This window comes from Paenibacillus sp. R-74696 (assembly GCF_055814915.1).
Genome location: NZ_JBPULM010000017.1, coordinates 173,015 through 230,685 on the forward strand (window position 1 = coordinate 173,015; position 57,671 = coordinate 230,685).

General features: G+C 45.4%; 43 protein-coding genes (2 of these 43 running past the window's edge). 36 read left to right on the plus strand and 7 right to left on the minus strand.

Annotated elements, in window-relative coordinates; translation table 11 throughout:
• Together ACSR9A_RS03325 and ACSR9A_RS03330 are read left to right on the plus strand one after the other, a co-directional pair.
• Positions 1–959, plus strand: partial view of an MFS transporter gene (locus ACSR9A_RS03325; protein ID WP_473755585.1) — the 3' portion only. It extends 217 nt beyond the left edge of the window; only the last 959 of its 1,176 coding nucleotides appear in the window; its start codon lies off the left edge, out of view; the stop codon is at positions 957–959.
• Between the two features lie 266 nt (positions 960–1,225).
• A complete protein-coding gene (locus ACSR9A_RS03330) occupies positions 1,226–1,696 on the plus strand; it encodes a GNAT family N-acetyltransferase (RefSeq protein WP_473755586.1) in 471 nt (156 codons plus the stop codon).
• A gap of 198 nt (positions 1,697–1,894) precedes the next feature.
• Here the strand turns inward: ACSR9A_RS03330 and ACSR9A_RS03335 are convergent, their stop codons facing one another.
• On the minus strand, positions 1,895–3,169 hold the full coding sequence (locus ACSR9A_RS03335; protein ID WP_473755587.1) for a stalk domain-containing protein: 1,275 nt from the start codon (positions 3,167–3,169) through the stop codon (positions 1,895–1,897).
• 201 nt (positions 3,170–3,370) lie between these two features.
• On the opposite strand from ACSR9A_RS03335, the gene ACSR9A_RS03340 reads away from it, so the two are divergent.
• On the plus strand, positions 3,371–4,636 hold the full coding sequence (locus ACSR9A_RS03340; protein ID WP_473755588.1) for a glycoside hydrolase family 5 protein: 1,266 nt from the start codon (positions 3,371–3,373) through the stop codon (positions 4,634–4,636).
• A 92-nt stretch (positions 4,637–4,728) separates the two neighbouring features.
• Here the strand turns inward: ACSR9A_RS03340 and ACSR9A_RS03345 are convergent, their stop codons facing one another.
• Complete coding sequence (locus ACSR9A_RS03345; RefSeq protein WP_473755589.1) at positions 4,729–5,616, minus strand: LysR family transcriptional regulator; 888 nt, start codon at positions 5,614–5,616, stop codon at positions 4,729–4,731.
• Positions 5,617–5,726: 110 nt separating this feature from the next.
• Here ACSR9A_RS03345 and ACSR9A_RS03350 point away from each other — a divergent pair, with 110 nt between their 5' ends.
• Positions 5,727–7,112 carry an MFS transporter gene (locus ACSR9A_RS03350; RefSeq protein WP_473755590.1) on the plus strand — a complete coding sequence of 462 codons (1,386 nt, stop codon included), beginning with the start codon at positions 5,727–5,729 and terminating at the stop codon, positions 7,110–7,112.
• A 143-nt stretch (positions 7,113–7,255) separates the two neighbouring features.
• Here ACSR9A_RS03350 and ACSR9A_RS03355 read toward each other — a convergent pair whose 3' ends face one another.
• Positions 7,256–8,161 (minus strand): deoxyribonuclease IV, encoded by a 906-nt coding sequence (locus ACSR9A_RS03355; RefSeq protein ID WP_473755591.1) that lies wholly within the window; start codon positions 8,159–8,161, stop codon positions 7,256–7,258.
• Between the two features lie 284 nt (positions 8,162–8,445).
• Between ACSR9A_RS03355 and ACSR9A_RS03360 the strand changes: the two genes are divergently transcribed.
• From ACSR9A_RS03360 to ACSR9A_RS03410, 11 genes are all read left to right on the plus strand, one after another.
• Entirely contained in the window at positions 8,446–8,775 is a 330-nt protein-coding gene (locus tag ACSR9A_RS03360) for an ArsR/SmtB family transcription factor (RefSeq protein ID WP_338556431.1), read from the plus strand.
• Positions 8,772–9,170 carry an SRPBCC family protein gene (locus tag ACSR9A_RS03365; RefSeq protein WP_473755592.1) on the plus strand — a complete coding sequence of 133 codons (399 nt, stop codon included), beginning with the start codon at positions 8,772–8,774 and terminating at the stop codon, positions 9,168–9,170. The genes ACSR9A_RS03360 and ACSR9A_RS03365 overlap by 4 nt, the downstream gene beginning before the upstream one ends.
• A gap of 251 nt (positions 9,171–9,421) precedes the next feature.
• Positions 9,422–11,677 (plus strand): ATP-binding cassette domain-containing protein, encoded by a 2,256-nt coding sequence (locus ACSR9A_RS03370; protein WP_473755594.1) that lies wholly within the window; start codon positions 9,422–9,424, stop codon positions 11,675–11,677.
• 130 nt (positions 11,678–11,807) lie between these two features.
• Positions 11,808–12,260 (plus strand): MarR family winged helix-turn-helix transcriptional regulator, encoded by a 453-nt coding sequence (locus ACSR9A_RS03375; protein ID WP_473755595.1) that lies wholly within the window; start codon positions 11,808–11,810, stop codon positions 12,258–12,260.
• Positions 12,261–12,504: 244 nt separating this feature from the next.
• Positions 12,505–13,065 carry an ABC transporter permease gene (locus ACSR9A_RS03380; RefSeq protein WP_473755596.1) on the plus strand — a complete coding sequence of 187 codons (561 nt, stop codon included), beginning with the start codon at positions 12,505–12,507 and terminating at the stop codon, positions 13,063–13,065.
• A 9-nt stretch (positions 13,066–13,074) separates the two neighbouring features.
• Positions 13,075–13,992: a glycine betaine ABC transporter substrate-binding protein gene (locus ACSR9A_RS03385; RefSeq protein ID WP_473755598.1), complete on the plus strand. Its 918-nt coding sequence runs from the start codon at positions 13,075–13,077 to the stop codon at positions 13,990–13,992.
• Positions 13,993–14,012: 20 nt separating this feature from the next.
• Positions 14,013–14,783 (plus strand): ABC transporter ATP-binding protein, encoded by a 771-nt coding sequence (locus tag ACSR9A_RS03390; protein ID WP_473755599.1) that lies wholly within the window; start codon positions 14,013–14,015, stop codon positions 14,781–14,783.
• Positions 14,780–15,400, plus strand: a complete 621-nt coding sequence (locus tag ACSR9A_RS03395) for an ABC transporter permease (protein ID WP_473755600.1) — start codon at positions 14,780–14,782, stop codon at positions 15,398–15,400. Before ACSR9A_RS03390 ends, ACSR9A_RS03395 begins: the two co-directional genes overlap by 4 nt.
• 25 nt (positions 15,401–15,425) lie before the next feature.
• Positions 15,426–16,394: a zinc-binding alcohol dehydrogenase family protein gene (locus ACSR9A_RS03400; RefSeq protein WP_473755601.1), complete on the plus strand. Its 969-nt coding sequence runs from the start codon at positions 15,426–15,428 to the stop codon at positions 16,392–16,394.
• Positions 16,395–16,442: 48 nt separating this feature from the next.
• Positions 16,443–17,288, plus strand: coding sequence for a Sir2 family NAD-dependent protein deacetylase (locus ACSR9A_RS03405; RefSeq protein ID WP_473755602.1), 846 nt, complete (start codon positions 16,443–16,445; stop codon positions 17,286–17,288).
• A 28-nt stretch (positions 17,289–17,316) separates the two neighbouring features.
• Positions 17,317–18,213 carry a protein-ADP-ribose hydrolase gene (locus ACSR9A_RS03410; RefSeq protein ID WP_473755603.1) on the plus strand — a complete coding sequence of 299 codons (897 nt, stop codon included), beginning with the start codon at positions 17,317–17,319 and terminating at the stop codon, positions 18,211–18,213.
• Positions 18,214–18,495: 282 nt separating this feature from the next.
• On the opposite strand, the gene ACSR9A_RS03415 is transcribed toward ACSR9A_RS03410, so the two are convergent.
• Entirely contained in the window at positions 18,496–19,677 is a 1,182-nt protein-coding gene (locus tag ACSR9A_RS03415) for an MFS transporter (RefSeq protein ID WP_473755604.1), read from the minus strand.
• A 31-nt stretch (positions 19,678–19,708) separates the two neighbouring features.
• Positions 19,709–20,452, minus strand: a complete 744-nt coding sequence (locus ACSR9A_RS03420) for an SDR family oxidoreductase (RefSeq protein WP_473755605.1) — start codon at positions 20,450–20,452, stop codon at positions 19,709–19,711.
• Between the two features lie 373 nt (positions 20,453–20,825).
• Here ACSR9A_RS03420 and ACSR9A_RS03425 point away from each other — a divergent pair, with 373 nt between their 5' ends.
• The 3 genes from ACSR9A_RS03425 to ACSR9A_RS03435 all read left to right on the plus strand — a co-directional run bounded on the left by ACSR9A_RS03425 (position 20,826) and on the right by ACSR9A_RS03435 (position 22,752).
• The gene (locus tag ACSR9A_RS03425; protein WP_473755606.1) at positions 20,826–21,371 is read left to right on the plus strand and encodes a TetR/AcrR family transcriptional regulator; all 546 of its coding nucleotides are present in this window, start codon (positions 20,826–20,828) and stop codon (positions 21,369–21,371) included.
• A 110-nt stretch (positions 21,372–21,481) separates the two neighbouring features.
• Positions 21,482–22,069 (plus strand): TetR/AcrR family transcriptional regulator, encoded by a 588-nt coding sequence (locus tag ACSR9A_RS03430; protein ID WP_473755607.1) that lies wholly within the window; start codon positions 21,482–21,484, stop codon positions 22,067–22,069.
• Positions 22,070–22,311: 242 nt separating this feature from the next.
• A complete protein-coding gene (locus tag ACSR9A_RS03435; RefSeq protein ID WP_473755608.1) occupies positions 22,312–22,752 on the plus strand; it encodes a nuclear transport factor 2 family protein in 441 nt (146 codons plus the stop codon).
• A gap of 187 nt (positions 22,753–22,939) precedes the next feature.
• On the opposite strand, the gene ACSR9A_RS03440 is transcribed toward ACSR9A_RS03435, so the two are convergent.
• Positions 22,940–23,791, minus strand: coding sequence for a helix-turn-helix domain-containing protein (locus tag ACSR9A_RS03440; RefSeq protein ID WP_473755609.1), 852 nt, complete (start codon positions 23,789–23,791; stop codon positions 22,940–22,942).
• Between the two features lie 160 nt (positions 23,792–23,951).
• On the opposite strand from ACSR9A_RS03440, the gene ACSR9A_RS03445 reads away from it, so the two are divergent.
• From ACSR9A_RS03445 to ACSR9A_RS03510, 14 genes are all read left to right on the plus strand, one after another.
• The gene (locus tag ACSR9A_RS03445) at positions 23,952–25,931 is read left to right on the plus strand and encodes a hypothetical protein (protein ID WP_473755610.1); all 1,980 of its coding nucleotides are present in this window, start codon (positions 23,952–23,954) and stop codon (positions 25,929–25,931) included.
• Positions 25,932–26,121: 190 nt separating this feature from the next.
• Positions 26,122–27,447 carry an ABC transporter substrate-binding protein gene (locus ACSR9A_RS03450; protein WP_473755612.1) on the plus strand — a complete coding sequence of 442 codons (1,326 nt, stop codon included), beginning with the start codon at positions 26,122–26,124 and terminating at the stop codon, positions 27,445–27,447.
• A 180-nt stretch (positions 27,448–27,627) separates the two neighbouring features.
• On the plus strand, positions 27,628–28,590 hold the full coding sequence (locus ACSR9A_RS03455) for a carbohydrate ABC transporter permease (RefSeq protein ID WP_473755614.1): 963 nt from the start codon (positions 27,628–27,630) through the stop codon (positions 28,588–28,590).
• Positions 28,587–29,435 (plus strand): carbohydrate ABC transporter permease, encoded by an 849-nt coding sequence (locus ACSR9A_RS03460; protein ID WP_341282739.1) that lies wholly within the window; start codon positions 28,587–28,589, stop codon positions 29,433–29,435. The genes ACSR9A_RS03455 and ACSR9A_RS03460 overlap by 4 nt, the downstream gene beginning before the upstream one ends.
• A 100-nt stretch (positions 29,436–29,535) precedes the next feature.
• Positions 29,536–31,272 carry a sensor histidine kinase gene (locus ACSR9A_RS03465; protein WP_473755615.1) on the plus strand — a complete coding sequence of 579 codons (1,737 nt, stop codon included), beginning with the start codon at positions 29,536–29,538 and terminating at the stop codon, positions 31,270–31,272.
• Positions 31,273–31,359: 87 nt separating this feature from the next.
• Entirely contained in the window at positions 31,360–32,979 is a 1,620-nt protein-coding gene (locus ACSR9A_RS03470; protein WP_473755616.1) for a response regulator transcription factor, read from the plus strand.
• A 370-nt stretch (positions 32,980–33,349) separates the two neighbouring features.
• Positions 33,350–41,353, plus strand: coding sequence for an endo-1,4-beta-xylanase (locus ACSR9A_RS03475; protein ID WP_473755617.1), 8,004 nt, complete (start codon positions 33,350–33,352; stop codon positions 41,351–41,353).
• A 319-nt stretch (positions 41,354–41,672) separates the two neighbouring features.
• On the plus strand, positions 41,673–43,184 hold the full coding sequence (locus tag ACSR9A_RS03480) for a glycoside hydrolase family 43 protein (RefSeq protein WP_473755618.1): 1,512 nt from the start codon (positions 41,673–41,675) through the stop codon (positions 43,182–43,184).
• A gap of 227 nt (positions 43,185–43,411) precedes the next feature.
• Positions 43,412–44,977, plus strand: a complete 1,566-nt coding sequence (locus ACSR9A_RS03485; protein WP_473755619.1) for a response regulator transcription factor — start codon at positions 43,412–43,414, stop codon at positions 44,975–44,977.
• A gap of 24 nt (positions 44,978–45,001) precedes the next feature.
• Positions 45,002–46,744 carry a sensor histidine kinase gene (locus ACSR9A_RS03490; RefSeq protein ID WP_473755621.1) on the plus strand — a complete coding sequence of 581 codons (1,743 nt, stop codon included), beginning with the start codon at positions 45,002–45,004 and terminating at the stop codon, positions 46,742–46,744.
• 102 nt (positions 46,745–46,846) lie between these two features.
• Entirely contained in the window at positions 46,847–48,550 is a 1,704-nt protein-coding gene (locus tag ACSR9A_RS03495) for a type 2 periplasmic-binding domain-containing protein (RefSeq protein ID WP_473755622.1), read from the plus strand.
• A gap of 117 nt (positions 48,551–48,667) precedes the next feature.
• A complete protein-coding gene (locus tag ACSR9A_RS03500) occupies positions 48,668–49,618 on the plus strand; it encodes an ABC transporter permease (RefSeq protein ID WP_473755870.1) in 951 nt (316 codons plus the stop codon).
• 61 nt (positions 49,619–49,679) lie between these two features.
• Entirely contained in the window at positions 49,680–50,579 is a 900-nt protein-coding gene (locus ACSR9A_RS03505) for a carbohydrate ABC transporter permease (RefSeq protein WP_341282970.1), read from the plus strand.
• Positions 50,580–50,611: 32 nt separating this feature from the next.
• Complete coding sequence (locus ACSR9A_RS03510; RefSeq protein WP_473755623.1) at positions 50,612–52,129, plus strand: carboxylesterase/lipase family protein; 1,518 nt, start codon at positions 50,612–50,614, stop codon at positions 52,127–52,129.
• Positions 52,130–52,284: 155 nt separating this feature from the next.
• Here the strand turns inward: ACSR9A_RS03510 and ACSR9A_RS03515 are convergent, their stop codons facing one another.
• A complete protein-coding gene (locus ACSR9A_RS03515; protein ID WP_473755625.1) occupies positions 52,285–53,991 on the minus strand; it encodes an RICIN domain-containing protein in 1,707 nt (568 codons plus the stop codon).
• Between the two features lie 304 nt (positions 53,992–54,295).
• Between ACSR9A_RS03515 and ACSR9A_RS03520 the strand changes: the two genes are divergently transcribed.
• The 4 genes from ACSR9A_RS03520 to ACSR9A_RS03535 all read left to right on the plus strand — a co-directional run.
• Positions 54,296–55,093 (plus strand): alpha/beta hydrolase, encoded by a 798-nt coding sequence (locus tag ACSR9A_RS03520; protein ID WP_473755626.1) that lies wholly within the window; start codon positions 54,296–54,298, stop codon positions 55,091–55,093.
• Between the two features lie 541 nt (positions 55,094–55,634).
• Complete coding sequence (locus ACSR9A_RS03525; RefSeq protein WP_473755627.1) at positions 55,635–56,528, plus strand: ABC transporter permease; 894 nt, start codon at positions 55,635–55,637, stop codon at positions 56,526–56,528.
• 14 nt (positions 56,529–56,542) lie between these two features.
• On the plus strand, positions 56,543–57,457 hold the full coding sequence (locus ACSR9A_RS03530; protein WP_473755628.1) for a carbohydrate ABC transporter permease: 915 nt from the start codon (positions 56,543–56,545) through the stop codon (positions 57,455–57,457).
• A gap of 64 nt (positions 57,458–57,521) precedes the next feature.
• A protein-coding gene (locus tag ACSR9A_RS03535; protein ID WP_473755629.1) for an ABC transporter substrate-binding protein crosses the window boundary here: on the plus strand, positions 57,522–57,671 show its 5' end (the start). Its footprint extends 1,443 nt past the window's final position; the window shows 150 of its 1,593 coding nt (coding positions 1–150); its start codon is at positions 57,522–57,524; its stop codon lies off the right edge, out of view.

Consider the following 57,671-nt stretch of genomic DNA (forward strand, 5'->3'; position numbering starts at 1 on the left):
CGTTTCTCATCTGGGGGCTGATTCTGTTCATCGTGGCAATGTACATGTATAACTGGGTCGGGGGAATCATCGTTCTGATGGGACTCCGAATTTTGCATGGGATGAGCTGGGCCGTTTCCACCACCGCTACAATGACTGCGATTACGGATATGATCCCGCCGGCCCGCCGCGGAGAGGGAATGGGATGGTTTAGTACGTCCATGACCTTGGCTATGGCCATCGGGCCGATGTTCGGCATCTGGGTGACAGAGAACCAATCGTACAGCGCTTTGTTTTTAATCGCGGTCATCCTCTCTGCGGCAGCGCTGCTCCTGATGCTAGGTGCAAAAATGCCATTTCGGCCGCAACCGGGCGTGCGAAAAATCGAGTTATTCGAAAAATCGGTTTTGCCGATTGCGGCATCGGTTTTTTTTCTGTTCATCGCTTATGGGGGCATTACGACCTTTGTTCCACTGTTTGCTAAGTCAATCCAGGTCAATTCCGGCGCGTTCTTTCTGGCCTTTGCCGCATCACTGGCACTCAGTCGTCCCATTTCGGGAAAACTTTCGGATCGATACGGCGAGATATCGGTCATTGTACCAGCCCTTGTAATTACTATCGCTGCCGTGCTTGTCTTGAGTCTCTCGACCGGCTTGATCGGTGTGCTTTTATCAGCGGTTCTATATGGAATCGGCTTCGGTTCTGCGCAGCCAGCTCTTCAAGCGGCAACCATACGTCTCGCTCATCCGGACCGTATAGGAGTTGCCAATGCCTCCATATCGACGGCTAATGATCTTGGCATTGGACTAGGCGCGATCATGCTAGGCTGGGTTTCCCAGTATATGAGCTACCAGGCATTGTTCACGGTCAGCGCCGTGTCAGTAGTATTTTCCTTATTGCTTTTCACATTTTTTGTGAAACGATTGTTGAAAAACAATCAACGGCACCCTCTTAATAAGGAGCCACTTATTTCGAAATAAGTGTATGTGATTTGGTAAAACAAAGAAAGGCAAGGCAAGGCAAGGCAGGGCAGGGCGGCCATCAATAAAACAAATGAAAAGAGGAGAAAAAATGAATTCGAAATATAATCAAATTTTCCAGCCCTTCACGTTTAAAAATAGCATTACAATCTATTTGCTTATCGAAAAATTCAATCGATGGAGCAATTGACGCTCGGGATCGTTCATGATAATTTATATAAATCACTTAAACCAATAATTCCAATGAGATAAAGGGGTTTTTGTAAATGTCTTCTATCGTGCTTGCTGCTGCTGAAGATGTACGAAGCAAGGATTCCGAGCAATTAATTAGGGAGCTTAGCGAAGAACTGGGTTTGTTGTATGGCGGTGATGGGACGGCAGGATTCAAGCCATCCGACGTGGAGGCACCAAGATCAGCCTTTATTGTTGCCCGTCTGGACGGTTACCCTGTAGGCTGTGGGGCAATCAGGCTCCTTGATGAAACATCGGTTGAGGTCAAGCGCATGTACACACGCTCAGATTTCCGCCGCAAGGGTGTTGCTCAGGCGATACTCGCCGAAGCGGAGCGTCTTGCCCGCGAATTTTCCTACAGCAATCTAAAACTGCAAACAGGTCCCAAGCAGCCGGAAGCGGCAGCGCTTTATGAAAGAGTAGGGTACTATCGAATACCGGTTTTTCACGGGGAGTGGGATGAGGTACTAGCGTTTCAAAAAGATTTGGTGCTCAAGCAGGCTTGATCTCAAATAGCCTTGCATCCGGCCAAGCTATTTTGAAGCGTGAAGCGCAGCCAGCTCGGCAGGATGATCGTACCTTTCCGCCTAAAGTAATTGAACCGAAATCTCCTATATAAATGGAATGATAAAATTCGCTGAATCAGGAGATTCGGTTCAATGATTGGCAAATAACCAAATCTAAATGTACGAATTTGTGTTTTCCTACTCTTTTACAACTGAGGCATTCACAGCGCTTTCCATCTGATCATTATAGGCACGAAATAATCCTAGGCGCCAGAAAGCGGCACCTTTCAAATCATAACGCTTGGCAAGACCCAGCTTGTCGTTGATGGAAGAGGGCGTTTCACTGCTTAGGCTTATGCCGAGTAGGAGCTTTTGCTTAGGAACACCAGCATCGAGCGCAAGCTGAATCGCCTGATCTACTAGACTATTGGGTTCGGGTACCTGTGACTTGGTGCCGACAGGATTATACTGATAAGCCATTATGATGAGATCATCTGCGAGGGAAGCCAGAGTCTTGTAATCGTAGCCTTTATAGGCACTATTTAAGGGTGGGACTGCTAACGATAGAGCGATGTCACTTGGCAGGGAAGCCTTCAACTGTTTAACGTAATCGTTCAGCAGCTTCTGCTGTTGCACAGCATCCAATTTATAACCCAATCCTTCAAAATCAAGAACAATTCCTCCGAATCCGTTCTCTGCAACGGAAGCCGTTATGCCCTGAATGGACTTCTCGCGCATGCTGCTATCACTCAAAACCTTCGTTAGTTCACCATTTCCGTCTAATGCATATACCATAAGGTACGGTTTAATGCTCTGATTCGCTGCATCCGCTACAAGGGATTGAGGGGTAACGTCACCTGCCGCGTCAGGAAGCCGATACTCGTCACCCTGAAGTGTAAACTGACCTTCGCGATCGATGCGACTCCAGCCAAAAGCTACCGAGTTCATAGATGAAACCAAATCCCGCTCCTGAAAGGATTGCAATGCATAGAAGGCTCTCAAATGCATTTCGCGCTGTGGGGATAGAAGAGAAACTGTACGTGTTGTCTGATTCCAGGCTACAGCGACACCGAATTGGCCGCTGAATGAACTGAGAGGGATGAGCACACGCCCTTCAAGCTGGATCGGTGCTGCCGCGAGCTTCACTTTTTTTCCATTTACAGTAGCTGTTGTGCTGCCCACTTGAAGAAGGACCTCCGTGACTTGTCCTTTAACACTGCCTGTCGCTTTAACCGTTTGCGAACGGCTGTTCCATGTGATATGGATTCCAAGGGCTTCTCCAACCGTCCGGAAGGGGACGTAGGTAACCCCTTTGTCTATCCGCGGGGCTGTATCAAATTGCAGTAGAACATGATCCAGCGTGACAGATATAGCGGGTGCTGCATAGACATCACCGATATTTGGGTTGGTTCCGAGCAAGGCTAAGGCAAGAAGGGTGGCGGCAACTGTTTTACCAACTCGTTTACAGAGCATATTATGTTTTCCTCCATCTCATTAATTGGGAATCTAGCATACATTAGTATAGCAAAATTTTAATATAGTTCCAATTACATGAAGTGATATACAGTAGCAACGCTGATTATCCGATATATTCAAAGAGAGGCTATTACTAGCGCGACTTAACTGCAAAGCTATGCACTGTGTTAATCCTGAATAATAGAAAGGGTGGATCAAATGAAATGGATAGGAACATGCCTGTTGCTGGTAGCCGTGCTCTTCTCGAGCATTGGGGCGACTGCTGCAGGCAAGCCCACCTCGTCTTTGGGCTATTACCACACGTCGGGCAACCGTATCGTCGATGAGCAGGGCCAACCGGCTAATTTCAACGGGGTGAACTGGTTCGGATTTGAGACGGAAAATTTTTCTCCCCACGGCTTGTGGACACGATCAATGGATGGCATGCTGGACCAGCTTGCAAAAGAAGGGTACAATTTGCTGCGAATTCCGTATACGAACGAAATGCTGCTTCCCGGTAAAAAACCAAGCGGGATCGACTATGTGAAAAATCCCGACTTGAAGGGGCTGACGCCGCTTCAGCTGCTGGACAAGCTCATTCAGAAGGCGGAAAAGCGCGGTATGAAAATCATTCTTGACCGTCACCGCCCAACCTCCGCGGGGCAGGCGGAGCGATGGTACACCCAATCGGTGCCGGAAAAGACCTGGATTAAAGATTGGTCGATGCTGGCAAAGCGCTACCTGGCTAACGACACGGTGATTGGAGCCGATTTGCATAATGAGCCGCACGGTTCCGTATGCTGGGGCTGCGGCGATTCAGCCAGTGACTGGCGGTTGGCTGCGGAACGGGCGGGCAATGCGATTCTCGCTGTCAATCCGGACTGGCTGATCGTGGTGGAAGGGGTAGACGCAAATGTAAAGGGACAGAGCGGCTCCTATTGGTGGGGCGGCAATTTGAAGGGCGTCCGCAAATATCCAGTCCGGCTGAAAGTGCCCAACCAGCTCGTTTACTCTCCGCATGATTACGGCCCGGGTGTTTCGTCGCAGCCGTGGTTCACCGATCAGAAATTTCCTGCCAACCTGCCTAGTGTATGGGAGGCTAATTGGGGCTACATCCACAAGGAGAAAATCGCGCCGATACTGCTCGGGGAGTTCGGCGGCCGCAGCGTCGATTCGGCTTCGAAGGAGGGCAAGTGGCAAAATGCGCTTGTCGACTACATCGGGAAGAATGATCTGTATTGGACTTACTGGAGCCTCAATCCGAACAGCGGAGATACCGGCGGATTGCTGTTAGACGATTGGCAAACATGGAACAAGCCGAAGCAAAAAATGCTGGCCAGAATCATGAAGCCTTTGAACGGCGGCAATTCGGAAGCTCCAAAGCAGACAGCAGGTTCGACGCCAACAAAGCAGACAGCAACTTCGATAGCGTCTACGAGCAGCGGAACGGATTTTCCCTTACTGCATGATCTGCAAGCATGGTAGTTTGTACTGATAGAAGTAGAGGTACAGCAAAAGAGCCGAACGGTCTAAAAGCCGGATCGGCTTTCTTGTTGTTCGGCTAGCGAAGAGGGGAATTAATATATTTCTTGGGACATTGCACTGAAATAGTCAATAACAACTTTACGAAACTCTAAAGCTGCTTTCGAAATGTACCTGCTTTTGTGCGACAATAAAGCAATTTCCCTCATCAGATGATGATCTTCTACTTGGAGATATTTAATGTGATCTCGTGGGTTTCTTGCTGTTCTTGGTATAAATGCGATGCCGATTTCTGCTTCCACAAGTGCGGTTAATCTTGCGGGTTCATTTCCTTCGTAGACATACTTAGGTGCAAAACCGACGGATTGGCATTTGGAATCCACCAGATCACGAACACCGTACCCTTTCTGCACGCCTACAAACCATTCATCCTTAAGCTCTGCTAACGATATGCTGCATCGCTCCGCAAATCGATGACTAGCTGGAACGGCTACAATGATCGGATCAGCAAACAGGATCTGACATTCTATATCATCGCCTTCAATCGGAGGGGAGGACAGACAAAAATCGACCTCTCCTCGATGAAGAAGCGTGGACATGTCCCGTAAGGTGGCCATTTGTACATGAAATTTTATGTGCGGCTTGTTTTTCCGAAATTCCCGCAGGATGCTTGGCAATGTGCTTGCCGTGGTCACCGCGAGTTCCAAAGTGCCCTGTTCGGGACTTGCGAGGTCACTGATTTCCCGTTTTCCTTGCTCCAATTCAAATAAGGCTTTTTCGGTTCGGCGAAGAAAGGTTCTTCCGAATTCGTTTAGTCGCAGCTTTCTCCCCATTCGATCAAATAAAGGAGCCCCTAGATCATCCTCTAGCCGTTGTATTGTTTTGCTGAGTGAGGATTGCGTAACATGCAGTTTTCCTGCGGCTTCCGTAACATGCTCGCATCGGGCGACTGTCAGAAAATATTGTAGTTGAAGCAGCTCCATTTCACATGGCCCCTTATTCCTTCTGGTTCATTAAATCATAACATAAAATGCGTTGGAAAGAATGAAGCGTTTCATGTAAGATGACAGCAAGACAAGGAGATGTGATTAAAATGAACGATCGAAATAAATGGTTATTGGTATCTGTGGGATTGGGAATCATGCTGAACCCACTAAATTCCTCGATGATTTCTGTTGCCATTGCAAGGCTGCAACAGGTGTATCTGCTTGATTTTACAGACGTGTCATGGATTATTTTTTCGTTCTATATAGCGAGTGCCGTCGCTCAACCTGTCATGGGCAAGTGCAGTGATTTGTTCGGCCGCAGGAAGATATTCCTTACCGGTCTTGTTGTTGTCTTTGTCTCCTCCATGTTAGCCCCGTTATCGCCGAGCTTTTCGTGGCTCATTGTATTTCGAATCGTTCAATCTATTGGCACAAGCATGATGGTCGCGGTCGGAATGGCGATTGTAAGAATTTACGTTACCGAGAAGCAAGCAGCTGCCTTGTCCGTCCTGGCGATATTTCTGTCCGGAGCAGCAGCGATTGGCCCCTTTATTGGTGGTATATTAATTCATTGGTGGAACTGGCCTAGCATCTTCCTTGTTAATATTCCGCTTGTATTAGCAAGCTTTTTATTTGCCTGGAGAGCAATCCCTAAGGACGAGCTAAGCGAAGCTACTTCTGGCGAAAGGTCCGTTCGGAATTGGCTAGGTTTGATTGATGCCCCAGGTATCTTGTTGTTTACGGTAGCTTTGGTTGGTTTGCTGATTGGGCTGCTTTCGTTCAAGTCATCCGGACATCTTTCAACATGGAATCTGCTGGCAGGAGGAATCGGTTGTATTGCGCTCGTGACATTTATAAGACACGAACTAAAAACGGCATCACCTTTTATCCCTTTGCGAGCCTTCGCTAAATATCCGGCAATGACTTGGGTGAATGTGCAATTCATGCTCATCAATATTCTTTTTTACTCCCTGTTTTTTGGCATACCGACTTATTTGCAGCAGGTACGTCATATCAATGAATTTGATACCGGAATTCTCATGCTAGCCCTTGGCTTGTGTTCACTTGTTATTGCTCCTTTTGCTGGACGTTGGATTGACAAATCAGGTTCACGGCCAGCTTTAATCGTATCTGCAGGGTTCATGACATTCGGGTCTATATGGATCATGCTATTGGATGAAAATTCACCGGTCGTTAGTGTAATCCTGATTTTGGCTTTATTTGGAATAAGCAATGGGCTCAGTGGTGTCGGCATGCAGGCGGCCTTGTTCAAGAGCACGCCAAAAGAAATGATCGGTGTCGCATCGGGGATTTTTAATACTTCGAGATATCTGGGCACTATTTTATCATCATTGTTGATTGGAATCGTCATGGGAGATGCGTTCAGTGCTATTGGCTTCCAAATGCTCGGATTCATCCTTACGATACTGGCCACCATCTTGATCGTCATGAACTTACGAGGTCAGCGTTTATCGGAATCGCAAGCGGTTTAAACAACATGATGCGTTATATAAACAAATAGAGTTACGTCAATAAAACAAAAGCTGCAATCAAATTGTGCAGCTTTTGTTTTTTACGTTATTTTAGTTGTTTTGATTTGTCTATCTAAGAGTTCCAACTTTTAAGTGCAATCGTATTACGAATCCATATCTGAATTCGCATCAAGGTCGAGCTGTTTCAAAACCGGTACAGTTAATTCTCTTCGGAGCAACGCGATCTCATGTTTATAGGGCGGATTCTTATATTTAATCTTGCCTAAGGAGGGAGTCTCCAGCAGCTTGGGCAAATCAATCAGTTGAGGATGGTGTACGATGTAGTCCAGTGCCGATAATCCAATGTATCCATGACCAATGTTCTCATGTCTATCTTTGCGAGAACCACGTTCATTTTTGGAATCATTAATATGAAGAACTTTTAATCGTTCTAGACCGATGATCCGCTCAAATTCCTCTAACACACCATCAAAATCATGGACGATATCATAACCGGCATCATGCACGTGGCAAGTGTCCAGACATATAGATAAACGTTCATTGTGCGTAACTCCATCGATAATCCGAGCCAGTTCTTCAAAGCTTTTGCCACACTCGGTTCCTTTTCCCGCCATTGTTTCAAGGGAAATTTGAACGTGTTTTTTGGGGGACAATACTTCGTTCAGTCCTTCTATTATTTTTTTGAGCCCCAAATCCACTCCTACGCCTACATGACTCCCTGGATGCATAACAATCTGATCCGAGCCTAGAGCTGCTGTCCGTTCTATCTCATCACACATAAAAGACAGGCTGTGTTCAAATACTTTACTGTTAATCGTATTGGCCAAATTGACTAAGAAAGGGGCATGAACAACGATATGGCTAATGCCATGCTTCTTCATATGTGCGTGACCCGCTGAAATATTATAGTCGGTTATAGGCTTTCGCTTACTGTTTTGAGGGGCTCCTGTATATATCAAAAATGTATTAGCACCATATGACGCAGCTTCTTCACTTGCTCTAAGCAGCATTGTTTTGCCACCCATGGATACATGACTGCCAATTAGCATGCAGAAGACCTCCGTTTAATGATCTTGCAGAGTAAGTTAAACGAAGTCTGCCCTTGATTATTTAGGAATATTCGAGGAAATGGCTTATGCTGATATTCAATAATACGGAGTTTAAAAATGTTGTTGACACGACACCAAATGGTGACCTATTATTTAAGTGACACTAAATGGTGTCGAATTGAAAATTCTCGCCTCGTGGGCGCTACGTTCGAAGAGCTGCATAATTTAAGAAGGTTGTGAAATTATCGGCTGTCCCTTGGTAATAATTTTTAGGAGAGGGTGTTGTGAGCGAGAACAACCCGATGCGGGATGTGTTTGACGCGATTGCAGATCCAACTAGACGCCGATTGATTCAGCTGTTAGCAGAAACAGAGGAGATACCGCTGCATGAGTTAACGGCACAGTTTCAAATGGGCCGAACAGCAGTATCCAAGCATTTGACAATCCTTAAAGAGGCCGGGCTGGTGCTTGATCGAAAAGTCGGCAGAGAAACGCGATTTAGGCTAAACGCCTCTCCACTCAGAGAAATTCAAGATTGGGTAGGCTTCTACAGCAAATTTTGGAGTGCGAACATGCTGCGCTTGAACCAACTATTTGAGGAGGAAGAAGAATGAGTTTAACATTATCTTTGGATTTTCAGTACACGACATCAATCGAGAAGGCTTGGTCCGCTTTAACTGATCCAAGCAAGCTTGCCAAATGGATCATGGAAAATGATTTTAAGCCCGTCGTTGGACACCGTTTTCAGTTCCGCACGCAGCCGTCCGAATGGTGGGATGGCATTATTATCGGAGAAGTACTGATCGTGGAAGAACCAAGCCGTTTGTCCTATACTTGGGCCAGCGGAGGGGAGCAGCACACGGTTACCTGGACGCTGCAGGATTTAGGGGAAGGAAAGGTTAATCTTCATCTTGAGCAAACCGGATTCTCCAATACTCAAGGACTTGAAGGCGCTAGGTATGGCTGGACCAATTGGTTCGGCGGGTTTGAACAGGTATTGGAGCAATAACCGTATTCGGTGTTAAAACAGCTTAATTCCCCATGCTGAAATAGTGGGGACGATCATTGAACCATGCTTGAACTGAATAAACACATAAAAAGGCTGCATAGGCTGCATGTATATTGCAGCCTTTTTACGTCTATTTCTGAGATGTTCTTGTCGTTTCGGGTCAAGTTCGCACTAAGTGCATATATTTAAAGTTAGTCTGTGATTGCCCAAATGTCTAAGCCTTATTATAGCGAATTGGAAGGATGTTAAGCATGAGCGAATCTAAACAGGATTATATCGTAATCTCGGGTGCGAGGGAAAACAATCTTAAGAACGTATCCTTGCGTATTCCCAAGCGAAAGATCACGATCTTCACCGGGGTATCCGGATCAGGCAAGTCATCGATCGTCTTCGATACGATTGCCGCAGAATCCACGCGATTGCTGAATGAGAACTTCAGCATGTTCGTACGCAACTTTCTGCCCCGCGTCCCGCAGCCGGATACGGACGCGATCGAGAATCTGAGCATGGCTGTTATTGTGGATCAGAAGCGGCTTGGCGGCGGTTCCCATTCTACAATGGGCACGATTACCGACATCTCTCCCATTCTCCGTCTTCTGTTCTCCAGAGTGGGTCAGCCCTATGTTGGACAAGCGAACATGTTCTCGTTTAACGATCCGCAAGGGATGTGTCCCGAGTGCAATGGGATGGGTCGCAGGCTGGGCGTCGACATGAGCAAAGCGGTGGATATGTCAAAGTCGTTGAATGAAGGGGCAATTCTGCTGCCGGGCTATGCGGTGGACGCTTGGGATTGGAACCTGATCGTGCAGACGGGCTTCTTCGATCCAGGCAAGAAGCTGAACGATTATTCGGCTGAGGAACTGGAGCAGCTCCTGTACAGCAAGGCAGGGAAAGTGGAGATGCAGTTCGCCGGTAAGGCGATGAACATTACACTCGAAGGCATCATTGAGAAGTTCATGAACAAGTACATTAAGCAGGATGTGAAGACGAAGTCCGAGCGGACACAACGAGCTGTTGCGCCGTTTATCTCCGAAGGTCCCTGCTCCAGCTGCCACGGAGCGAGACTGAGTCAGGCTGCGCTCAGCTGCAGGATCAATGGATTCAATATTGCGGAGATGTCCTCCTTGGAGGTCGGGCAGCTCATTCGTGTCATTCGCGAGATTGATGATCCTGTCGCTGCGCCAGTCACCAAGTCGCTGACGGAGCGGCTGCAGCATTTGGTGGATATCGGACTTGACTACTTGACGCTGAACCGCGAGACGGATACTTTGTCCGGCGGCGAGTCGCAGCGCGTGAAGATGGTGAAGCACCTGAGCGGAAGTCTGGTGGATGTCACTTACATTTTCGATGAGCCCAGTGTTGGCTTGCACCCCCGTGATGTGCATCGGTTAAATGAATTGCTCCAGAAGCTGCGCGACAAGGGCAATACTGTGATTGTGGTGGAGCATGATCCCGATGTGATTAAGTTGGCGGATCATATCGTAGATGTTGGGCCTCACGCCGGCAGCCGCGGCGGAACCATCGTATATGAAGGAAGCTTCCAAGGCCTGCTGGAGTCAGGGACACTGACAGGCACCCATATGAAGCGGCCGCTCCAACTGAAGCATGATTGCAGGCAACCATCCGGGAAGTTGTCCATCAAGGATGCGACACTGCACAACCTGCGGAGCGTGAGTACAGATATTCCAACCGGAGTGCTGACAGTAGTTACGGGTGTCGCCGGCTCGGGTAAGAGCACACTAATAAACGAAGTATTCCTCAGCCAGCATCCAGATGCAATCGTGATTGACCAATCGGCGGTGGGAGTGTCAACACGCTCGAATCCCGCAACCTACACGGGCATTATGGATGATGTGCGCAAGGCGTTTGCTTCCGCGAACAAGGTGGGCCAAGGCTTATTCAGCTTCAACTCCAAGGGGGCTTGCGAGAACTGCCAAGGGCTAGGTGTTGTGTATACAGACCTTGCCTTCCTCGATAGCGTGAAGCTGCCATGTGAAGTATGCGGAGGTAGACGCTTCAAAGAAGAGGTGCTCGCGTACAAGCTGGATGGCAAGTCCATTGCAGAAGTACTGGAGATGACTGTAGAGCAGGCATTGGCATTTTTTCAGCTCAAAGAGGTAGTACGCAAGCTCCAAGCGATGAGTGATGTGGGTCTCAACTATATTACACTCGGCCAGCCGCTCAGCACGCTATCGGGCGGGGAATGCCAGCGGATTAAGCTGGCAAGCGAGCTGCATAAGAAGGGCAGTATCTACGTGATGGACGAGCCGACAACAGGCCTACATATGTCAGATATCGGCCATCTTCTGGAAATTATGAACCGCCTCGTGGATGCCGGCAATACGGTGATTGTCATTGAACACAACCTCGATGTAATCAGCCAAGCGGATTGGATCATCGATATGGGACCAGACGGAGGAAGCAAGGGCGGCCAGGTAGTGTTCGAGGGCGCACCTGGGCAGATTATCCATGCGGAGCAGTCGATTACGGGAAAATACTTGATGTAAGGCATCAAATCCATATTCGAATAAATTTTGATAGGCTCAACCAAGGCTGCCAGCAGAACGGGCAGTCTTTTTCTTGAGTAACGATTTTTTTGAATAATTCGTTTGACTGATGTAAGCAACAGTCCTGTACTTGACAAAAGTTTTATATAAAACTAAAATAAAGCTCATGAATGAAACATACATTTTATCTTTAGTTGGTCGCATCCATCGTCAGGGTAATCGGTTCATAGAAAGTGAGCTGCGAGAAAGAAATATAAAGGATATTGCGCCATCGCATGGCGATATCTTATTTAGACTTTATCAGCAAGAAAGCCTTACTATGCAGGAGTTATCCAAGCTGATCGACCGAGACAAGTCAACGGTAACCGTGTTGGTTGATAAAATGGTGAAGAAGGGATACATCCGAAAAGAGAAGGATCTAAAGGATACTCGTGTATATCGGCTTACACTTACAGAGAAAGGATATGATCTTAGAAAAATTTTTGAAGAAATATCAGAATCCCTCATAGACAAAATTTATAGCAGGTTTGCCATTGAGGAAAAAAAACAAATCATGGAACTTCTTCGAAAGATCGAGTTCTAATTTTTTTAGTCATATAGTTTTATATAAAACTAAAAACCTGATAAAGTTTTCTATGAGCACTTTTGTGTTTCATAGGAACGCTTACCATCCCCGTAAAACGTCGCACATATTATGCGATGATCTTTTGAAAGTAGAGGGGGGAATCACATTGAGCGTCAATTTGTGGATGCAAATATCGGTTTATTTTTCCAAGCACTCAAACGACTATTGGTTCTCTGTAAAATCGCATTTGGAGATTAGTTGTATGGCACTATTGTTGTCTGCATTTATTGGGATGACTTGTGGACACCTTTGTGTGAAGCATAAGCAATACGAGAGATGGGTTGTATCGCTATTTCAAATTTTGCGAATTGTTCCGAGTTTGGCCATTCTCCTGCTATTAATCCCAGTTATGGGGACAGGGACTGGGCCAGCATTGGTCGCTTTAGTTTTATTGGCCACTCCGCCCATTCTCATGAACACTGTTGCAGGATTAGAGAAAGTTCCTCCGTATTTGCTGGAAGCAGCTTATGGAGCAGGCATGTCCGATCGGCAAGTATTATGGAAAGTCAAATTTCCTCTAGCCGCGCCCATCATTCTTGCTGGAATGAAGACGGCAACGATCGAAATCATTGCCAGTGCAACATTGGCTGCCAAAATCGGTGCGGGCGGACTTGGGGGGATTATTTTCACAGGCCTAGGCCTAAATCGAATGGATTTGCTGTTGGTTGGCGGTATTACGGTTGCTATGCTTTCGGTTGCAGCTGGATTGTCACTTGATCTGACGGACAGGTTTTTGTTCAAATATAAAATCGTTAGAAAGTAGGGAATGAAAATGAGAAAGAGAAAGGAAAAGAAAATGAAGCCATTCACTGTTATCCTATCTATTTTAGTATTGGCACTTTTGATAGCAGCATGCGGAGGCAACAGCGCAAACCAAGGCAACAGCACAACGATTCGCATTGGAGCAAAGGATTTCACGGAGAACTTAATTGTTGGAGAACTGTACGCACTCGCATTGGAAGACGCCGGGTTTCAAGTGGAAAGAGTCCCTAATATTGCAGGTTCCGTTATTCATACCTCACTCGTGAATAATGAAATCGATATGTATCCTGAATATACGGGCACGGGTTTATTAGCTGTATTAAAGATGGACCTCATCACCGATCCTGCTGAAGTTTATAAGACGGTGAAGGATGAATACAACAAACAATTTCAAATTACCTGGCTAAACTATTCCCAAGCAAGCGATGGGGCGGGACTTGTTATTCGCACGGATGTTTCCAAAAAGCTTGGAATTACAACCATTTCAGATTTGCAAAAGCATGCAACCGAGCTTAGATTTGCCTCGCAAGGTGAGGTTGACCAACGAGAGGATGGAATTCCGGCATTGGAGAAAGTATATGGAAAAATGAATTGGAAATCATCGAAAGTATATGATAATAGCTTGAAATACACGGTGCTCCGCAACAATGAAGCGGATGTTGCGCCAGCTTATACAACGGAAGGCCAACTAGTGAATAAGGATGAATTCACCTTGCTAGAAGACGACAAACGTGTGTGGCCACCGTACAATTTAGCTCCCGTTATTCGGAACACGGTATTAACCGCTAATTCTAACCTTTCAGAGATCATCAATAAGATAAGTGCAGCACTAGATACAGAAACCATTACAGCGCTCAATGCCCAAGTAGATGTGGATAAAGAGGAATACGAAGACGTTGCCAAAGTGTTTTACGATTCGATTAAATAAGTGGTTTCATGGAGGAGAATATGTCTCTTACAGCGATTGAGTTCAATAACGTAAGTAAAAAATACTCCCAAGCCGGAGATTATGCGGTCGATCATGTGAGTTTGTCCATCCAAGAAGGGGAGTTTGTCACGATCTTGGGCTCTTCAGGTTCCGGAAAATCAACCCTATTGAAAATGATAAATCGGTTGTATGCACCAAATGAGGGGACGATAAAGCTCTTTGGCGAAGACATTGCAACGGTTGATCCTGTAATGGTTAGACGTCGTATTGGTTATGTCATTCAACAGGTGGGGTTATTTCCACACATGACCATAGCTCAGAATATAGCGGTAATACCAAAGCTTTTGAAATGGAATAAATCTCAAATTAATACAAGAGTAGATGACTTGTTATCGCTTGTTGGGCTAGAGCCACAGCAGTTTAGAAATCGTTATCCGTCTGAGTTGTCAGGTGGCCAGCAACAGAGAATCGGATTGGCTCGGGCTTTGGCGACAGATCCCAAGATTATGCTGTTGGATGAGCCCTTTGGCGCAATCGATGCGATCAACCGGTTGAATTTGCAGGACGAGCTTTTGAGGATACATGGCGGACTAAAGAAAACCTTTCTCTTGGTAACGCATGATATCAATGAAGCTTTTAAGCTCGGAACTAGAGTTATGATCATGAACAAAGGTCGAATATGTCAATTTGATACACCAAGCCATATTGTAAAAAAACCTGCCGATGATTTTGTATCGTCACTCATTCATTCCTCGAGAGAGCAAGAGCGGTTCTGGGAGGGCTTAGATTGATTGAATATGCCATACGCCATTCTGATAAATGGGTTAAGGCACTGCTGGAACATTTGGAAATGTTAGTGGCGACCATGATCATTTCAGTTCTACTAGCTGCGATCTTAACGATGACAGCCATGTTTTCAAAAATCATTTCAAAAATACTGCTTCATGTATTCTCAGTCATTTATTCCATCCCTAGTCTAGCGCTTTTCGCCATTATGATTCCGGTAACTGGATTGGGTATAGGGACAGCTATTATTGTTTTAATTATATACAATCAATATTTATTATTGCGCAATTTTATCGCGGGTTTAAATGATATGGACCCATCAATTGTAGAAGCAGCTACTGGCATCGGAATGAGTAATATGCAAGTTCTGTTTCAGGTCAGACTGCCGTTATCCCTAAAAACACTATTTACCGGAATCAGACTTGCAGTCATATCTACGATCGGCATGGCCACAATTGCGGCATTCATCAATGCGGGCGGATTAGGCAGCATTTTGTTCGATGGACTTCGTACGATGAATGTTAACAAAATTTTGTGGGGCAGCTTGTTGTCTGCTGGATTGGCGATCGGTGCCAATGCTTTATTGATTCAAATGGAGAAGAAAATATATAAATTCAGGTAGGACTGACTTTGAAAGGAGCCTTTTAATGATGAAAGCAGTCGTTCTTGAAAAAGCGTGCGCACCTCAGGATCTGGTTGTACGTGAAATTCCAAAGCCCGATGTGCTTCCAGGCTGGGTACGAGTCAAAATAAAAGCCTTTGGCATTAACCGTTCGGAAATGTATACAAGGCAAGGCCATTCTCCATCCGTTACGCTGCCACGAGTGATTGGAATCGAATGTGCGGGGGAAATAGAAGATCCTTCCGATAGCGATTATCAGAAAGGGCAACGTATTGTGTCTTTGATGGGAGGACTGGGACGTGAATTTGATGGCAGCTATGCTGAATATGCACTTATCCCCTCAGCCCAAGTATACCCTGTTCATCATGAGATGGACTGGACCCAGCTTGCCGCAATCCCGGAAATGTATTATACAGCTTATGCTTCGCTGTTTGATTGTCTAAGACTCAACGATGGTGAAACACTGCTGATTCGCGGAGGAACCAGTTCTGTAGGTCTGGCCGCATTGCAGCTTGCTAAGTCCGCGGGTGCAACTGTTATATCAACGACCAGAGACAGAAATAAAGTCGATTTTGTAAAACAATTTGGTGCAGATTATGTACTGCTTGATGACGAATATTTAACGGACAAGCTATTCGCCATTGCGCCAAGGGGTGTTAATAAAATTTTCGAGCTAGTGGGAACGGCTACATTGAAACATTCACTGTCGCTCGTTTCAGAGCATGGCGTTTTATGCATGTCGAGGATACTAGGAAATGAGTGGGAAATGGAGCGTTTTGAACCATTGGTTGATATTCCGACAGGCATTTATTTTACGGCTTTTACAAGCGAACTTATTAAAGAAAACTTGCTTGTAGATCTGTTTAACTATATCGAGAAGCACAAGATCAAAGCGCCGATTGCCAAAATATTTTCATTGGATCAAATCCATGAGGCGCATCTTTTAATGGAAAGTAATCGTGCAAGCGGAAAGATTGTTATTATTAATCCGTGATTGACTTAAGAGCAAGCTATATCTGGAAAACACCAAGGGGAGATCGAAATGATAGACAGTTACTGGGCACGTATAGACAAAGCAAAAGCGGCGCTGGAGGAAGCAGATATCATTTTATTGGGCGGAGGGGCAGGTTTATCGGCTGCTGCGGGCATTGCATATAGCGGGAAGCCATTTACCGATCATTTCGGTCCTTTTATTGATAAGTATGGTTTCACTGATCTTTACACGTCCAGCTTTTATCCGTTTGCAACAGAGGAGGAGAAATGGGCGTATTGGGCCAAGCACATCAGTCTAAGCCGCTATGAAGCGGGTGCTACTCAGCTTTACAAGGATTTGTTTCGATTGGTTCAAGACAAGACGTATTTTGTCATCACAACCAATGTCGAAAGCCAGTTTGATAAGGGAGGTTTTCCCCCTGATCACGTATTTGAGATTCAAGGCAATTACAGCTACCTGCAGTGCGCTAAAGGCTGCCATAACAAACTCTACTATAATGAACAAATAGTTAAGGAAATGATTCAGAAGACAGTGGATTGTCAAATACCATCTGAGCTCGTACCTAAATGTCCTGTCTGTGGCGGAAAGATGGATCCTAATTTGAGAATGAACCGGTATTTTGTGCAGGATGAAAAGTGGCATGATCGGGATACGTCCTACAAAAACTTTTTGCTTAATGCTGAAGAAAAGAAGGTCGTCTTGTTGGAATTGGGTGTCGGGTTTAATACACCGGGCATCATTCGTTATCCATTTGAAAAAATGACTTATCATAATGAGAAGGCCATTTTAATTCGGCTAAATAAAGACCATCCTGAGGGCATGGAGGAAATTAAAGATAAAACGATTTCATTTACCGAAGATATGCAAGAGATTGTATTAACGGTTATGAAATAAAGTACACGTTAAGGAGGGATATAAAAGGATGCAGCTAACGTTTATGGAATATGCTTCTCTCATCCATTTGAACGACAATTATATAACAGCGCAAAATGTTTTCAATCGAAAAGAGGAACTATTAAACGATTTATTGGAAATGCTGCTGAAGGAACAACAGCAGCAACGGAAAACGGTGATTCCCTCTGAATATATGGGAAAACGCAATTTACTAAAGGGACTTCTATCGGTCAGAGAACCAGCGCCATTAGCAGCGGACTTTTTAAGTAAGCTAGACGCACTCTTGCAAACCGAATTAAAAGAAAAAGGGACCATTGATGCGGATCAATTAGATTCCGTTTCTACTTTAGTTCCCCAGTGCAGCTTTAGCCAATCTGATAAGCTCAGCTTATGGAAAGGCGACATTACATGCCTAGGTGCAGATGCGATCGTCAATGCAGCCAATAAATATATGCTAGGCTGTTTTCAACCCTACCATGCTTGTATTGATAATGCCATTCACACCGCAGCAGGCCCGCAGTTAAGGGAAGATTGCAAAATAATAATGTCCATTCAAGGCGAGTCAGAAGCTACAGGTGGAGCGAAAATCACAAGAGGTTATAATCTGCCCGCAAGGTTTGTTTTGCACACAGTTGGCCCGATTGTAGCGAAAGGAATAGAATTGCAAGAACAGCATAAGGAAGATTTAGCTGCTTGTTATCGATCTTGTTTGGAGCTGGCCAGTGAAATAGATGAAATACGAACGATCGCTTTTTGCTCGATTTCGACGGGGGTATTTGGGTTTCCTAAGCCGGAAGCGTCCAGAATAGCTGTTCATACTGTCAGTGAGTGGTTGAATACGCATACCCATCATTTTGAGAAAATCATCTTTAATGTTTTCAGCGACGACGATTATACGGAATACCTCCAAGCTTTTCAATACTGAGCTTAAAAAGAGAGGGATGTAAATTCGAATGGCCATAGAAGCAGAAAACTAACAGTTGGTTAAACGAACGACCAAGCTCCATTCCTTGATCAACAAGTGCAACGCATGTCCCAGATGAGGTGAAGATGATCGTGAGGAAAAGACCCTTGAAAATGCTCGGAGGCTAGCATTTGTCAGCTCCGAGCTTCCGAAAGGTGAAGAAGCTGAAGTAAAGCTGATTGGTAAAGATCAGTATGAAGTTGAAATTAAGTTAGGGGAGACTTATTCGATAACATACCGCTCTTAGCTTGTTAATCTATCTTTGGAGTAGCGAAAACCAAACATATGGTTTCTAATCACAATGGTTACCAAACTTAGTATTAATGATAAAATTCCCACGAACACGACGTAGGGTGTACCCATTTCTGAAATAATTAGCCCACCTACAGCTGCGCCAATTGTTGTTCCAACGTTGCAAGCTGATATAAATAAACCATTGGCGAAATCAGGCGCTTCGGGAGCTGACGATGCTATCAAATATTGGTTAATATTTGCCATGATTCCGCCAGCTAATATTCCCCAAATTAAAGTTACAATCGTCGTAGGTATAGTAAACTGCCCTGTGAATAATAAAAGGCTATAAACGCCACCTAATAACAAAGGAAAAGAGAGGATCGTTTTTGAGGCGCTATGAGTAAGCAACTTTCCCGCGACAATGTTTCCAATAATATTGGCCCCGCCGAAGATAAATAACATGAAGCTTAGACTGTTTCCAGATATATTCGTTACTGTTTTTAGATATTCGGCAAAGTAACTATAAACCCCGAATATTGCTGCGTTTAATAGAACGACAGCTGCGATAGAAATCCATATAATTGGTTTTTTCAATATGCCAAGTTGTTCACTATAAGAGAGCTTTTCTTTAACCGGCATGGATGGTACAAAAATCATTGTAGCAATGAAAACAATAATATTGACAAGAGCAAAGAAAGTCATCGCCATTTCGTACGAAACGACATTATTAATAAAGCTGACGATCGGTACGCCGGCCACCATACCAGCAGATACTCCAATAAATACTTTAGAAATAGCTTTCGGAGCTTCTTCTTTGCTTACAGAGGAAGCAGCGACCGTAAATGCCAAAGAACAGTAGATGGGGTGAAAGAAGGCTGGAACAATTCGAGCAATTAATAAAGTGGTAAAGCTAGTTGTAAATATGGATACAAGGTTACCTAGTATGAAAACTAGCAGTACAAGTAACATGACCTTCTTGCGATTAATTCCGGAAAACAATAACGGCATCGTTGGTCCCGATACAGCAATGGTAAGGGCAAAAAGACTAACCAGTAAACCCGCTTTGGATACGCTGACATTAAACTGCTCAGCAATGGTGGGAAGTAACCCAATAACCCCCATCTCGGTATTTATAATGCCGAAAACGCCTGTGGTTAATATGAAAATCAACAAATGATTTCTTTTAGACATAAATACTCCTATCTGAGCCTCAATAGATGCATTAAGCTTGTTTCGTAGGGTAAATGGTAAATTCGTTAATGTTTACATCCTCGGGCTGGTCAATTGCAAAAGCGACAACTCGAGCAATAGCAGCGGGTGTAATACCGAATTGTTCATACAAGGGACTTAAGAATTTCAATGCCTCTTGGTCTGTGACACTGCCGAGCAACTCTGTGTTAATTGCAGCGGGGTACAAGGTTGCTGTACGGATATTTGTACCTTCCTGCGCAGACTCCATGCGAATTACTTCCATTAAGTTACGAACCGCAAATTTCGTCGCACCGTAGACACCTGCAGTGGGAAAAGATTTGATGCCTGCTACACTAGAAGTTGTAATAATTTGACCCGATTTTTGTTTGATAAATTCTGGAAGTATGGAAGCTATACCATACAAGACACCCTTTAAATTAATATCAACTGTTTTCTCCCAGTCATCTATTCTCAATGCGGAAATAGGAGAACTTGGCATAATACCAGCATTCAAGAAAATCACATCAACTTTTCCGAATTCTGACTTTGCCAGCTCCACCAGAGATTGATTATCCTCTTGACTTGTCACATCTGTTACACGATAAGCTGCATGTCCACCCTTAGATTTAATTTCCTCAACTAATTTTACTAAACGATCTGCACGTCTTGCGCCAAGTACAACCTTTGCGCCTTTCTCTGCTAACAACTTTGCGGTAGCTTCCCCGATTCCTGAACTTGCACCTGTAATAATTACTACTTTATTTTCAATAGACATTTTGTATATCATCCTTTTCAAATTTACTCAGCTTAATAAGCTTAGTACTGTGATTGAGTTTGGGTGGTATCCACGAGACTTGGGCTGCACTGATGGCAAAACCACCACTTTGATTCCAAATCGATTATGGTATGAAATTGAACTTCTTGTTACCCTATCACTTATCTCGAAAACATAGTTAGGCATAATGTTTAACAACCTTTCGTGTATAATATGAAAGACGATTGATGCTTTATCGACATCTGTCTATAATTTATAATCTAAGCAAAAACAATACAAGGCATAGAAATCGTTGATTTAATCTGTTTTGATGTTTAAACAACAAACGAATAAAAATTGTCGACTTTTTCAAGGAAGGTATGGTGTTAATCAGATGGCAAAAGTGGATCGAAGAATTGTTAGAACGCAAGAAGCCATAAAAAAAGCATTTCTAGAATGGATGTCAGAGAAAAATTTCGATAGCATCACCATCCAGGATATTGCTGACAAGGCAAATATCAATCGTGCAACTGTTTATCTTCATTACTTGGATAAATTTGATTTGTTGGATAAAATCATCGAACAACATATTCAGAACATGGCTAATCTTTGTGAGTTGGAAGCTAATATGGACTGGATTGAATCGACAGTACACTGCATGGAATATCTTGAAAAAAATTATTTATTCTTTTCGACGATGCTGGCGAGTGGAGGAGCACCTTATTTTCGTAGTCGGTTTGTTCAACATCATATCGAAGAGTTCAAAAAAGACGTGGACATAACAAAAGGCAAAAATCTCGGTCAAAATGAAGTTGTGGTTGTTGAATTTGTTGCCAATGCTTATGTGGGTGTAGTGGAATGGTGGTTAAAAAACGGGATGCCGTGCCCTCCACGGGAAATGGCAGAAAAGGTGGGGGATTTATTAGAAAGAATTATATAAAATATTTTCAAAAATAAACCATAAATCTAGGCTTGACTTCGGGTGAGTGCACACTCATAATGGAAGCGAAGATGGCCTGCTACGTTATGTCAACAGAGAAGGGGATAAATTTGGATTTAAAAAACAAAATAATTGAAGCTACCGAGCAAGTATTATTAACGAACGGACTAGCAAAGACCACGACTAAGGAAATTGCTCGAGCAGCCGGTTGCTCCGAAGGATCATTATATAATCATTTTACTAACAAGGAAGATATATTTCTCCATGTTCTACAGGGGAAACTGATAAACCTAATGGAAGCTTTATTATTGCTGCAAAGCCTTGCTGGTAAAGAAACGGTGCGAAAAAATTTGACACAGGTGGCACTTGCGGCTTTAGAGGATTATTATAGCTCGATGCCCTTTATCTGTTCTATTTTCTCCGAGCCAAAAATATTGCTTCGCTATCGAGAAGGTTTTAGTCAACAAAATGAAAATCCATATGGAGCAAATGAAGCGGTGGAAGCTTATTTATTGAAAGAAAAAAATATGGGTAGAATAAGCGATGACCTGCATCCAAGAGCAGTAGCAGATTTATTGCTCGGAGGTTGTTTTCAACGTACGTTTCAATTGAGTTTTTTGGGTGAAGAGGATTCTCAAGAAGATCAGAATGAATTTGTGAATGGTATTTTGGATACGTTACTTCCAGGGCTGGCATAAGATATGAGCTGTCGAACCATCATACTGACTAAACAAACCCTCGCTGATGTGGAGGGTTCTTTGAGGTTGGCGTATGGTAAAAATCCCTTGAGGCGCGCGAAGGTTGCCATTTCTGAATTGACACAAGGTTGAAAGTCGTTTATGATGATTTCTATGAGTGAGCGCTCACTCAATATTATTTCATTCGTTAATGAGTGAGTACTCACTCAAAATTGGTATTTACTAATAAGGAGGAAGTTATTATGTCGTTAGAGATTTTGCAAGCAAAATTAGATTTAAGAGAAGTGGTCGACGCTTATTCAAATTTGGGAGATGTCAAAAAAACATCTGAACAAGTACAGTTATTTACGCCGGATGGTCGTTATAAGGTTTATATGGGTGATCAATTAGTATCGGATGTTACAGGAAGAAAACAATTAGAAGAGGATTTCACTGGCCACGCTTCGATTGTAAAACGTTATTTTTCCATTAACGGACAACACAATGTGAAAGTGGATGGGGATACGGCAGCAGGCATTTCGTACTCTCAAATGAAAATGGTGCGGGATGAAAATGGCAAAGAAGTAATCACTGACTACAGTGTTATATATGATGATAGATATGTGCGACAAAACGAAACCTGGTTCATCAAGGAACGTACTGCACATTTTATTATTATCGAAGCCAGAGTATTACAGAGCTAATTTCATAAATAGACGAATATTATCGAAAACTAAAGCGCTTAGTTCTTCGCATCGGAAGGACAGGCGCTTGAGAGCGGGTCATTTCTCGGCCTTTACTCCACAATTCATATAATTCCTGCTCTGCAAAAACTTGCTTTAGTTTAAGAATGGCCTCGCAAAATGGATGATGGGATTGCAGTTCATCCGATTATTCTGCGGGGCCATTTTTAATAAATTTTCCAGGAGAAATTCCGTTCACCTTCGTAAAGCTGCGAATAAAATTCGCATAGTCACCAAAGCCCGATTGATAACAGGCCTCCGTAATACTCATACCCTCAGTTAAATAATATTTCGATAGCTCCACGCGGCGAGTGAGAATGTACGCTCGAATGGTGAGTCCGGTGTGCTTCTTAAATTGCCGACTAATATAGGTGCTATTCATGTACAATACCTCTGACAAATGTTCAAGCGTCAGTTCCCTCGCAAGGTTGACTTCAATATAATTCATTGTGCTGCGAACCAGTTCAGGCATAATGTCTGTTGGAACAAAGGTGGTATTTTGAAATGCGAGATTCGTAATGACAAGCAACTGAGCGATCCGGACATTAGCTTCAATATCGGCTCCATAAGCACTCGATGAGAGACTCTGCTCAAGCTCGCGAGTTAATTGCAGCACCTGTTGCAGCTGTCCCTCTTCCAGATGTACAATATTGCCCTTGCCCATGGGGCGATAATCGAAGCATGCTGACAAGTTGGTGGTTGAGGTAGACAAGCGGTTCAGATATGACTTTTTTAGATTAATGGTTATTCGCTCATATTCGTTTTGGTCTAGGGCAAAGGAACGGTGCATTTCCTCTGGGCTGAGAACGAGCAGATCGCCAGGCTCCAGATGGTAACAACGGTTTTCAATATAAAAATTCACATTACCGCGAAGGAACAAATACAGCTCATACGCATTATGCCGATGATAGAACGTGCCCATGTTGTACGTGGTAACGCGGTGAAGATACAAGAGCTCAGTCTGAATAGGGTCGAACAGGTATTCCGAAGATTCATTCATACCAAACAGATGACCTCCTTGTCGTTTCGCGCAATAAATAAAGCAATTTATGCAATGAAATTGCATACACGAACCTATAAAATGTAATCATCCTAGCATGTTGGATCTAAATTTACAAGCGTTTTCGAAGTTAGCATCTATAACGCGATTGGAGGATATTATGGAACTGATTTTCACTGCACGAAGCCGATTACAAAAGAATATGGAATATACGGGATTGAGTGGACATGGTCTGAAGGCTGACGTTGAACTAGCAAGCGGGACAGGAAGTGCAAGAGACCCTTGGCAGGCTAATGTGAAAATTCACAACTGTGGGGAAAACGCATGGTTCGGAGTCATTCATGTGGAATTGCCGTTTGGCAAGCAAAATCCGCGATTTTTCCTGCCGGCATTTATGTATGGACGCAACCGAGGAGAGGCACCGCAAAATGTCCCCAATCAGTTTCCGAGATTGCGGGAAGGGAATCCGACTCTCCCTTCGTCGCCTTGGTGGATGGTCCGCAGCGATCGGTTGTCGCATCCAGCCGCACTGGTCTATGATGAGGGGCACGTATACGGCCTGTGTGCAAGCCCGTACTGGATCAGCAGCGGCGGCAGAAAGCAGCAGTGGCAGCCAGGGCTGAATGGGACGTTTGTACAATATGGGGGATATACTTGCTCCATTGACAAAGGTACGGTTGGATATACATTGGGATATGAGAATGCGCCGTTACTATTCATTAAATCAAGACTTGTTCACGAGCGGGCTCCCCTGGGTGATAATGTTTTCGAACTGGCCGTTGGAGAGACTGTTGAGCTGACTCTTGCTCTGTACGCTTACGAGTCGTCATCAGAGCTTGGCATTAATACAGCGCTTGAAGCAATCTATGATCGGTATCATGAGCAGCCGCGAGAAGGAAGTGACATTCAGACAACCGTATCGGATCTATCCAAAGCGATTTATGAATACGCATGGCTGCCAGGGGATCGTCATTATTCCACATTTGTATATGAGGATGCTGAAAGCGGAGGCTACAGGTACAACAAAATTATTTCTATCAGCTGGACGAATGGCATGACTGTTGCTGCACCGATGCTGATGGCTGCTCTTCGGCTTAATGACGAACCCATGCGGCAGCAGGCGTTGTCCTGCATTACGAATATTATTGAACATTCCATGAATCCTGAATCCGGTCTTCCTTATGATGCTTATCAAGACGGCATATGGAGCATAAAGGGCTGGTGGTTCGACGGAATGCGGACGCCGGGACATTCTGCGTATCTGGTCGCTCAAGCCATGTTCTACATCCTGAAGGGCTACGATTATGAGCTGCGAATTCGGAATTGCCAACACAATGATTGGCTTGTATATGTCAAGCAGGTGCTTGATCGCATGGAACGTACTAAAAATACGGATGGAGAGTATCCGATTATTTTGTCAGAGCGGACAGGAGCAGGTCTCGAATATGATGGATTCAGTGGCGTCTGGTGTCTCGCTGCTCTGGCATACTACAGTTGGCTAACCAAAGATTTATCTTCGATCGATGGGCTTAGACGGAGTGAAGCCCATTATTACGATACGTACGTCAAACATATGGAATGTTATGGTGCACCGCTGGATGCGGATAAATCGATCGATTCGGAAGGGATTCTGGCTTATATTAAAGCAGTTCGGTTTTTGCACGCGCTGACCGGAGATGATCTTTTCCTTGATCACATGAGGGACGCGATCGGTTATGAGTTCAGCTTCAAGTTTTGTTACAACTCACCCGTCAAGATTCCGCCGCTCAGTACATTGGGGTGGTCCAGTTCTGGGGGGAGTGTTACTTCAGTAGCCAATCCACATATTCACCCTATGTCCAGCAATCTAGTGGATGAGCTGTTTTATTACGTACAGCAGCGGGAGGAAGCTTATGTTCTTCAGCGCATGATGGACACAATCGGCTGGGGCTGTCAGACATACAATCGCTATGATCAGGAATACGGCTATGGAAAAAAAGGATGGATGTCCGAACGGTTCTGCCATTCGGAAGGACTTGTCACCGAAAAGTACGCAGATGGTACTCCAGCCAGCACCTGGTTCTGTCTGATGCCTTGGGCTGGCGGTTCGGTCATCGAGGGACTTGCTGGCGACTACTGGGAATATTCACAGACTTATTGAGAACTTACGTAAAAACATAGCAATAATTGCGGTACTTCCTGCTTGAAATCATCAGTAAAAGGAAGCATGCCCTTATCATTTCCGTGAGATTTTAAAATAAATCGTGCATCACCCTCATATGAACTTCCATTTATAATTGTTACTATAACAGTGTAGAAAGACAATACGGATTGAATTAGGAGGGTTAAAGATGTTGAAATGGAAGCGTTCTCTTACAGTCTTAGCGATGGCGGCTTTGCTGGGAACGGCGGCGGCATGCAGCGGCGGAGTGAATAACAATGCAGAATCCACTGCAGAACCTGCTGGTACTAATGCTGCGTCAACGGCTTCACCTAGCAATGAACCTGTTAAGCTGCGTATTATGTGGTGGGGGTCCCAGCCACGCCATGAGGCGACCTTGGCTGCGCTGGAATTGTACACAAAGAACAATCCTAATGTTACGTTTGAGCCGGAATACTCAGGCATGGATGGGTATCTGGATAAATTATCGACACAGGCTGCCGCTAATAACGCACCGGATGTCGTTCAGCTTGATCCAGGCTGGATGCCGGACTGGATGTCGCGCAACCAATTGGTTGCGCTGGCTCCTGAGGTTGATATAAGCAAATTCGACGAGAAATTGCTGGCAGGAGGTCAACTTGACGGTAAGCAATACGCTGTTCCATTGGGTTCAGTTGCATTCGGTATGGTGTATGACAAAGCTGCTATGGATAAACTCGGTATTGCAAATCCGGTCAATGGCTGGTCATGGGATGATTTCTTCACCTTGGCCAAAGAGTCCAAGTCCAAGCTGCCAAGCGGACAATATTTCACCTTGGACTATGCAGGTAACTACTTTATGTATTCAGCCTACCAATATGCTAAAGGTAAAGGCCAGGTTATCACTAATGATGGGCATTTCAATGCAGATCAAGCAACCTATTTGGAATGGACCAAGAAATTTGAAGAGCTGCGCAAGGAGGGACTGGTTCCTCCAGCTGACGTAAATGCATCCGACAAGGAAAACGATCCGCAAATGGACTTGATGGCTGCGGGTAAGGTTTTGTTCCGGTACAGCTTTTCCAATAATTTAGGCACTTGGGACAGTATTAAACCAGGGGCTTATGCACTTGTAACTATGCCGCGTGCAGAAGAAGCAGGCGGATGGTTGAAGCCATCGATGTATCTGTCTGTCTCCAAAAACTCCAAGCATGCTGAAGAAGCCAAAAAATTCATTAATTGGTTTGTGAATGATCAGGAAGCAGCTAACATTTTGCAGACATTCCGCGGGCTGCCAGCTAATAAGGAAATAGCGACCTCCCTAGAAGCAAGCATGAGTGATCTGGATAAGATTGGTTTAGGTCTCCTCCGTGCTACAGAGCCGGATGGTCAAACCTGGTCGGCTGGAGCAGGCGGCTGGACAAACTTTATCGATAAAGACTGGGTGCTTGTCAGGGATCAGCTCAGTTTTGAAAAAGTTACGCCTGAGAAAGCCTATGAGCAGCTGAAAGAAGCCGCGCAATCTTACGAAAAATAATGCAAGAACGAAGGCCCGGAGCAGTCTTGCTTCGGGCCTTGCATTTATTTCGGTAGGGAAGTGTAGCTCTTCTTTTTTATCGTTATATTTTGAAAGAATTCGAGCATTCCCCTCCTTTAGCGGGACATATACGGCCTATATACTTAAACTATAAAAATTAAGCACAAGAGGTGACCACAGATGAACCGTTCTACAGCCACTATAGCCCAAACTGCTGCGAAAACGAAAAAAAGCTCATACTTCAAAAGCAGATGGAACGCTCCGCTCGCAGGATATTTGTTTATTTCCCCCTGGCTGATCGGGTTTCTAGCGCTTACGGCGTACCCGTTATTTTTATCACTGTACTATTCATTTACCGATTACACGTTGATGCAGCCGATGAAGTGGATCGGGACCCGCAATTATGAGCGTATCTTTACAGCAGATCCCAAATTCATTCAATCCGCTAAGGTAACCTTTACTTATGTGCTGGCGTCCGTGCCTTTGAAGCTAATAGCCGCTCTCTTTGTAGCTATGATCCTAAGTAAGGCTGTAAGAGGTATCAGCATCTACCGCACAGCGATTTATTTTCCGTCACTCATTGGAGGAAGTATCGGGGTATCACTGCTCTGGCGCAATATTTTTGGTGTAGACGGGGTCTTTAACAAACTGATTGCTGTCTTTGGCTTTGAAGGAAAGGGCTGGATTACCAATCCCGATACGGCGCTTGGCACGCTGATTCTGCTGACGGTCTGGCAGTTCGGATCTACCATGGTTATTTTTCTGGCAGGACTCAAGCAAATTCCGAATGATCTGTACGAGGCTTCTTCTGTAGATGGGGCAAGCAAAGTATCCCAATTTTTTAAAATCACGCTGCCGATGCTTTCACCGATTATTTATTTCAACCTAATCATGGCAGTCATTGGCGCTTTCCAAATGTTCACCTCCGCATTCGTGATCACGAACGGCGGGCCGATGAATGCCACTTATGTATATGCGATGTACTTGTATGAAAGGGCATTCAGCCGTTACGAGCTGGGATATGCTTCGGCACTTGCCTGGATAATGCTATTGGCCATTATTGCAGCTACCGTCCTGATTTCCCACACCTCGAAGTATTGGGTATTCTATGAAACAGACACTGGAGGGAGAAAACGCAAATGACAACAACACTAAAATGGAAGTCGGCGCTTCGTCATCTGTTCATGATTCTCTTCAGCTTCGTTATGGTTTATCCGGTTATCTGGTGGATCGGTGCTTCACTGAAACACAGCACAGAGCTTACCTCGCCGTCCATTTTTCCTGCTGCTGCGCAATGGAGCAACTTTACTAAAGGCTGGAACGCGGTTCCTGGACATACGTTTACTGATTTCTATCTTAATACCTTCGGACTTGAACTTGCTGTAATTGTCACAACATTGTTATCCTGTACACTGGTTGCCTTCGGTTTTGCAAGATTGGATTTTCCGTTGAAAAACTTTTGGTTCTCCATCCTCATGCTGACATTAATGATGCCTGGACAAGTGCTGATCATTCCTCAATATACCCTGTTTTATCAGCTGGGTTGGGTGAATACGTATCTCCCGTTCATCATACCCCATCTGCTGGCTGGAGGGGCAGGCGGCAGCTTCTTCGTCTTCCTGCTGATCCAATTTATACGCGGTGTTCCCAGAGAACTAGATGAATCTGCCAAAATTGACGGGTGCTCCTGGTTCGGAATCTTCTGGAGAGTGGTCATGCCTCTTGCTTTTCCGGCAATTGTTACCGTGACCATCTTCTGCTTCCTGTGGAATTGGGACGATTTCCTGGGTCATCTCCTGTATATCAACACAGTAGACAAATATACGGTCGGCCTGGCGCTTCGAATGATCAATGATTCTCAGTCTGCTCAGGAGTGGGGGCAGCTGCTTGCCATGTCACTAGTGTCTATTCTTCCGGCAACCATCCTCTTTATGTTTCTCCAGAAGTATTTTGTGGAAGGGATTGCAACGACTGGAATTAAAGGATAAGATGTAAAAAACATCTCTCCATCAACGGTAAAGCGTCGAATGCCCTTCGCAGCTTTACCGTTTATTGTGTCTGAACCGGACTTGAAGGGAGGTTGAGCATTTGTTCAATCCTTTTAAAAAATATAGAATTGACCGTCTGTTTTTTCATAGCTTTGCCATTGTGCTTATTGCAGTAATCGGTGTTACCGCATGGACAAGCTACAGTAATTCTTCCAAGGCGCTCGTACAGACCACCTCCCACTACCAGCAACAGCTTCTTGATGAATTGAATAATGAAATTAACACCAAGCTGGTCATGATCGAACAGATATCACTGTCCAGTTCCCGCGATAGCGAGCTGATCAATTATCTTCTGAACAGACAAGACGAATTTGAGAGATACCGCAGACGTGCTGAAGTGGAAAGCGCTCTTGCAAATTTGACTTATGCTATTCCTCTAATCCAAGGAATTGACCTGTATATGGATAATCCAATCCTAAGTGAACGGCAAAACTATATTCAATTCCGAAATTTTATGGATTTGGATACAAAGGGAAGAGCCGAATGTTTGGCGAAGAGCGATTATTGCTGGTCCAAAGAGTATATGTTCCCCAGTACGCAGGGCGAGATTCCTGTACTTAGCTTTTACAGAAAAATAGTCTTTGAGAATGACTATTTGGGAGTTCTAGTTGTTCACATCAAAGCCAACGAAATACGAAAACTGTTAACAGGCAATTCAGATGGATCAAACAGGATCATGGTGGATAGCGAAGGTCAGCAAATTATGAAAATAGGTGATGCGCTGGACCAGAACGATTGGTCTAGGTGGATTGATGTGAAAAGTAATAAATCCGGTTATGTCCATATTCCGGCAAAAGATGGCTCGCATGATACACTGCTCGTCTACTCCAGAATGGATAATTCCATCTGGACGCTTATTGAATTTACATCCTGGAAACAAATCACGGCAAGCAGCCTGAAGCTGGCAGAATGGATCGGCTTGATCGGTATTGCAGCAGTCTTGCTGGTCGTGCTCCTGACCCACTTTTTAAGCAGACAGTTTACTAAGCCTATCAAAAGGCTTGTAACTGCGATGCGAGTGTACTCCGTAGGAGGCGACAATGTAGAACTTCCGATGGATTATGAGAATGAATTCGGTTATTTATTCTCTGGTTACCGAAAGCAGAACGAGAGGATTGAAGAACTGTATCTCTCTCTGGAGCGCCGTTACGAACAGCAGCGGAAAGCCGAAATTGAGGCACTTCAGGCCAATATTAATCCCCATTTCCTTTATAATATGCTGGATCAACTGAACTGGATGGCGATTGAGGCAAGGCAGAATGAACTTAGCCGTATTTTGGAGCTGATGGGTCGTATGTTTCGGATCGGTCTGTCCAACGGGAACAGTTTTATCCCTATAGCTGATGAACTGCTGCATATAAATTGTTATTTGGAAATCCAGCAGCTGCGCTGGGGAGAAGGACTTGAATACAGGATTGAGGCTTCCTCCAAGCTTCAGACATTATATATTCCAAAGCTTACACTGCAGCCATTCGTGGAGAATTCTATCGTTCATGGCTTCAACAAACAGAGAAGCGGCTATGTGTCAATCGTAATGGAGAGAATGGGTAATAATTTGCACATTGTCATTGATGATAACGGTTCGGGACTGAAGCAGTCTGAAGACAGGCCGCATAACCGTCATACAGGAGGCTATGGTATACGCAATGTGAGAGAGAGGATTGCCGGATATTTCGGTGTGAGTTATGGAATCGTTCTGGGAGAACGTGAAGAAGGCGGAACAAGAGTGGAAATCACGCTCCCGTTGCTGACAGAGCCTCCAAGCAAAAATGACTGATCCCGATATGATTAAAGTAAGCGCTTCCTTAGGCGAAGTGCGCGATGGGCGTGCTTTCGTACTTAAGGAGTGTAGGAGGTAAGCGTAATGTGGAAAATCGCAATCATCGATGATGAGCGGCAAGTCCTTAATGGAATGAAAAGGGCGATTCCCTGGGATGAACTGGGAGCAGAGTGGGCTGGAGAGGCTATGAACGGAGAGGACGGCCTGGAGGTAATTCGCCGTACCCTACCGGACATTGTAATCACTGATCTTTATATGCCCGTGATGAGTGGGCTGGATATGATGGAGCAGCTGAGGAAGGAAGGATTTAAAGGCAAAATCATTATTCTCAGCGGTTATTCGGATTTTGAGCATGCGAGACAAGCTTTAAGGTTTCAAGTGACCGAATATGTATCCAAGCCAATCAGTCTGCCAACGTTAAAATCCATTTTGAGCAATGTCTTACAGGAACTTGAGGAAGAGGAGGAGAGGCGAAATAGGCAATGGGAGCTTGAGTTTAAAATGACGCTGTATGAGCCTTTTGTTGAAAAGGAGTGGGTCCGCTCCGCAGCTGTAGGCACCCTTGACCATGCCTATAGAGACAGCACGCGTCTTCCGCCGTCTTATCTTTTTTGGCAGGATTGCAAGCATGTCACAGTTGGCATCGAGCTGATTCGGGATGAACGAGCCGGATGTCTATCGGTCTCCGATTGGAACCTGTTCCGGTTTGCAGTCAGCAATATTGCTTGTGAAGTAGCCCGTAAGCTGTTCCCTGATCTGGAATATGCAGAGCTGCACAGTACTCGAGCATTACTGATTATTCACCCGGATGCAGGAAATCTCGAACAGTTAGAGAACAAGCTGAAAGAGCTGGGGATCAGGCTGATTGACAGTATTGGCAGTTATCTAAAGCTGTTTACACGTATAGGAATCGGGGGAGTGAAGGATTCATGGACCTCCCTCTCAGACTCAACAGAGGAAGCTTTCCGCGCGATGGATCAAAGGGCATTGCGTGCCGCCTCCTCACATGAAGTGTATAGATACCAGGAGAACAGCAGCAGCGAACCGGGAAATGTCGCCCTCTTTCCAGTCAAATTCTCGTATAAGCTGGCAACAGCAATGAAGGCATCGCAGGAAGTGGAAGCCCATCAGCTTGTGCTGGAATATATAATGGAAATGAAAAATCAAGAGGGGATAACACAGGGATACGTACAAATGCTTGGGAGCGAGCTGTGGGGAATTATAACCTACTCGCTGTATGAATCCGGCTTGGTACTGGATGACCTGTTCACCAATGACCAGATTGCCAAGGAAATCAATAGCCTGATCGTACCGGACCAGCTGGCAAGCTGGCTGATGGACAAAATCACCAAGATCTGCAGCAGCAGACAATGGAAAGGAAGCAGCAAGCACCGGCAGGTTGTCGAATTCATGACCAGTTACATTCATGAGCACTATGCGGAAGAGCTGACACTCGCCGAGCTGTCGGATAAGGTATACATTTCACGGAACCACTTGTCTATTATTTTTAAAAATATGACCGGAGAAACCTTTAACAATTACCTGACCCGAGTTCGGATCGAGAAGGCGCGCGAGCTTCTTATGGAGCGGAATATGCTGGTGTATGAAGTGGCGGAGCGGGTCGGTTATAAGAACATTCCCTACTTCAGCACACTGTTCAAAAAAATAACCGGTATGAATCCTACAGAACTTATAAAAAACTAAGGATTGAACTTCCCAAAGCTAAGCTCTTTTGTGGAGAGATTGGAGTGAACAGACCACTCTCTCTATAAAAGGGCTTTTTGCTGTTTGCGAGAGTAAATTCGGCATTAATCAGAAGTTTTCTTTTCGTAAAAAAACAAATCATTATAGTGTTATTTTAAAATGATTCGTGCATCGCTCTCATACAAATTTCAATTTTGAATTGGTAAGCTATAACCAAGCAAAAAAATGTAAGCGTATACAGTATTGAATTTAGGAAGGGGGAAATTCACACTTCACTACCGAACGTGCTGATTGAGAATGAGTGCTCTGTAGATCAAATGCGCACGATTATTTTACAACGAGTTAAATGATAAAAGGAGGAACACGTATAATGATTAAAAAAATCCGGAGAAAGACACTTGCGGTTTCAATAGCTGGCGCGCTTCTGCTGTCTGTTATGACTCCAGTGCCATTTTCCACCCCAATTCAGGCAGCACCGGCAGTTGCAGCTCCGGCACAGGTAACCGCCGATTGGTACAAGACCTACCAGACAATGGATGGGGTAGGTGCCGCTTATGCGTACACGGATTCCATTCATATGATGCAGTTGGCTACGGCTGGTCATCAAGACACCGTCAGGCATCTGCTGGATCTGACCTTCAGTGAACAAGAAGGCACGGGCCATGACATTGTTCGGGTCATCATTGGTGATAATGGAGGCCTTGCCACTACAGGCGCCACAGCAGCCAGCCCAGGGTTCAATCCTCTAACAGGTTTGCTTGCAGATGTCAGCAACCCAGGTTTCGATATTGAAGGAAATGCTATTCCCATGAGGGGATCGGCGGGTCAGTATGGTTATAAAATAGAAGCTGAAAACCGCTATGCAGACGGCAATACCGACAGTATCTGGCCTGTTGAACCTGAACACGCTCCAGGCACGCTGGTACCGGTGCAAGATTTCGTCTGGGATTATCCGTCATGGAATCAGCCAATTGGCAATGACGATGGAGGACCAACCAATCTCCTTAGCGCACCGGGGGAAAATCCTGTTGTAATTAAAAGCTCGCCGCGTACCCGCAAAGAGCTGTTCGATTTCGATCAGGTGTGGACGATGCGTCAGGCGTTGCAGTATGGTGTTAAGCAATTTTACGCTTGTACGTGGACCGTACCTTACTGGATGAGCCAATCTTCGACCAATTCTCCAAGCAAAATTGTTCGTGGCGATACAGCTACTATTGATGGTAAAGTGGTGAAAATTTACTATCAGGCCTACGCGGACTACCTCGTCAATTATATTCGGGGAATGTGGGAGCAATGGGGAATTCCGATCACTCACATTAACCCCTTTAACGAGGTTGATCTTGCAGGTGGAACAGCTTCATATGTAACAGAGCTAATTAATGGTTATATCGGTCCTACCTTGAAAAAATCGATGCAGCCAGGCGGGGCCCTTTATGATATCCAAAACCCAGACGGAAAGCTCATTGACTTTATTCCTCAGCTTGCCGCCGTGGATGGAACCAATCTCAGCGCCTCACTAAGCAGAGGCGGCGAAGTGTTCTCTCAAACCGACCCTGATAATGCATTGGACAAAAACCCGTATCTCGACTTATTTACTACCCATTTGTATGGTACGGTCGGCATAGGGACGGATGAGAACAAGCTATACCATACAGGTGACTTCTCCCAAAGTCCTCTGGATTATTCAAAGGATGGAAGCAAGTATCCCGAATACCTGACCAAGTATAAACTGTGGCAGGCAGAGTTTATGAATCAGGATACCGCTGACGGATCAGCCGGTGCATATACGCAGCGGTACGGTAATCAGAATATCAATGACGCTGTGCGCTGGTCTAATCTACTGACCAATATGTTCAGCAGCAACCCCGGCTTTAACGGCTTCGTCTGGTGGAGCATGTGGGATAGTAACGGAGCGGACGGCTCTGACCTGATTCGCTTCGTCACTACCAACTCTCAACAGGAGCCGGGACGTATCAGTACGTTAACTGGTGAATATCGTATATTCAAGCGCTTCTACGGCTACGGGCATTTCTCCCGGTTTATGAATCCCGGCGATGTTCGTTTTGATGTTACACGTGTTCCCGCAGCCGATATTAATGTTATTGGGTTCAAGAACCAAAATACCAATGATTACTCGATCACCGTTTCCAATGCTAAAAATGATGACAGCCTTCAGCCGCTTGAATTCAGCCTGAAGGATTTCCCGACAGGCACTACAAGTGTAACCGTGTTCCGTACTTCAGGAAGCGAAAATCAGAAGAAGCTGGGAACGATTCCGGTAACGAACGGCAAGTTCGTAATCGACATCCCGTCCGCCAGCATTGTTACTATCGTTCCGTCTCAGGGCACTTTTGCCACCTATAAGGGCCTTGAAGGCGAACGCGATATTTTCTCCACTCTTGAGGCGGAGGGAAATGATAACGGCGTATCTGGCGACAGTACAGGAAATGCCGGCCGCGCAGGCGAGGCAGTATCGCTCGGGGACGGTGAGTATCTGGCCTATAAAAACCTGAACTTTGCAGATGGCTCCGCCAACGGCGGTGTTGTCCGCAGACACTTGTTATATTTGACCGCCCAGACGAAGTCGGCTCAAGGAGGAAAGCTTACCGCTTATGTACTTCCGGTAGGAACCGCTGTTAGCAGCAGTGCGGATGTCCTGTCCAAAGGTACGCGTGTAGCGGAAATTTCGGTACCAGCCAATGACGCATACAGTAAATTCCAGTCTATGGTCGATACGGGTGATCTTAGCGCCTATGGCCATAAGGATCTGTATATTGCTGCCGAATCGAACGGATCTAATGGTGCGATCACCGTTGACCGCTTTCTGTTCGGAGCCAACGATTCCGACTGGAGTCTTGCCGCTAATAACTCGACAGCATCCATACCAGGGAACATACTGCAAAATGGAGATTTTGATACAGCAACGTCCTCCAATACAGATCATTGGTTCACAGGACGCTACAACAATGGAACCTTTGAATCGGCTATCAATGGACCTGCGTTAACGGCGGATACCATTCAGAGCTACTCCGGTCTTTCCCGTTATCTGAAAAACAACGCTACCTCGAAGGTTGCTGGATCCGGGAAAATTTCGGGCCGCATTGCTGCCGCGCAGCAGTATGACGGGATGTGGCAGGATGTTACTGGAAAGCTGAACAAGGGAGAGAGCTATAACTTTAAGGGCTATTTCCTCTCTATGATGAGTCGGTCTGAGAGCTATGATGTCGCAGCGGAAAATCCGGGTGACGTGGAAGTTGCACTTGTGTATTACGACAAGAACGGTAATCAGCTGGGCATGAACGGGATTAATGGGCGCGATATGCCTGAGCCTTACGCAGCCCGTGAGGCTGGTGATCCTGCTTATTGGAGCAACGGCAAGTTTATCGGGCGCATACTTGAAGGCGGGCCGCTCACCCTAAGCTCCTTCCAGCCCGTTGACGTGAAGGTTGCAGACTGGCATGAGACGCCTAACCAGCCGTTTACTTATGATGAACCGGCAGGTACTGCGAAGGTGATAATAGCGGTGTATGCAAAGGATGCCAACATCCTGTATGCGGATCAGCTGTCGCTGACTCCTGAGCTTGTAGCTTCATACAGTATTTTTATTGACGGCGTTCAGCCAGCTAATTTTGATGCTACCAGACATGATTACGCCTATACGGTATCCGGCAGCGCCATACCGAAAGTAACGGCAGTTTCTAACGATCCTGCTGAACTCATTAGCATTTCGCAGGCGGACAGCACACAAGGTACCGCAGTTGTCCGGTTTATAAAAGGAGAAAACGTTAAGTCGTATAAAATCTCCTTCAGTACGAACGAAATCATTGATTTTGCCAATGGGCTTCCGGCAGGTTGGGAGGTCATGAATCCGGCGGAGCCGCAAAACGCATTAAGCTATAGCGCTGAGGGAGCGACGATCAAGACGTTGAAAGGCGATACGGATTATCCCAACAGCCATAATATGCTGCAGTTTCCGGGTTCAGCTGAAGGCAGCTGGACGCTGACGGCGAAGCTTACCGTAGATAAGCCGCTTAATGATTCTTCAATGGGTGAAAATTCCCAAGTGGGGCTTGGCATCAGCCGAACATCTAGCGGCGAGTTTTACAGAATAAATGCGCGTAAAGTAAGCACCAATATCAAAGTGAATAATTCAGGCAAAACAGGCAGTACCGCATTTACCAACAATACCAATCAGACCAATTTAAGCGGTACAAACTATTTTCTCCGGATTGTAAAGGAAGGAAATATAGTTCAAGGGTATTTTTCGACGAATAGCGGCACAACCTGGACGACTATGGGCAGTTCGTCAACTTATACCCCGGAATTCTTTAAGGATGCAAAAGTTCAATTGTATGGAACCAATGTCAGTGCCTCGACCGATTTCAAGGTGACCTTCTCGAGCGTGACACTGATTAAGACATTAGGGGAATCCGGCGAACGGAGTGAGGATCAACTCGCTGTAGAAGAAGCAGCCTCGCTAATAGGCAACCGGATTACGGTTCCGAATTCAGCTGGTGATGACGCAGTTGCGCTGAAGATCAAAGCACAAGAATACCTAAATAACAATGAAGAGCTGAAGGCGCTTGGAGTAACCACAGCACTTTCCTACCAGAATGGTGGCTTTACGCTAATCATAACGAAAGGTAGCGCAAGCGTATCGATTAACTCGCTTACCATTGTGGCCGGTATGAAATCCACAAGGGATTTTGAAGATCAAACGGTACAAGGCTTCAAGCCAAAGGGCAGTGCTGGCGTGACACTTACGGCTACCAACGAAGCCAACCATACTCAGGGAGGAGCTTATTCCCTCAAAGTAACCGGCAGAACCGCCAATTCGGACGGCCCGTCCGTTAATTTGAAGGACGCTGTCAAGATCGGCAATGAGTACAAAGCTACTGTATGGGTTAAGCTGATTGACCCGGCAAGCGCTCAGCTGAAGCTGACAGCACTGGTCAATGCCCCAACGCCTTATTACATTAGTCTTTCAACCCAGAACGTCAGTAAAAACGGAGAATGGGTCAAGCTGGAAGGCACCTACCGTTATCTGCACAATGATGTCACACTATATGTAGAAAGCCCTAACAGTGCTGCAGCATCGTATTATATTGATGACTTCAGCTTCGAAGATACAGCGCTGCAGAATATTGTAGCTCTTAAAGATGTCTATAAGAGTGATTTCCTGCTTGGAAATGTACCGGGCAATAATGAAATTACCCCGGGCAACGGACAGAATGCCTTCTTTAACTATCATTTTAATAGTGTAACCTTTGGCAATGAGATGAAGCCGGATGCGCTGCAGAAGAACAAGGGTACCTTTACATTTACGAGGTCTGATGAAATGACAGCAAAGTCTCAGGCTATGGGAATGAAAGTACACGGACATGTACTGGTATGGCACAGTCAGAGCCCAGCGTGGTTTACACAGCAAGTAGACGCAGCGGGCAATGCATTGAAGGATCAGGCAGGCAACCCAATCTATCTCAGCCGCGATGAGGCGCTCGCGAATATGAGAACCCACATCCAAACGGTAATGGAACACTTTGGGGATAAGGTAATCTCGTGGGATGTCGTCAATGAAGCCATGCAGGATGGGCCACCAGCTGTTGCTGACTGGAAGGATGCGCTCCGGCAGTCCCCCTGGTACTACTCCGTAGGTCCTGACTTTGTGGAGCAAGCATTTATTGCGGCAAGGGAAGTGCTGGTTAAACACCCAGAATGGAACGATATCAAGCTGTATTACAATGATTTCAATGACGAGTTTCCAGAGAAGCGGGACGCCATCTACGACATGGTTAAGGAAATCAATGACCGTTATGCGCTGACTCATCCCGGTGAACTTCTGGTTGACGGAATCGGACTGCAGTCGCATTACGATATGAGAACGAAGCCTGCCAATGTGGAAGCAGCAATTGTCAAATACGCTTCCCTGGGTGTTGAAATCTCCATAAGCGAACTTGATGTTCTCGCTGGAATGAATTCCTCCCTTTCTCCAGAGTGGGCGGAGAAGCAGGCTAGTTTGTATGCCCAATTGTTCCAGATCTATAAGAAGCATGCCGATAAGATTGCGCGTGTCACCATTTGGGGATATACAGACAGCACCAGTTGGAGAGCCAGCCAGAATCCTTTGCCTTTCGTCAGTTCTCTGGCACCGAAGCCGGCCTATTATGCCATTATCAATCCGGAGAAATATCTGGCCGAGCATCCGCTTTATATTACACCTGAAACCAAGAGCTCTACTGCGCTGTATGGTACGCCGGACATCGATGGAACCATTGATGACATCTGGAGGGACGCGCCTGAGATCCAAATCGACAACCACCTGATGATATCGTCCACAGCATCCGGAACAGCCAAAACGCTGTGGGACGAGGAACATCTGTATGTGCTGTTCCAGGTGAAGGATACGCAGCTGAGCAAAGACAACGCGGATAAGACAAAGCAGGATTCGGTTGAAGCCTATGTGGACGAGGATCGCATCAATGCCTGGCCGTACCGCGAAGATGATGGACAATACCGGGTCAACTTTGCCGGCGAGCAGTCCTTCAAGTTCCTTAGTAATTCGACACCGGCGGTTTCTCCCGGATTTGAATCGGCGGCATTAACAGCCGGAACGGAATATACGGTGGAAATGAAGATTCCGTTCAAAACCATTACCCCGGTAAACGGGACACAAATCCGGTTTGATGCACAAGTAAACAATGCAACGGGAGCCAATCTGGTCGGCGTGGCAACCTGGAATGATCTGCTTGGCAGAGCCACAAAGTCGACAGAGGTGTTCGGAAGCCTCACCCTCATCGGCAAAGGAGACCAGGCTCCACCGACTTGGGCAGGGGGCAGCAAGCTGGAAGCTAATGATGTAACCAGCACCGGAGTCACCTTGTCATGGCCGGCGGCTGCGGATAACCTAGGAGTCATCGGTTACCGGATCTACAACGGCGTCGATGAAGTACCAGTTACCGTAACTGGTGGTAAATCCATTGAAACCGTAACGGTAGATGTATATCATCAGCTGTTGTCCGGATTAATGCCAAATACACAGTATACCTTCAAGGTGGAAGCAGGAGATGCTGCCGGCAACTGGAGCACAGACGGACCTTCCGTTTTGGTAACTACACTGCCGACGTCCGACACCACGCCACCGGTTTGGGCAGAAGGAAGTATGCTCGAAGCCTCCAATGTCACGAGTAAGGGGTTGACCTTGACGTGGTCGGCGACGGCAGCGGATGACAGCGGCATTGCCGGTTACCGGATCACAAATGGAGTTGATAACAAGTCTGTTACGGTTACGGATGCCGTGTATACGGAGACTGTAACCGGGTCTGTATACAGTCATCAAGTAACGGGATTAAAACCGGATACGCAATATACGTTTAAGGTAGAGGCCGGGGATACAGGCGGGAATTGGAGTACTGGTGGACCATCTGTTTCAGCAACCACACTGCCGGCTTCAGACACTACCCCTCCGTCATGGTCGGAGGGAAGCAAGCTCGAAGCCTCTCAAATAACGGCTTCCGGACTCGCCTTGACATGGACGGGGTCTGCAGATAATACAGCAGTCACGGCTTACAAGATTTACAGCGGACAGGAGGAGATCGCGACGCTGCCTGGAACGGTGCATAGGTACGAGGTGTCCGGACTTGCTGCGGGCACAGGGTATGCGTTCTCGGTGCAGGCAGGTGATGCGGCAGGAAACTGGAGTATGGACGGTCCAAACACCCGTGTAACCACGCTTAGCAACAGCGGGGGTTCAGCGGTGCCGACACCAGCAGCAACTCCGACTCCTACGCCAACAGGAACAGCAACACCTACGCCGACACCGGTGCCCGCAAGTAATTTTAAAGATCTGGACAGCAAATACAGCTGGGCTTCTGAAGCGATTGATGCGCTGTATGCAAAGGGGATTATTAAAGGAACCTCCGAAACAACCTTTAGTCCGGAGAAAAACATTACGAGAGCCGACTTTGTGCTGCTGCTGGTGCGGGCTCTGGGCCTCGACGCAGAAGCCGATACCCATTTCGCAGATGTAAGTCAAGGAGCATACTACTATGAAGCCCTCAGTATTGCTAAGAAACTGGAGATTATTCAAGGAATGGACGGCAACAACTTCAATCCGAAGGGGGAAATCTCAAGGCAGGATATGATGGTTATGGCAGCCAGAGCGTTGAAGGCGGTGAATAGGTTAACCGCCAGCGGCAGCGCTGAAGACTTAAGCGGCTATACAGATGGAACGAAGGTTGCCAAATACGCCATCGATAGTATAGCAGCCCTGGTCAAGGAAGGGATTATCCACGGAGATGGAAAATCCCTTCATCCAACCGGAACAGCTACGCGAGCGGAAGCGGCAGTAATCATCTACAGAATTTACGGAGAGTAAGCTTTAAGTAAAATCCTTCCTAAATTATAGGAAAAAGTAAAATGGAAGCGAGAGAAGGAAGCTGTTGAGGCTTCCTTCTCTCTTTTTTTTCTGGCTTCGGGAGAAGAATACTTTTGGAATGTTACAGCTTGCAAATGGATAGGATTGTGAACGTTCAGGTTAGTTTTATACAATTATTTATTTATTTTTTTGTGAGGTTTAACTTAGAATAGGAGAGAGTCATTTGGCGAATTGCCCGTTCCGCCGCAAACGGGACTGTTCAAGCTTGAAGCGTAGCCGTTTATCAAGTAGAGAAATTTATCCTTAGGAGGTATTATAAGTGAATGCTATCATAACTAATCCTATCATGTGGTCAGATGTTCCGGATGTTGACGTAATCCGGGTGGGGTCTGAGTTCTATATGACTAGCACCAGTATGCATTCAATGCCGGGCTGCCCGATTATGAAATCGGTTAACTTGAAAGATTGGGAAATTGTAAATTATGTATATGATACCTTTGAGGATAACGATGCCCATCGGCTGCTGAACGGAGAAGGTATTTATGGCAAAGGCTCTTGGGCGGCATCGCTTCGTTACAAGGATGGGGTGTTCTACATTTGTTTTTCATCCAATGACATGAATCGGTTTTATATCTACCGCACAACTGATATTGAACATGGAATGTGGGAGCGTTCGGAAATACCAGGTCTTTACCATGACCCGGGTCTTCTGCTGGATGACGATGGCCGCAATTATATCATCTACGGCAATGGTGATATTCGTATTAAAGAGCTTACGGAAGATCTTACGGCTATGAAGCCGGGTGGAGTCGATCAACTGCTGCTCGAAGGCGAACGGACTGACATAGGTCTGCGGATCGAAGGGTGTCATGCGTATAAGCTGAACGGCTATTACTACTTGTTCTTTATTGAATGGCCGAGAACCGGAAATAAGCGCAGACGTCAGATATGTTACCGTTCGCGTGAGCTTCTGGGTCCCTATGAGCGAAAGATAGTTCTGGATGACGACATGGGCTATTATAATAACGGTTTAGCACAGGGCGGTATTGTCGATACGCCAGATCACGAATGGTATGCAGTACTGTTCCAGGATCGTGATGCGGTTGGTCGGGTTCCCTGCGTGCTTCCCATGAGGTGGGAGGACGATTGGCCTGTAATCGGGGATAACGGTACAGCACCTAATGTAGTTATGACGAAGCTTCCCGTTGCTGAACCGAAGCCGCTTGTTATCAGTGATGATTTCGACTATGCTGCTGACCGGCTTGCTCTGAACTGGCAGTGGAATCATAATCCTGATAACAGGCTTTGGTCTGTTACAGAGCGGTCTAGCTATTTGCGGCTCAAAACCGGTCAAATCGCAGAGGGCATTTTGCAGGCTCGAAATACGCTGACGCAGCGGACGGAGGGACCGGCCTGCAGCGTGGAGACAGCGCTGGAGATCTCTGGAATGCAGCCCGGCGACCGGGCAGGAATGGTGGCGCTGCAGAATGGTTTTGGCACTGTTGGGATTGCAGCGGGTGAGCAAGGACAGTTCAGTATTGATATGTGTATCAACGGCGGTGACGGATACGAGGATACGGTGGAAAGCGTTGTGTTCACTGGTGAAAGGGTTTATCTTAAAATTTATTTTAATTTTGAGGACAGCATCGACCAGGCAAGGTTCTTTTATTCGGAAGATGGGATCGCGTGGAAGCTGATCGGCCAGACGCTGCAAATGAAATACACGCTGGATCATTTTATGGGGTACAGGATTGGCCTATTTAACTATGCGACCATTCAGTCGGGCGGTTATGCTGATTTTGATTATTTTCATTATAATAGGCAGAATTAGGACGAAATGAGCAGTTGTATAGAGCCTGGCTAAGCTACAATTTTTGGAGCAAAGGGAATTCATAGGGAAACCCTTTGCTTTTCTCAAGTAATGAATATATGCTCCGATTTATTCAACCCCATCTCTTGCTTTGTGATTTATCCAGGAATCGGGATCTTTGATCATTAAAAATGGTTATGAATGCAGAAAGTGTTATGAATGAACTTGAGTATGGGAGTGAGATCCTTATGTATGGAATCATTATTGTCGACGATGAATTATTTGTCCGCAAGGGATTGATTGAAATGATTGATTGGGAAAGCAGCGGTTTTGAGGTGATAGGTGAGGCAGACAACGGAGAAGACGCTCTGGATCTAATCTGCAAGCTGCAGCCGCATCTTGTCATTACTGATATTCGTATGCCAAGCCTAGACGGAATCGGACTGATTCAAGCCGTAACAGAGGCGCAGCTTGAAACCGAATTTATTATTATCAGCGGGTATAACGACTTCCGGTACGCCCAGCAGGCGGTTCGGTATGGGGTGCTGGATTATGTGCTCAAGCCTATTAATGAGAATGAAATTGTGAAAGCGCTTCATAAATATCGTGACAAGTTTTCTGCACAGAAACAGCTAAAAGAGAGACTTATTACACATGAGGGAGAGAAACTGATTGAGACGCTCATCCGCGGTGAAGCCAAGGACAATGTTCTCGAGGCTTGGGAAAAGCATTGGACGGGGATGGGAGCGAAGGAATTCATGTACGTACTGCTCGAAATCAATAATGTGTTTCCTTGGGGAGACAGGCTCATGCCTCCTAAGGCAGAACTCAAAAAGGCAATTCAGCAATCGGTTCAGCAGCTTTGTTCGGAAACTCCGATTGTGTACGAGCATCGCCGCGCATTTGGATTTATTATACCTGATCTCTATTTAAGCGGACATAATGGAGATGCCCGGAGCTTCATGGCAGATTGTCTGCTCCAGCTCGATAATCGCTTCTCATTAGACATTCAAGCCTATGTGGGCAGAACGGTAAGCTCCTTCATGCTGTTGAAGCATTCTTACGTCAGTGCCAAGGAGACCGTGCAATATAAATACTTCAGACACACCCAGCGAATCTTGCTGCATTCGGACATTGCCGATATGGATCTCAATTATGTCCATATCAGGGACGAGATGTACCGGACAATCATCGAAGCCATTGAAGAGAACAACGAGCATCAGCTTGTTTTGGTTATCGACCGAATGTTTACGGAGTTTGCAGAGAAGGTTGTATCACAGGAAGCTATAAAAGCGGCCACTATTCAATGTGTTCACAGTGTGCTGAATACGGTCAGAAGTATGGAAGGAGATGAAAAGAGGCTGGCAAGTCTTGTGCCGATCATGAACTGGCAGGATCATAACATCACATTTAGCGAGCTTCGGGCATTATTTGAAACCTTTGCGCTGGAGGCTGCCGGGTTCATTCAGAGTCTCTATCAAAGCTATGGAAGTGGCGGGATTTATAAAATTAAGTGTTATGTAGATAAAAACTTTCATGAAAATCTAAATCTGAAGAGTATTGCTAATCAATTTTATATGAATTCTGCCTATCTCGGACAAATATTCAAAAAAAACTATGGTATGTATTTCAACGACTACTTGCTCCAGCTGCGTATTACTGAGGCGAAGAAGCTTCTAAGACAGACCGACTTGCGGATTTATGAAATTGCCGAACAGGTGGGCTTTAAAAATGCTGATTATTTCGTGACTCAATTTGAAAAGCTGGGACAGATGACCCCTACGGAATATAGAAATCGGATCGGCAAGCGCTAAAGCGAGGAGGGGGAAGGGGAATCTATGAATCTACTGAATAATATCCGGCTGCGAAACAAAATGTTTCTGGTATATTTTCTTGGTGTCATTGCTCCTATCATTCTGACGAATGCGATTTTTTATAATATTATTACCGAGAATGTAAAAGAACAAAGAATCAATGATATTGACCGTGCCGTGGAGCAAATTAAAAATGAATTCCAGTTAATGGTTGACCAAGGTGTAGGGTTGTCTTCCTTTTTTTATGCGGATTACAAAACCAATGAAGTGTTAAACATGAATTTCACGCATACGGAAGACTATGTAGAAGCCTATGATCTCTATTTAAGATCCATTCTGAACAATTACTCCCCGTTCTCTTCTTCTCTGCAAAACAAAACGATATATGTAGACAATCCCACGCTTTTGAATTCAGGAAATATCGGCATATTATCCGACGAGGTTCGTGAAGAAGCATGGTATCAGCTTTGGCTGAAGGATGCGTCACCACAGCCTGTATTTGTTCGCATCGAAGACCCAGAGGGCCAGTTTCAATCTTTTTCGCTGCTGCGGAGAATGGATTATTTTGCGGATCGAATGGACAAGGAAAAGCTGATCAAACTCGACTTCAAAACGATTGATATCACAGAAATTTTTTCTAATTTGAATGTGAAGGGAGATATGTACCTGCTAGGTCCAGGAGACCAGATTGAATATACAACCAACCCGGCAATTGACTGGCAGGCTAATACCAAGCATCTGTACAGCTCCTTAAAATCAGATAATCTCATTCAATTTGAAAAGGGATATGGCAGCATCAGTTATCTGCGCGGCTGGAAGATCGTGGGTACCATCAATGAGCATGAGATTATTAAGGAGGAGCTGAAGTCCCGCTATTTCATTCTTTGGTCCGGTTGCGTAATGATGATTTTTCCTACCGTAATTATCTTATTTATTACAAGGTCCATTAACGTACGGATTATCGAAATCCTGAAGCATATGAAGAAAGTCAAAACACAAAACTTCCAGATGATCATGTATGGGGAAGCCCGTGATGAAATCGGTCAGCTGACGCTCGAATTCAACAATATGATTATGCAGATTAAGACATTAATTAACGATGTGTATATCACGGCCATCCAGAAAAAATCACTTGAGCTGGAACGGCGGAAGGCACAGCTGAATGCTCTTCAAAGTCAGATTAATCCCCATTTCCTGTTTAATGCGCTGGAAACGATACGGATGCGGAGTTTGCTTAAGCATGAGAAGGAGACAGCCAAAATGATTCAAAGTATGGCGATGATTTTTCGCAGCTCTTTAACCTGGAATAAGGAATGGGTAACAGTGGAGGAGGAATTGGGTTTTATCATGTGCTTTTTAGACATACAGAAATACCGTTTTGAAGACAAGCTGCAATACCGCATCGATGTAGAGCCAGAAGCCCGTGCTTGCGTAGTTCCGAAGATGGTATTTCTTCCCTTTGTGGAGAATGCCAGTATTCATGGGATTGAACCGCTGAAAAAAGGCGGAGGAATTGACATACGGATTGGAATTGAGGAGGATTTTGTCGTTTTTTCGGTCAAGGACAATGGAATTGGCATGAACGGGGAGCAGGTCAGCAGGCTGTATGATTACCTCAAGTCGGAGGAAATTATTGGTGACCGGATTGGGATACAGAATGTCATCTACAGGGGCAAAATGCTTTATGGCGACCGAATGGTATTTGAAGTACACAGCGGGCCTGGTGAAGGAACGCGGATTGTGCTGAAAATTCCATCGAATCCATAGTTTTCAAAGAATAAACCATAATTTAATGGGTAACGATGGGATGAAAACGCTTTTATACTAAGGGAGTAGCACACCATTCATATAAAAGGGGGAGTAAAAGCAATGAGCAAAACCAGAAGAATGTGGCTTCTCTGTTTAACAGCCGTTTTATCGTTATCTATGATTACAGCTTGCTCTGGCAACAATAATTCCAAGGGGAGTACAGGAACGGCGGAGCCGAGTGGGAGTTCGACTGCCGAGGCCAAGCAGGATAAAGTAACATTTAAAATTTTCAACGGGGTAGCCGGCTCGAAGGATGGTAATACCAATCAAACGACGCTCGGTAAGCTCCTAGAGGATCAAACCGGTGTGAATTTCAAGCTGGAGTTTGTGGTTGGCGACTTAAATACAAAGATTGGAACGATGATCGCTGCTAACGATTATCCTGATGTGCTAATCCCGGATGCAGCAATAGAAGAAGTACTGAATGCAGGTGCCTTTATTCCGCTCGATGATCTCATTGAGCAATATGGCCCGAATATCAAGCGGGTTTATGGAAAATCACTGAATCAAATGAAATCTAAAGATGGGAAAATTTATTTCCTCCCTATTGCCGCTCAAGTGAATGATTTTATTCCTGAGCCGGAAGCCGGAGCAGCCTTCTGGGTGCAGCGTCGTGTACTTGAGGAAGCCGGATATCCTAAGATCAAAACGTTGGATCAGTATGTCGAGCTAATTACGAATTACCGAGAAAAGCATAAGGACGAAAATCTAACAGGATTAGTGTCACTTACACATGACTGGAGATTCTTTGCTACCTCCAATCCGCCTATGCATCTTATGGGCTATCCGAATGACGGCAACGTTATGGTTGATACCAACACTTGGGAAGCAAAAACATATGCAGGCTCAGACGCTACCAAGAAATGGCTGAAACAATTAAATACGCTCAATGCAAATGGACTTTTTGACAAAGCTTCCTTTGTTGACAACTACGACCAGTATCTCGCTAAATTGACCTCCCATAAGGTACTCGGCTTCTTCGATTATCGTTGGCAGGTAGATAATGCGCTTAATGTCTTGAAGGATTCGGCAAGAAAAGATCCTTCCCAGGACGGATATAATTACTTCCCGCTGCCGATTACCTATGATGAAAATACCCCGGATGCTTATCTCGATCCTCCAGGCGGACTAGTAACCAACCGCGGAATTGGGATTACGGTTAGCGCCAAGGACCCCGTTCGAATCATTCAATACTTTGACAATATGCTGACGGAAGAAAATCAGACGCTGTTGTCATGGGGAATCAAGGGCGAAACCTATGAAGTAAATGAAGAGGGCCGCTTCTATCGTACACAAGAGCAAATTGACAAAATTGATGAGCCGTTCAGAGAAAGCTTTGGCTTCAAGTATTACAGCTGGAACTGGCCAATGTATAATGCTACCTCTACACTTGCTGACGGCAATGCCCGAAATGTTGCCAGCCAGCCAGAGGTTTTCCAAATGACACTGACGGAGAAGGATAAACTCATTCTGGAGAAATATGGTGTTCAAACCTATAGCCAGTTGTATGCTGAGCCGGTCAGCCGTCCTTACTTCCCTGCGTGGGGATTTGCCAAGGAGCAAAATTCACCGGAACAGCTGTGGGAAGCAAGCAAGGATGAAATGACGAAGAAGTACTTCCCGAAAATGGTAATGGCAGCTCCCGATAAGTTTGATGCCATATGGGAGGAGTATATGAAGGAGTTCGGTAAGCTAGACACTGCTGGCTATGAAAAATGGACAACGGAGCAAGTGAAGCTGAAGGTTGAGATGGCGAACCAGTAATCCTGTTTAGGAGAAAGGCCGGACCGCATCGGTTGAGGCTGGCCTTTCTCAATGTTTGCTTTACCCGTATGGTTTTGGAAGGAGAGAATAAAGGTGGACAAAAATACGGTATTGGCCATGTCACAGTCAAAGGCAAACAAACATCCGAGCCGGATCAGTGTTTTCTTTCAAAAGCTGTTTCAACAGCGTGCCCTCGCTATCATGTCCGTTCCCTTTTTAATATGGCTAATTATATTTAAATATTTACCGCTATGGGGCTGGACCATCGCTTTTCAGGATTATAAGCCGGCTAAGAAATTTATGGATCAAGCCTGGATTGGGTTCGAGCATTTTAAATTTTTGTTCGGGGATGATCGGTTTCTCAGGGTTCTTCGCAATACGCTGGCGATGAGCTCGATTAATCTAATTTTTGGCTTCGTTACAGCGATTACACTTGCTTTGCTGCTTAATGAAATACGCAATATTGCCTTTAAACGTGTAGTTCAGACAGTCAGCTATTTACCCCACTTTATATCCTGGGTGGTAGCCGCGAGTATTATCCAAACGACTCTGTCGCCGGATGGAACGATCAATCAATTGTTGGTAGGGTTAGGTTTTATTGAACGCGGTAGTGAGATATTGTTCTTAGGCATTCCTGAGTATTTCTGGACCATATTCGGAGCCAGCTCTATCTGGAAAGACATAGGATGGAATACCATTGTTTATCTGGCGGCGATGACCACGATTGATCCTACACAATATGAAGCTGCAGAGATTGACGGTGCGAACCGTTTCAAAAAGATGATCTACATTACGCTGCCTGGTATTAAATCTGTTGTGATCATACTGCTAATTATGAATATCGGATATCTGCTGGAGTCGGGATTCGAACCACAATATTTGCTAGGCAATGGCATGAATGTGGACTATTCCGAAAACATCGATATTTTCGTGTTGAAATACGGGATTGCCCAGAGCAATTTCTCTCTTTCCATTGCAGCAGGCATGTTCAAGACCGTGGTCAGCTTCATTCTCTTGTTCATAGCGAATAACGCTGCGAAACGCATGGGCGAAGCCAGGCTGTATTAGAAAAGGAGGAGCACGAATGGAAACCGTAGCTGTCAAAAAGAATAAACGGAACAAGCATCAAATGAACTCTTCCATCGGTGACCGCTTGTTCATCATTTGCAACTACAGCTTTATGATATTTTTGATGATCATTACTCTCTACCCATTTCTGAATGTACTTGCGGTTTCTCTCAACAGCGCACAGGACTCAATAAAAGGTGGAATATACCTGCTGCCAAGAGAGTGGACACTCGCTAACTATAGCTACATTTTTAGAGAGGCGACCATTTTTCATGCGACTTTCATATCAGTCCTGCGCACAGTCATAGGAACTGTCGTCACAGTCTTCTGCTCAGCCATGGTGGCTTTTACGCTTAGCAGACAGGAATATGTGCTGCGCAAATTCATCACCGTGGCCTTCATTATGACCATGTATTTTAACGGGGGATTGATTCCTAATTATCTCCTTATGAGAGACATGGGGCTGGTGGGCAGCTTCTGGGTGTATATTCTTCCGGGTATCATTGGCGTTTTCAACCTGATCATTATCCGTTCCTTTATTGAGAATCTTCCGGAAAGTATTCTTGAGTCAGCAAAAATTGACGGGGCAGGGGATTATAGAACCTTTTTCAGTATTATTTTGCCGTTAACGGTACCCGTGCTTGCAACGGTAGCTTTATTTTCCGGGGTATACCAATGGAATATGTGGTTTGACGTATTTCTTTATAATTCATCAGACAGCAATTTAAGCACCTTGCAATATGAACTGCAGAAAATTTTACAGAACTCCAATACGACCACCGGAACATCCAGCATGGATGGAATGATTCAAGGGGCCACCGGAGGACAGCAAAATATGGTTACGCCTATGGCAGTTCGTGCTACGATGACGATTGTTGCCTCGGTGCCGATTATTATGGTGTATCCGTTCCTGCAGAAATATTTTGTTAAAGGCATGATGGTAGGCGGAGTAAAAGGGTAAGTACGAGCTTATATCCAGAGAGGAGCGAATGCATGTTAAGAGAAGTGCATGTTGAGAATGGTATCGTTCAAGGTCTGCCAGCGGCTGATCCGCGTATTACCAGCTTCAAGGGAATTCCGTTTGCAGCCCCGCCTGTTGGAGAGAACCGCTGGCGTGCTCCTCAGCCTGTGCAAAGCTGGGATGGGAAACGGAAAGCGTATGATTTTGCCCCCATTTCAATGCAAGCACCGACCGTCATTGATATCAATAATATTTATTCCCGGGAATGGGCAGTTGATCCAAACCTTCCGATGGATGAAGACTGTCTTTACCTTAATGTGTGGACACCTGCCAAACAGACCGATGAGAAGTTTCCTGTTTTTGTATGGTATTTTGGCGGAGGGTTCCAGGTCGGACATACGGCGGAAATGGAGTTTGACGGCGAACGTATTGCCCGCAGAGGGATTGTCGTTGTGACCGTGAATTACCGCTTGAATGCCTTTGGCTTTCTAAGCCATCCTGAAATTACTGCCGAATCGCCCGATGCTCCCGCGAATTTTGGACATCTTGATCAGCAGGCGGGTACGCAGTGGGTGAAACGAAACATTGCTGCTTTTGGCGGAGATCCTGATCAAATCACAATAGGGGGACAGTCAGCTGGCGGCGGCAGTGTGCTGAGCCAGCTGACCTCGCCGCAAAATGAGGGGCTGTTCCAGCGGGCCGTGATTATGAGCGGTGTCTTTACTCCGCTCTACCCAAACAACCCAGTGCCTCCAAGAAACCGATCCCTTAAGGCGGCTGAGGAGGAAGGAGCGTCCTTCTTTGAATTTATAGGTGTGTCGACTCTGGAAGAGGCTCGCAAACTGGATGCCGTATATATTCGCGATAAAATGCTAGATTATGGGGGATTATGGGGAACAGTTGTGGACCAAGTGTACTGTAAAGGCAATCCCTACGACCTTTTTCTGAAGGGGCAGCAACATAAGGTACCGATTATGCTGGGAAATACCGCCTCCGAATTTTTCAGCGTACCCGCTGTCAGCAGCGTGGATGAATTCAGAGCTATGGCTGTTGAAATGTTCGGCGAGGAAGCGAAGGAATACCTTAAGCTATTTGCTGATCATTCAGAAAATCTGAAGGAAATGATAAGTCAGGCTTCCGTTAACCATATTGAATACGCGGCTCGTGTTTCCGTTAAGGCCAACTGTGATTCCGGCAGCAGCGTCCCTATGTACTATTACACCTTTGATGCCGATATTCCAGGCTGGGACAATCCGGGAACCTTTCATTCGGTGGATCTGTGGTTTCACTTCGAGACACTGGCCAAATGCTGGCGGCCCTTTGTGGGCAAGCATTATGATCTTGCCCGTCAGATGTGCAATTATCTTGCCTATTTCATTGGCACGGGAGATCCAAATGGTAAAGATTCCACCGGAGAGGATATGCCTCTATGGAAACCGTGTACAGCGGAAGCACCTTACGGCATGAAATTTGCGGAAAAGGCGGAGTTTGTGGAGGAGCTTCCAGGTGAGGTTATGCAATTTCTGGTCAGTCAATATTTCAAACGTTAAGCAAGAGCAATTTTTTGGCACTGCACCTTGCTCCGAAATCCGATTTTTAGTAAAGAAGCTGGCGCTTGATATCCAAGGCACCAGCTTTTTTGCTGAGAAAACATATTCAATTTATGTTTCTTGGTTTCTTACTCGATCAAACAAAAATCGGCTGGCTAATTAATTTGAACCAACTGCCATTGCTGATTCAGATCGCCGCGGTATAAATTTTGTTGGATCTTCGCACCATTTGCCGTGGAGGATCCCAGAACTTCAACTGCTTTGTTGCTATTCACATTAAGCATGCTCCAGTAACCGTTACTCAGCTTGATTAATCGAAACTGTTGTGCTGTATTGGAGAGATCCTGCATAAGCTGAATCGCTTCCCCGTTGTTTTTCGTTCCGTTACGAACATCCATGACTTTATTGTCAGATGAGCTCACGCTCCGCAGCTTGTAATAGTTGTTATAGGTTCCTTGATCCGTAACGACCCAGCGCTGCGCTGCCGTGTTATTGTCCGTCGACTGTTGAAGCTGCAGGGCGTTCGTATTTTGCCCGCCCGGCACCTCGAGTGTTTTCCCCGATGCACGGTTCACAAGCTTGTACGTGGCACCATTCGTCACTCCATTCCAAACACCATTCCAAGGATTGAACTGGGCGCGTTCATAATACCATTCAAAAATAAAACGGGCCATCCCATCGCGGGCTGTATTGCCATCATACAGCAAGCCAGCTGTCGGGTCTGCGAACGAGCTTCTTGTGCCGGAATTCAGCAAAAATCCGTTCATATGGACGGCAATGCTCACATTGCCTGCAGCTGTGAAGATCGCTTTCGTATTTTTGCCGAATCCCTCGTTTGAACCGTTAAACAGCTCCCAATAGGAGGAGTCTCCGGGTTGTGTCTTAAACCAGGTGGTTTCCGTAATATTGATTGGATAATTATCAGCGCAAGGCTTAATATTGGTATCCCACTGCTGCTGTAAAGGCGCATAATTGTCATTGGCGCCATAGCCTGGATACCAATGGACCGAATAACCAACATTGTTCAGTGGATCCGTCAGTGGATACGCTGCGCATAATTGATAGTATTGATCCCAGCCGAGCCCAGCCGCCCAGACAACGTTATCCGCGCCTTTACTGCGGATTGTAGAAATCATTGAGTTTTGGAAATTTTTGAGCGAGTTCCAGTGAGCAACGAAATTGGACTGGGAAGGATGTCCGCCCCAAACACCGTTAACATCGGATAATACAGGCTCATTGATTAGCTCGAACATGACGTTATCCGCGCTCTTAATGCCGGGCTGGTCAGCTAGGTAGCCCCAGATCTGATTGAATTTAGCTAGGTTGTCCGGCGTTGTCGCTTGGTTGTTATTCAACGTGTAATCGAGACCGAGTGTAACATATAGGCCTTTGGTCTTAGCATAGTTGATATAAGGAATGATTACGTTCTGGGTGACGGCCTGCAAACCAGCAAAGTTATAGGTGCCCGCTGCAACGTCTCCCATGTCTTCCCGGTCTATGAATAGACGGACCTGATTCATATACCATCCATGGCTGTTGCCGTATTTAGCGGAAGTGCTCGTAAAGGTATCGGTAATATCCTTCAAATATGCCAGAATAGCAGCATGCCGATTCCCGCCGTTCTGATTCAGATAGTAGTTGCTGTTCTGGTAGGTCCAGTAGGCACCGGAAGGCTGATGCCACCCGCTAAGCAATACGGGCTGACCGTCAGTGTTTACCAACTGGTTACCATTAACATGGAGCTTGGACATTGGCATGCCAACCCAGGCTTCTGCCGGATTTCCGCTTAGCAGCATCGGTGACATCAATAGTGCGAGAAGCAGCATAATCTTGACTCCTAAACTAACTTTCTTCTTACTCATTCGATACATCTCCCTTATTTTTTTGATTTATGTGAATCATGGTAGTAATTAAGTAGGGTGGAGCGGCCAATACCTTTCTCTTTGGGGGCGTGTTTTCCAATGGAACTAAATGTATGCGCTCGCAAAATGAGTTTACTACTAGACAATGGTCGACGGCAACCTGTCGAATTATGGGGTATGCCCTGCTTAACTCTACTTTGAGGGGGTGAGAAAGAAGTATGAATCGACAGGTTGTTAGTAATGAATGGAAGTACTACACTGTTGGCAGTGAAGTACTTCCATTAAGGAAAGGAAGATAATGAACATGGCTAAATATCATTTAATATTGAATAACGCACCAGCAGGGTATGACCAATATGGGGAAACAATCGCCCGCGGGAAAATAGACACGGTTGAATATTTCTCAAGAACGGTAGGCACCTCACGCAAAATGATGATTTACACCCCACCCGGATATACAGAGAATCAAAGGTATAACGTACTTTATCTATTGCACGGTATCGGTGGGGACGAAACGGAATGGCACCATCATGGCAATCCGCAAGTTATTCTTGATAATTTGTATGCAGCGCGCAAGCTTGCGCCGATGATCGTCGTCATGCCAAACGGTCGGGCAATGCCCAATGATCGAGCGGAGGGAAATCTATTCGATACCGACAAGCTGAAGGCTTTCGAGGATTTTGAATATGATTTGTTACATGAAATCATTCCATTTATAGAATCAAACTATTCGGTTCTGGCCGAAAGAGAGAATCGTGCACTTGCCGGTTTATCTATGGGCGGAGGGCAGTCGCTCAATATCGGGTTGGGGAATCTCGACCATTTTGCATGGATTGGCGGTTTCTCTTCTGCTCCTAACACAAAGGCACCTGAACGGCTAGTACCTAATCCTGAGGCAACAACCTCGAAACTTAAGCTGCTCTGGCTTTCATGCGGAGTGCTGGATAATCTTAAACATGTCAGCGACCAGACACATGCTTATTTGTCCCAGTATAATGTGCCTCATATTTGGTACGAGGAGAGCGGAGGCCACGATTGGCCAGTATGGAAAAATGATTTGTATCATTTTTCTCAGCTCATTTTTCAAAAATTTCAAGTTTAAGCTGACAGTCGTCATAACCTGGACGTCCAATTGGTGGGAACAAGCACCTTCTCCGACAACGGTACAAAAAGCTTTGGATCGGATCGAAGCAAAGTTTCCGCCAATTTATAGTACGTGGCTTGGCAGTCGATCAGAGGATCACTGCCTTTTTTATTGGAATAAAGATATAGAAGAGAGATGAAAAAATACCCATTCGGTTAGCCTGTGAAATGAAGCTTAAGCTCAGAAATAAAGAAACAATGTGTATATTGCGGGATCTATAAAAGCGATCATTCAAACGATGGATATGAATACAGGCTTATTTAATCATTTATATTGGGAGAACACTCTATATTAATAATAATGAATAGAAAAAGTAACTTTTGAATAAAAGAGGTCATCTGCGATAGAGAGAACCTAGATCTTCCTCCTCTATAATAAATCTATCCTGTTAATTAGAGTGAGGTTAAAGACTATGGCTATTCCATCCCCTGTAAATTCTATGTCTAAGCAAACGCATTCACAGCGACAGAGGGGCATCACCCTTCTGCTGCGAAATATTGTGAAACATCGAGTGCTGCTGCTTATGCTGCTGCCGACAAGCCTTATTTTTTTTGTTAACTGCTATATCCCGATGTTTGGGGTGTTCATTGCTTTCAAGAATATTAACTATATTGATGGAATTATGGGCAGCCCTTGGACGGGGCTGGACAATTTCCGATTCCTATTCGCGACCTCAGATGCATGGCGAGTAACCATTAATACGGTTTCCTACAATGTTGCCTTTATTGTATCCGGGCTAATTCTCTCGGTTGCAGTCGCCATTGCCGTTAATGAAGTACGTGCCAAGCTTGCTTCGCGAGTCTATCAGACCATTATGATCATGCCGAATTTCTTGTCTATGGTCGTTGTCAGCTATATCGTGTACGCTTTTCTGCATCCGGAATACGGCTTTTTGGTGAAATATATTTTGCCCTTGTTCGGCTACTCTTCCGTCAATGCTTATATGCACCCTCAGGCATGGCCTTATATTTTATGGATAACGAAAATGTGGCACTCTGTTGGTATAGGCAGCGTCATCTATCTGGCGGCAATAACCGGGATCAGTGAGGAGTTGTATGAAGCTGCGAAAATGGATGGCGCTAGCAAATGGCAGCAGATCACCCGAATCACGATTCCGCTCCTTACTCCTGTGATGGTCATCCTGACGATTCTGAATTTAGGAGGCATTTTCCGCTCGGATTTTGGCTTGTTCTATCACGTTACGTTGGACTCTGGCGCGTTGCGTTCTACGACAGATGTCATTGATACTTATGTTTACAGAGGCTTGATTCAGCTCAATGATTTGGGAATGTCCTCTGCGGCGAATTTTTACCAATCGGTTGTTGGATTTTTCCTTGTCATTGGAGCCAATAGTCTGGCTCGAAAACTTAATCGCGATACAGCACTTTTCTAGAACGGAGAATCGAAATGAACCCAAAAGCAAGCGTTAAAACGTCCCAGAAGGACTCCAAGCTAGCCGAGGCTATACTTCACATTATATTCATCGCTTTTAGTCTCGCATGTATTATGCCTATCGTGCTGATTGTCGCTATTTCGTTTTCAGAAGAAAAACAGCTAACGTTACAAGGCTACAAGTTCTGGCCTGACAAACTGGATGTATCCGCCTATCAGTATCTATTTACCAATTCCACAACACTCGTAAAAGCCTATGGGGTTAGCCTTAGCGTTACCATCATTGGAACGATAATTGCAGTATTATTAATTGCCTTATACGCCTATCCCATTTTCCGCAAGGATTTCCCTTTCAAAAAAGCATTTAATTTTTATCTTCTGATTACGATGCTTTTTTCAGGAGGGCTGGTCCCGTTCTATCTGCTATACGTCAACTTTTTGGAGCTGAAGGACTCGTTCGCCGCGCTCATTCTTCCTGGCCTTTCGAACGCGTTTTATATCTTCATTACTCGTACCTTCTTTCAGCAGACCATTCCGGAAGAGATGATTGAATCGGGTAAATTAGACGGAGCATCGGAGTGGCGAATTTTCTTCCAGCTGGTTCTTCCTATTTCTCTTCCAGTCCTCGCAACTGTGGGTTTGTTCACGACGCTGATGTATTGGAACGATTGGTTCAATTCTATGTTATTCATTAATGATACTGATAAATTTTCCTTGCAGTATGTCATGATTCAAATGATTCGCCAAGCGGAGTTTTTTAAAAATCAATTGGCGGGAAGCGGCGTAGCTCTTATGGTGCAAGAAGCGGTTCCAACGGAAAGTCTTCGCATGGCGATGGTAGTCGTCTCTATTGGTCCTATTCTATTCGTCTACCCATTCTTCCAGAAGTATTTCACCAAGGGACTCACAATCGGAGCTATTAAAGGTTAAATGGTCTAACTCTGGCTTCACGGCTAGTTAGAATATATGATTATATGAATGGGGAGGCAACGAAATGAAGAAAATGAAAGGGTGGGGTACTGCGCTTGCTTGGCTAACCGTGACCATGCTGGCAATCTCCGGCTGCAGCAGCAACTCAAGCTCAACCAATACGCCTAGCGTAGATCCGGCGTCAAACAGCAAGTCATCCGGAGACAGCGAATCC

Coding starts and splice junctions, on each gene's coding strand:
- ACSR9A_RS03330 (WP_473755586.1), top strand. CDS start 1,226: ATGTCTTCTATCGTGCTTGCTGCTGCTGAAGATGTACGAAGCAAGGAT.
- ACSR9A_RS03335 (WP_473755587.1), bottom strand. CDS start 3,169: ATGCTCTGTAAACGAGTTGGTAAAACAGTTGCCGCCACCCTTCTTGCC.
- ACSR9A_RS03340 (WP_473755588.1), top strand. CDS start 3,371: ATGAAATGGATAGGAACATGCCTGTTGCTGGTAGCCGTGCTCTTCTCG.
- ACSR9A_RS03345 (WP_473755589.1), bottom strand. CDS start 5,616: ATGGAGCTGCTTCAACTACAATATTTTCTGACAGTCGCCCGATGCGAG.
- ACSR9A_RS03350 (WP_473755590.1), top strand. CDS start 5,727: ATGAACGATCGAAATAAATGGTTATTGGTATCTGTGGGATTGGGAATC.
- ACSR9A_RS03355 (WP_473755591.1), bottom strand. CDS start 8,161: ATGCTAATTGGCAGTCATGTATCCATGGGTGGCAAAACAATGCTGCTT.
- ACSR9A_RS03365 (WP_473755592.1), top strand. CDS start 8,772: ATGAGTTTAACATTATCTTTGGATTTTCAGTACACGACATCAATCGAG.
- ACSR9A_RS03370 (WP_473755594.1), top strand. CDS start 9,422: ATGAGCGAATCTAAACAGGATTATATCGTAATCTCGGGTGCGAGGGAA.
- ACSR9A_RS03380 (WP_473755596.1), top strand. CDS start 12,505: ATGGCACTATTGTTGTCTGCATTTATTGGGATGACTTGTGGACACCTT.
- ACSR9A_RS03385 (WP_473755598.1), top strand. CDS start 13,075: ATGAGAAAGAGAAAGGAAAAGAAAATGAAGCCATTCACTGTTATCCTA.
- ACSR9A_RS03390 (WP_473755599.1), top strand. CDS start 14,013: ATGTCTCTTACAGCGATTGAGTTCAATAACGTAAGTAAAAAATACTCC.
- ACSR9A_RS03400 (WP_473755601.1), top strand. CDS start 15,426: ATGATGAAAGCAGTCGTTCTTGAAAAAGCGTGCGCACCTCAGGATCTG.
- ACSR9A_RS03405 (WP_473755602.1), top strand. CDS start 16,443: ATGATAGACAGTTACTGGGCACGTATAGACAAAGCAAAAGCGGCGCTG.
- ACSR9A_RS03410 (WP_473755603.1), top strand. CDS start 17,317: ATGCAGCTAACGTTTATGGAATATGCTTCTCTCATCCATTTGAACGAC.
- ACSR9A_RS03415 (WP_473755604.1), bottom strand. CDS start 19,677: ATGTCTAAAAGAAATCATTTGTTGATTTTCATATTAACCACAGGCGTT.
- ACSR9A_RS03420 (WP_473755605.1), bottom strand. CDS start 20,452: ATGTCTATTGAAAATAAAGTAGTAATTATTACAGGTGCAAGTTCAGGA.
- ACSR9A_RS03425 (WP_473755606.1), top strand. CDS start 20,826: ATGGCAAAAGTGGATCGAAGAATTGTTAGAACGCAAGAAGCCATAAAA.
- ACSR9A_RS03435 (WP_473755608.1), top strand. CDS start 22,312: ATGTCGTTAGAGATTTTGCAAGCAAAATTAGATTTAAGAGAAGTGGTC.
- ACSR9A_RS03440 (WP_473755609.1), bottom strand. CDS start 23,791: ATGAATGAATCTTCGGAATACCTGTTCGACCCTATTCAGACTGAGCTC.
- ACSR9A_RS03445 (WP_473755610.1), top strand. CDS start 23,952: ATGGAACTGATTTTCACTGCACGAAGCCGATTACAAAAGAATATGGAA.
- ACSR9A_RS03450 (WP_473755612.1), top strand. CDS start 26,122: ATGTTGAAATGGAAGCGTTCTCTTACAGTCTTAGCGATGGCGGCTTTG.
- ACSR9A_RS03455 (WP_473755614.1), top strand. CDS start 27,628: ATGAACCGTTCTACAGCCACTATAGCCCAAACTGCTGCGAAAACGAAA.
- ACSR9A_RS03460 (WP_341282739.1), top strand. CDS start 28,587: ATGACAACAACACTAAAATGGAAGTCGGCGCTTCGTCATCTGTTCATG.
- ACSR9A_RS03470 (WP_473755616.1), top strand. CDS start 31,360: ATGTGGAAAATCGCAATCATCGATGATGAGCGGCAAGTCCTTAATGGA.
- ACSR9A_RS03475 (WP_473755617.1), top strand. CDS start 33,350: ATGATTAAAAAAATCCGGAGAAAGACACTTGCGGTTTCAATAGCTGGC.
- ACSR9A_RS03485 (WP_473755619.1), top strand. CDS start 43,412: ATGTATGGAATCATTATTGTCGACGATGAATTATTTGTCCGCAAGGGA.
- ACSR9A_RS03490 (WP_473755621.1), top strand. CDS start 45,002: ATGAATCTACTGAATAATATCCGGCTGCGAAACAAAATGTTTCTGGTA.
- ACSR9A_RS03495 (WP_473755622.1), top strand. CDS start 46,847: ATGAGCAAAACCAGAAGAATGTGGCTTCTCTGTTTAACAGCCGTTTTA.
- ACSR9A_RS03500 (WP_473755870.1), top strand. CDS start 48,668: ATGTCACAGTCAAAGGCAAACAAACATCCGAGCCGGATCAGTGTTTTC.
- ACSR9A_RS03505 (WP_341282970.1), top strand. CDS start 49,680: ATGAACTCTTCCATCGGTGACCGCTTGTTCATCATTTGCAACTACAGC.
- ACSR9A_RS03510 (WP_473755623.1), top strand. CDS start 50,612: ATGTTAAGAGAAGTGCATGTTGAGAATGGTATCGTTCAAGGTCTGCCA.
- ACSR9A_RS03515 (WP_473755625.1), bottom strand. CDS start 53,991: ATGAGTAAGAAGAAAGTTAGTTTAGGAGTCAAGATTATGCTGCTTCTC.
- ACSR9A_RS03520 (WP_473755626.1), top strand. CDS start 54,296: ATGGCTAAATATCATTTAATATTGAATAACGCACCAGCAGGGTATGAC.
- ACSR9A_RS03530 (WP_473755628.1), top strand. CDS start 56,543: ATGAACCCAAAAGCAAGCGTTAAAACGTCCCAGAAGGACTCCAAGCTA.